At 69.1% G+C, this 57,671-nt stretch carries 29 protein-coding genes (2 of these 29 cut by a window edge); 15 read left to right on the top strand and 14 right to left on the bottom strand.

The window, feature by feature from the left end:
* The 4 genes in view from D7X30_RS17890 to D7X30_RS17905 are tightly spaced (at most 17 nt apart) and all read right to left on the bottom strand, a layout consistent with a single transcriptional unit that may run on beyond the window.
* Window positions 1-1,036, bottom strand: partial view of a DUF4340 domain-containing protein gene (locus D7X30_RS17890; RefSeq protein ID WP_120564130.1) — the 5' portion only. It extends 425 nt beyond the left edge of the window; 1,036 of the gene's 1,461 nt are visible here — the first part of the coding sequence; its start codon is at window positions 1,034-1,036; its stop codon lies off the left edge, out of view.
* The gene (locus tag D7X30_RS17895; protein WP_120564202.1) at window positions 1,033-2,586 is read right to left on the bottom strand and encodes a GldG family protein; all 1,554 of its coding nucleotides are present in this window, start codon (window positions 2,584-2,586) and stop codon (window positions 1,033-1,035) included. The genes D7X30_RS17890 and D7X30_RS17895 overlap by 4 nt, the downstream gene beginning before the upstream one ends.
* A 2-nt stretch (window positions 2,587-2,588) precedes the next feature.
* On the bottom strand, window positions 2,589-3,392 hold the full coding sequence (locus D7X30_RS17900; RefSeq protein ID WP_120564131.1) for an ABC transporter permease: 804 nt from the start codon (window positions 3,390-3,392) through the stop codon (window positions 2,589-2,591).
* A gap of 17 nt (window positions 3,393-3,409) precedes the next feature.
* Entirely contained in the window at window positions 3,410-4,153 is a 744-nt protein-coding gene (locus D7X30_RS17905) for an ABC transporter ATP-binding protein (RefSeq protein WP_199724373.1), read from the bottom strand.
* Window positions 4,154-4,195: 42 nt separating this feature from the next.
* Between D7X30_RS17905 and D7X30_RS17910 the strand changes: the two genes are divergently transcribed.
* Both D7X30_RS17910 and D7X30_RS17915 read left to right on the top strand, forming a co-directional pair.
* On the top strand, window positions 4,196-5,389 hold the full coding sequence (locus tag D7X30_RS17910; protein WP_120564132.1) for an aspartate kinase: 1,194 nt from the start codon (window positions 4,196-4,198) through the stop codon (window positions 5,387-5,389).
* Between the two features lie 165 nt (window positions 5,390-5,554).
* On the top strand, window positions 5,555-8,140 hold the full coding sequence (locus D7X30_RS17915) for a N,N-dimethylformamidase beta subunit family domain-containing protein (protein ID WP_120564133.1): 2,586 nt from the start codon (window positions 5,555-5,557) through the stop codon (window positions 8,138-8,140).
* On the opposite strand, the gene D7X30_RS17920 is transcribed toward D7X30_RS17915, so the two are convergent.
* Window positions 8,141-9,082 (bottom strand): ATP-binding protein, encoded by a 942-nt coding sequence (locus D7X30_RS17920; RefSeq protein WP_120564134.1) that lies wholly within the window; start codon window positions 9,080-9,082, stop codon window positions 8,141-8,143.
* A gap of 80 nt (window positions 9,083-9,162) precedes the next feature.
* Window positions 9,163-9,816 carry a hypothetical protein gene (locus D7X30_RS17925; RefSeq protein ID WP_120564135.1) on the bottom strand — a complete coding sequence of 218 codons (654 nt, stop codon included), beginning with the start codon at window positions 9,814-9,816 and terminating at the stop codon, window positions 9,163-9,165.
* Between the two features lie 294 nt (window positions 9,817-10,110).
* Between D7X30_RS17925 and D7X30_RS17930 the strand changes: the two genes are divergently transcribed.
* The 12 genes from D7X30_RS17930 (at window position 10,111) to D7X30_RS17980 (ending at window position 37,909) form a co-directional block, all read left to right on the top strand.
* Window positions 10,111-13,704 (top strand): tetratricopeptide repeat protein, encoded by a 3,594-nt coding sequence (locus D7X30_RS17930; protein WP_199724375.1) that lies wholly within the window; start codon window positions 10,111-10,113, stop codon window positions 13,702-13,704.
* The gene (gltE, locus tag D7X30_RS17935) at window positions 13,704-15,140 is read left to right on the top strand and encodes an adventurous gliding motility TPR repeat lipoprotein GltE (protein ID WP_120564137.1); all 1,437 of its coding nucleotides are present in this window, start codon (window positions 13,704-13,706) and stop codon (window positions 15,138-15,140) included. Before D7X30_RS17930 ends, gltE begins: the two co-directional genes overlap by 1 nt.
* A 142-nt stretch (window positions 15,141-15,282) precedes the next feature.
* Entirely contained in the window at window positions 15,283-15,543 is a 261-nt protein-coding gene (cglF, locus tag D7X30_RS17940; protein WP_014395388.1) for an adventurous gliding motility protein CglF, read from the top strand.
* Between the two features lie 85 nt (window positions 15,544-15,628).
* Complete coding sequence (gene gltG / locus D7X30_RS17945) at window positions 15,629-17,593, top strand: adventurous gliding motility protein GltG (RefSeq protein WP_120564204.1); 1,965 nt, start codon at window positions 15,629-15,631, stop codon at window positions 17,591-17,593.
* Window positions 17,594-17,708: 115 nt separating this feature from the next.
* On the top strand, window positions 17,709-18,347 hold the full coding sequence (gene cglE, locus D7X30_RS17950; RefSeq protein WP_120564138.1) for an adventurous gliding motility protein CglE: 639 nt from the start codon (window positions 17,709-17,711) through the stop codon (window positions 18,345-18,347).
* Between the two features lie 34 nt (window positions 18,348-18,381).
* Window positions 18,382-18,579: a hypothetical protein gene (locus D7X30_RS42325; protein WP_370038597.1), complete on the top strand. Its 198-nt coding sequence runs from the start codon at window positions 18,382-18,384 to the stop codon at window positions 18,577-18,579.
* Entirely contained in the window at window positions 18,546-20,261 is a 1,716-nt protein-coding gene (locus tag D7X30_RS17955) for a DEAD/DEAH box helicase (RefSeq protein WP_199724379.1), read from the top strand. The genes D7X30_RS42325 and D7X30_RS17955 overlap by 34 nt, the downstream gene beginning before the upstream one ends.
* A gap of 106 nt (window positions 20,262-20,367) precedes the next feature.
* Window positions 20,368-32,643, top strand: coding sequence for a tetratricopeptide repeat protein (locus D7X30_RS17960; RefSeq protein ID WP_120564140.1), 12,276 nt, complete (start codon window positions 20,368-20,370; stop codon window positions 32,641-32,643).
* Window positions 32,644-32,779: 136 nt separating this feature from the next.
* A complete protein-coding gene (gene gltJ, locus D7X30_RS17965; RefSeq protein ID WP_120564141.1) occupies window positions 32,780-34,891 on the top strand; it encodes an adventurous gliding motility protein GltJ in 2,112 nt (703 codons plus the stop codon).
* A 235-nt stretch (window positions 34,892-35,126) separates the two neighbouring features.
* The gene (locus D7X30_RS17970) at window positions 35,127-36,014 is read left to right on the top strand and encodes a hypothetical protein (RefSeq protein WP_120564142.1); all 888 of its coding nucleotides are present in this window, start codon (window positions 35,127-35,129) and stop codon (window positions 36,012-36,014) included.
* Window positions 36,015-36,205: 191 nt separating this feature from the next.
* Entirely contained in the window at window positions 36,206-36,721 is a 516-nt protein-coding gene (locus D7X30_RS17975) for a toxin-antitoxin system YwqK family antitoxin (RefSeq protein ID WP_158619289.1), read from the top strand.
* Between the two features lie 87 nt (window positions 36,722-36,808).
* Entirely contained in the window at window positions 36,809-37,909 is a 1,101-nt protein-coding gene (locus D7X30_RS17980) for a TIGR04552 family protein (RefSeq protein ID WP_120564144.1), read from the top strand.
* A gap of 77 nt (window positions 37,910-37,986) precedes the next feature.
* Here the strand turns inward: D7X30_RS17980 and D7X30_RS17985 are convergent, their stop codons facing one another.
* The gene (locus D7X30_RS17985; protein ID WP_120564145.1) at window positions 37,987-40,116 is read right to left on the bottom strand and encodes an Ig-like domain-containing protein; all 2,130 of its coding nucleotides are present in this window, start codon (window positions 40,114-40,116) and stop codon (window positions 37,987-37,989) included.
* 48 nt (window positions 40,117-40,164) lie between these two features.
* Here D7X30_RS17985 and D7X30_RS17990 point away from each other — a divergent pair, with 48 nt between their 5' ends.
* Window positions 40,165-40,593, top strand: coding sequence for a hypothetical protein (locus tag D7X30_RS17990; protein ID WP_370051398.1), 429 nt, complete (start codon window positions 40,165-40,167; stop codon window positions 40,591-40,593).
* Between the two features lie 67 nt (window positions 40,594-40,660).
* Here the strand turns inward: D7X30_RS17990 and D7X30_RS17995 are convergent, their stop codons facing one another.
* From D7X30_RS17995 to D7X30_RS18025, 7 genes are all read right to left on the bottom strand, one after another.
* Window positions 40,661-42,775 carry an Ig-like domain-containing protein gene (locus tag D7X30_RS17995; protein WP_120564146.1) on the bottom strand — a complete coding sequence of 705 codons (2,115 nt, stop codon included), beginning with the start codon at window positions 42,773-42,775 and terminating at the stop codon, window positions 40,661-40,663.
* 167 nt (window positions 42,776-42,942) lie between these two features.
* Window positions 42,943-44,589 carry a signal recognition particle protein gene (gene ffh, locus D7X30_RS18000; RefSeq protein ID WP_120564147.1) on the bottom strand — a complete coding sequence of 549 codons (1,647 nt, stop codon included), beginning with the start codon at window positions 44,587-44,589 and terminating at the stop codon, window positions 42,943-42,945.
* Window positions 44,590-44,742: 153 nt separating this feature from the next.
* On the bottom strand, window positions 44,743-46,857 hold the full coding sequence (pabB, locus tag D7X30_RS18005) for an aminodeoxychorismate synthase component I (RefSeq protein WP_233591627.1): 2,115 nt from the start codon (window positions 46,855-46,857) through the stop codon (window positions 44,743-44,745).
* A gap of 479 nt (window positions 46,858-47,336) precedes the next feature.
* Window positions 47,337-51,890 (bottom strand): type I polyketide synthase, encoded by a 4,554-nt coding sequence (locus D7X30_RS18010; RefSeq protein ID WP_120564149.1) that lies wholly within the window; start codon window positions 51,888-51,890, stop codon window positions 47,337-47,339.
* 23 nt (window positions 51,891-51,913) lie between these two features.
* Entirely contained in the window at window positions 51,914-52,657 is a 744-nt protein-coding gene (locus D7X30_RS18015) for a thioesterase II family protein (RefSeq protein ID WP_158627380.1), read from the bottom strand.
* A 64-nt stretch (window positions 52,658-52,721) separates the two neighbouring features.
* Window positions 52,722-56,969, bottom strand: a complete 4,248-nt coding sequence (locus tag D7X30_RS18020) for an SDR family NAD(P)-dependent oxidoreductase (protein WP_120564151.1) — start codon at window positions 56,967-56,969, stop codon at window positions 52,722-52,724.
* 18 nt (window positions 56,970-56,987) lie between these two features.
* Window positions 56,988-57,671, bottom strand: the 3' portion of a protein-coding gene (locus D7X30_RS18025; protein ID WP_120564152.1) for a thioesterase II family protein. 96 nt of this gene lie beyond the right edge of the window; 684 of the gene's 780 nt are visible here — the last part of the coding sequence; its start codon lies beyond the right edge, outside the window; it ends in the stop codon at window positions 56,988-56,990.

Consider the following 57,671-nt stretch of genomic DNA (forward strand, 5'->3'; position numbering starts at 1 on the left):
CCATGCGCCGCACGTCGTCGCGCGGGAAGGACAGCACACGCCGGTCCTTCAACTCCTGCACACCCACGTCCAGCGTCGTCAGCGCGCGGGCTTCTACCTCCGCCAGCGTGGACCGCGAACCCTGTTCCCGCAGTGCATGAACGACGGTCGCGCCGTCGCGAGTCACCTGCGCCAGCCTGACGCGGATGGGCTCACCGGAGGCAGGCACGAAGCGCACGTCCACGACGGGCGTGTCCAGGCCCAGTGCCTTCCGGTTTGCGGCGGTGTCCTGCGGGAAGGACAGGGCCTGATGGGCCTCGAACGCCTTGAGCAGGTCCGTCAGCCGGCTGACGTTCGCGCGGGTGGGCTCCGGCTTCTCCATCCGCCACGACTTGCCGTCCGCTTCGCGCGTCAGCACGTACGCGTGGTCCTTCGCTTTGACTTCGATGGACTGGAGCGACGCGAGGTCCAGCGGCCCCAGGAACTCCTTGGCGCGCAGCTCGAACGGGCCCTTGTCCAGCGAGTACCGCACGGCCCCGTCGGCCGCGTACACGGTCGCGTCGCCTTCACGGCGCACGTAGACGGAGCCATCGAACGGGTTCTCATCTCCACCGGCCAGCGTCACGGTGCGCTGGCGGGATGGATTCTCCGCGCCTTCACCGTGGGCATCCGGCAGGAAGGCCCGCGCCGTCACGGTGAACGTCGGAGACGTGAGTCCATACTTCTTCAGGTCCGCGTCCGTCGGCGTGGCATTCACGGTGGCCTTGAACTTCGCCGAGGTGAGCTGCTGCACCAGGGCCTCCACCGCGTATGGATCCGCCTTCGCCTCCACGGGAGACACAAGCCGCCAGCCCTCCGGCGTCCGCTCCAGCTCCGTGGTGGCGCCGCGCGCCTTCACCGTCAGGTGCGTGAAGACGGGCGCCGGATCCGGAGCCGCGCCACGGGTTGGCTCGGCGGGCTCCGTCGCGAAGAGCTTCGGCGGAGCGGGGGGCTTCTCCGCGTCGCGCGAACACCCCACGGTCAAGAGCCCCAGCATCACGATGGTGGAAGTCCTCACCGGTTCCTCCGCGACAACCAGACCGCGAGTCCCACGCCCAGCAGCGACAGGGGCAGCAGGTCGGTGGATACGAAGCGCAGGGTCCGCATCTGGTCCTCACCGAGCTCCAGGGTGGACGTCTCACGGTCGGGAGGACGCAGGGTGACCTTCTCCGCCTGATGGGACGCCCAGCCCAGGGCGTTCATCACCAGGTTGCGGTTGGCCTCGTAGCCCCAGTTCGGATCCAGCAGCAGCTCCGAATCGCCCACGGCCACCAGCCGCGCCTCGTCGTAGCGCTTGTGCTCCGCCGCGCGCGTGTCCCGGGAGGCGGCGGCCACCAGCGTGAGCTGCCCCATCTTCTCGCCGCTGGACGGGGTGGTGTCCTCCAGGGGCCGCGACTCCACCCACGCATAGGGGGAGCTCAGCAGCACGGGCTCCACCGTCACGCCGGGCAGCAGGAAGCCCTCGCGGACGAGCGTGAAGCTGCGCGGCGTGGGCAGCTGGATGTTGAAGCCGCGCTCCTGCAACGGACGCGTGATGGGGTGCTTGCCGTAGAAGTTCGACACGAGGACGAACGGGTTGCCCGAGTTGAACTGCGGGTCCGCCGCCACGCCTTCGTCCACCTGCACGCCGTAGTCCGCGAGGAACAGGCCCAGCCCGTCCTCCGTGTTCGCGTCGGTGAAGTAGAGCAGCCGGCCGCCTTCGCCCAGGTAGGTGCGCAGCGCCGCGACCTCCGGTGCCGTGTATGCCTGCTTCGCCCCAGCGATGATCAACAGGCCCGCGTCGCGAGGCACCTCCTTCCGGCCCAGGAGGTTGAGCGGTTCGGGGCGGTAGCCCTCGCGCAGCAGCTGGCGCCGCAGCTCCGTCAGCCCTTCACCGGAGGCCTCCAGCGACCACTCGCCGTGTCCTTCAAGGACGTAGACCTTCTGCGCGCCCGTCGCGCTCAGCTGGAGCAGGGCGTTGGTCAGCTCCTGTTCGGCGGGGACGGGCAGGGTGGTGTGGGGCGCGGCATCGCCCTCGCCGCGGGAGACGATGACCAGCGTCTGCCCGTCCTTGAGCTGGTACTTCGCGGCCAGGGTCGGCTCGCGGCGCGGATCCACGAAGACGTAGTCGAAGGACTCCGGTGCCGCCTCGTGGTAGCGCCGGAACAGCTCCTCCAGCTCGCCATAGGACGGATGCGTGGGCGGGATGAGCGCCAGCGCGTGGGCCTTCTCCTTCAACCCCGCCAGCGTCTGCACCGTCTGCGGCGCGAGCGAGAAGATGCGCTCCTGCGTCAAATCCCAGCGCCGGTTCTTGCGGAACGCGAGCACGTTGAGCGCCACCAGCACGCCCAGCACCACCAGCGTGGTGAGCACGGAGGACGCGAGGAACCGCCCCGTGCGGCGGGTGCCCGAGCGCCCCAGCTCCTGCCGGTGCGTGACGACGTAGGCCGCGAGCATCGCCGCGCCCAGCACCGCCTTGCCCGCGGCGAGCGCCACGCTGCCGGAGGTGAGGAACAGCGTGAAGGGGCTGGACGCGAGCAGCAGCAGGCCAAAGGCCCCCAGCACCCGGGTGACGTGGGTCGCTCTCATGTTCATGCGTAGCGCTGCGCTTCCACCGCGCGGTGGGTGAGCAGCAGTGAGAACAGGATGACGGACGCGAAGAACACCAGCGCCTGCACCTCCAGGACGCCCTGGATCATCCCGTGCAACTGCGTGTCGAAGGACAGATAGGACAGGAACGAGCGCAGCGGCTCCGCGGTGGACTGGGCCACGCTGCGCAGGAGCATCCACGGCAGCAGCACGGTGAAGGTGAGGAACGCGGCCATCATCTGGCTCTCCGTCAGCGCGGAGATGAACAGCCCCACCGCCATGCACGTCGCGCCCCACAGCAGCACCGCGCCGTAGCCCAGCAGCACCGTGGGCCACTCCAGCGCGGAGCCTGACGGGCCCGTGCCCACCACCGACAGCAGCACCGGGAACACCAGCGTCAGCCCCAGCGTGACGAAGATGAGGCCCAGGCCGCCCAGGTACTTGCCCAGCACGATGTCCACCGGACGCACCGGCGTCGTGAGCAGCAGCGCGAACGTCTTCTGGCGCTTCTCCTCCGCGAACAGCCGCATGGACAGGAAGGGCGCGACGAAGAGCGTGAGGATCAACACCACGCCCCACAGCTGCACCACCACGCCGTCCGTGAGGTTGCGGTAGACGATGGAGTCCGGCGGCAGCTTGCTCCAGCCGTGCTCGCGCGCCAGGGCCTGCACCTGCTGGAACTGCTCCAGCAGGCTGACGAAGAAGAACGACGAGAGCGCCGCCATCGCCGTGAACACGGCGTAGGCCCACGGGGTGGTGAAGGCGACGGCCAGCTCCTTGCGGGCAATGGCCAGGGCGGTGCGCATGCGCTTGAGGGTCCTGTTCAGGCGGCGGTCAGCTTGATGAAGACTTCTTCCAACGACGCGTGCTCGGCCTGGCCATGGGCCTTCGCCAACTGGTCGATGGCGTCATGGGCCACCACGCGGCCCTGGTGGAGGATGAGCACCTTCTCGCACGTCACCGTGACCTCCGGGAGGATGTGCGTGGACAACAGCACCGTGTGCCTGCCCTTGAGGCTCCGGATCAACGCGCGCAGGTCCGCGCGCTGCGCGGGGTCCAGGCCTTCGGTGGGCTCATCCAGGATGAGCACCGGCGGCGAACCGATGAGCGCCTGCGCGATGCCCACGCGCTGCTGGTAGCCCTTGGACAGGTTCTGGAGCACGCGGCCCATCACGTCGTCCACGCCCGTGAGCCCCGCCACCCGCGCCACCTCCGCCTTCACCGCGCGGCCGGGCACCTGCTTGAGCGCCGCGACGAACGCCAGGTAACCGTGCACCGTCAGCTCCGGGTACAGCGGCGGTGTCTCCGGCAGGTAGCCGATGCGCCGTTTGACCTCCATGGGGTGCGTGGACACGTCGAAGCCCGCCACCTTCGCGCTGCCCTCGGAGGGGGGCAGGAAGCCGGTGAGGATCTTCATCGTGGTGGACTTGCCCGCGCCGTTGGGGCCGAGGAAGCCCAAGAGCTCGCCCTCACCGACCGTGAAGGACAGGTCCTCGATGGCCACGCGATCGCGGTAGCGCCGGGTGAGGTTGCGCACCTCGATGATGGGCTTCTCGGTGATTGGCATGCGCGGGGGCGAACTCTACACTGCCCTGGAAGCGAGGCGTGGATGCCAATCGTGGTGCAGAAGTACGGCGGCTCATCGGTCGCTGACGCGGAGAAGCTCGGCAAGGTCGCGCGGCGCGTGAAGCAGAAGCGGGACGCCGGCTATCAGGTGGTCGTGGTCGTGAGCGCCATGGGCGACACCACGGATGACCTGCTGTCGCTGGCCAAGAGCGTGTCCCAGGACCCGCCCCGGCGCGAACTGGACATGCTCCTCACCTGCGGCGAGCGCATCTCCATGGCGCTCCTGTCCATGGCGCTCCAGGAGCAGGGCGTGCCGGCCATCAGCTTCACCGGCAGCCAGAGCGGCATCATCACCAACGACGCGCACGCCCAGGCGCGCATCGTGGAGGTGCGGCCCTACCGCATCCAGGACGAGCTGGCGCACGGCAAGGTCGTCATCGTCGCGGGCTACCAGGGCGTCTCCTACAAGAAGGAGGTGACGACGCTGGGGCGCGGCGGCTCCGATACGACCGCTGTCGCGCTGGCGGCGGCGCTGGACGCGGAAGCGTGTGAAATCTACTCCGACGTGGACGGCGTCTTCAGCGCGGATCCACGCGTGGTGCCGGACGCGCGCAAGCTGGAGTCCTTGAGCTACGACGAGATGCAGGAGCTGGCGAGCGCCGGCGCCAAGGTGCTCAACGCCCAGGCCGTGGAGTGGGCGAAGGCGCGCGGCATCACCATCCTCGCGCGCACCGCGCACGGGCAGGGGACCGGCACCAGCGTGCAGGAACTCGCCGTGCCCACCGACAGCCGCGTGAAGGGCGTGACGGCGGACGCGGAGATGGCCGTGCTCGTCGCCCACGCCAGCGTGCCCCTCCAGGAGCTGCTGGAGTTCCTGGACGCGCGCGCCGTCCGAGGCCGCACGCTCGCCCATGACGGACTGCCGGGGGCGCCGGGGCGCACGTACCTCGCGGTGCCGCTCGCGGACATCCACGGTCCGGAGGCGCTCCAGCGCGAGCTGGCCACGCGCTTTGGCGCGGGCGTGGACTGGCAGGACGGCTGGGGCACGGTCACCTGTGTGGGCGTGGGCCTCAACGCGGACTGGGTGCCGCTGCGCAAGGCCCTCTCCGCCGCGGAAGCCCTGTCCGCCCGGGTTCATGCGGTGAGCACCTCGCCACTTCAGGTGACCCTCCTGGTGGACAAGACGCATCTGAAGACCCTCACGGCCCGGTTGCACCGCGAACTGCTCGGTAGCTGACACGCTCCGAGCCCCCGCAACCTCCATTGATCCGAGGACTTGCGGGCTGTCCCTGGGGACGAGTCGACATCCTCTGTCGAACTTCCTTTCCCAATGGGGGCAGGGCGCTTCCCTCTGAGAAGTCGATGCCTACCCTCCTCCTCTGAATACCTTGGAGGGTCGGGCATGGCTCAAGGGCGTCGCTGGATGGGACTGGGGGTGGTGCTGGCGCTCCTGGTGACCGGGGCCTCGGGGTGCAAGGACTCCGGTCCGGCACCCGGCACGCCTCCCCCTGGCGACCGCCATGATGATCCGCCGCTGAGCAACGACGACGCGGGCGTCATCGGTCCGGACGGCGGCATCGTCGTTCCCGAATATGACGCGGGCACGCCGGAAGAGGAGCCGGACGCGGGCACGCTGCCTGACGGTGGCAGCGCGCTGCCCGAGCGCGACCCGGACGCCGTCCACAAGGAGAACCAGAGGAAGGGCACCAACGGCTGGCGCATCGACAAGAACGCCAACAGCCGGGAGATTGAAGGCTACCCCCTCAAGGCCACCCTGACGCAGGGCGAGTCGCTGCGCGTGGCGGTGTCCCTGTCCGAGGAGCGCAAGTTCAGCTGGTTCGTCTACCGCCTGGGCTACTACGGCGGCGTGGGTGCCCGCGAGGTCGCGCGCGGCGGCCCGGTGCAGGGCACGCGGCAGGCGGACTGTCCGGCGGATCCGACGACGGGCGTCATCGCCTGTTCCTGGTCCCCCACGCTGGAGATCCCCATCGGCGAGGACTGGGTGCGCGGCGTGTACGTGGTGAAGCTCGTGAGAGACGATCGGCCGTCGCGCTACGTGCCCTTCTTCGTGCGGGACGCCAACCCGCGCGCGGAGGTCGCGGTGCTCATGCCCACCTCGAACTGGGCGGCGTACAACACCTGGGGCGGCACCAGCCTCTACGATGATCAGAAGGGCGTGATGAAGGCGCACGGCGTCTCGCGCGCCTTCCAGTCCTCCTACGACCGGCCCTACTACCGGGGCCAGGGCTCGGGGCACCTGATGCTGGACGACCTGAGCCTGGTGACGTGGCTGGAGTCGCAGGACCTGGACGTGGGCTACTTCACCGACGAGGACATGGACGAAAGCTACGACTTCCTGCGTGGCGCGAAGGTGTTCCTGATGTCCGGCCACGACGAGTACTGGTCGTCCAAGCAGCGCGACCATGCGGACCGCGCGCTGTCGGAGGGGCGGTCCATCATCAACCTGGGCGCGAACAACGCGTACTGGCAGGTGCGGATGGAGCCCTCCGCGGACGGCCGCCCGCGCCGTGTTGTCACCTGCTACAAGGGCGCGCCCCAGGATCCGTACAAGGACCAGCGCAGGACGGTGAAGTTCCGCGACCTGCCCGCACCCCGTCCGGAGAACGCGCTGCTGGGCGTGCAGTTCGCCGCGCGCTGGCACCAGTGGCCCTTCCCGACCGTCATCACCAACCCTGAGCACTGGGCCTTCAACGGCACGGGCTTCAAGGCCGGTGACACTCTGTGGATGGCGAACGGCTACGAGGTGGATCAGCTGGTGTCCAATGGCCGCCAGCCCGCCGGCGTGGAGGTGCTCGCGGAGTCCCCCTCGCTGTCGCTCCAGGGCGGCTTCGGCTTCGCGCACATGGTGGTGCGCAAGCAGGGGGACGCGTACGTCTTCTCCTCGGGCGGCATCGACTTCGTGCACAAGCTGGCCGGGGTGGCGGACCGCGTGGCGGATCCGCGCGCGGGCCGCATCGTGGCCAACGTGCTCTACAAGGCGCTGGGCCGGAAGCTGCCGGGCGACCTGGTGAAGTTCCAGCCCCCGGCGGCGCCAACGCCCATGGGGCCGTTCGCCGCCTCCGTGACGACGGTGGCGGGACAGCCCGGCAAGCGCTGCCACGCGGGCGCGAAGGTGGGGCCTGACGAACTGGGTGCGCCGCTCGCCGTCGCCGTGCTGCCGGATGGCGGCTGGGCGGCGGCGGACTCGCTGGGCAACACGGTGAAGCGCGTGTCTCCGGACGGGAAGATCCGCACGGTGCTCACCGGCCTCAACGGCCCCATGGGCATCGCCTCGGACGCGCTGGGCAACCTCTACGTGTCCGACACCGAGAACGCGGTCATCCGTCGCATCTCCCCGGAGGGCAAGGCGGAGGTGTTCGCGGGCACCACGTGGGGCTATCAGGATGGCCCCGCGCTGTCGGCGGCCTTCAACCAGCCCGCGGGCCTGTCGTTCACGCCGGACGGCACGGCGCTGCTCGTGGCGGACTTGAACAACAGCGTCATCCGCCGCATCGACATGGTGACGCCCGGCAACCCGGTGACGACGCTCCAGGGCGACTGGCTCTACCGTCCCTCCGCGGTGGTCCAGACGGTGGACGGCACCACCTACGTCGTGGAGAGCGGCATGGCGCGCGTGGTGCGCGTGCGCGACGGCGTCACCACCGTGGTGGCGGGCTCCACGCCCGGCTTCCGCGACGGGGATCCGAAGGAGGGCCAGATGCTGCCGTACCTGGGCCTGGCGCTGCTGCTGGACGGCTCGCTCGCCATCTCCGACCCCGGCAACTACCGCGTGCGCCGGCTGACCTTCAACGCGTCCGGCGAGCCGGAGAAGCTGACCACGCTCGCGGGCAGTGGCCGCTATGGCGCGGACGACGGCACGGGCAGGGAGGCCCAGCTGGTGCTGCCCGCCGGGCTCGCGGTGGGGCCGGATGGCACCCTCTACGTGGCGGACGCGGGCAACTCGCTGGTGCGCGCCATCCAGCGCTGATCACCGGCCCGGGTTGCGCATGCCACCCATGGGCGGCGGCGCGTCCATCTCCTGCCGCGTGCGCCGCCGGTCCGGGGTGTCGCGCGGCAGCTCCACGAAGGTGCACATCTCGCAGAGGCGGCTGTAGATGCGCTCACCCACGCGCTCGCGAAGAAGCTCCGCGTCCTTCATGGCGGAGCGGGCGTCGTCCGTGGTGCGGTAGCCCGAAGGCGCGCTGCTCCGCGCGCCCTTGCGCTCCGGCTCCAGCGAGTAGTTCGTGGCGAAGAGCGTCGTGCGCCCCGCGTTGTAGCGCCGGGCGATCAGCTCATCGAGCGTCTCCATCTCGAAGGGACTGCCGCGCCCCTTGCCCAGCTCGTCGATGGCGAGCACCTCCACCTCCGACAGGGGCCCGATGATCTCCCCGCCGCTCTTGCCGTCCTGGAAGCCGCGCCGGATGGTCGCGTAGAGGAGGGAGATTTCGACGTAGCGGGACTTCACGCCCAGCTCCAGCACCAGGTGCCCGAGCGTCGCGGCGAGGAGGTGCGTCTTGCCCGTGCCCACCGGCCCGCTCAGCACGAAGCCCTTGTTCGTTGCGCCCTTCACGTACTGATTGGCGAAGTGCATCGCCACGCCGCGGCCGCGGTCCTGCGACTCGTTGAAGGGCCGGTAGTTGTCGAACGACGCGTGCGCCATGACGCCCGGCATCTGCACGTCGTTGTAGAGCGCCACGCGCGTGCGCCGGAGCGTGCACACGCACGGCTCCAGGACGTCATACGTCCGGGGGCCCACCTTGGCGCTGAAGGTGCCTTCCTTCTGCACCAGCCTGTGCCCGCGTCCACCGCACATCGGGCAGTCCGCCGAGCACGGACACACCCGCGCGGTCGCGAGCTCTCCGCGCCGCTCGATGAGGTACGTCCGCCCGCCGCACTGCCCACACGCCTCGCCGTTCGCCTTGGCAGCCATCGCGCCCAGCCATAACACCGTCCCCCCTGGCCGTCAGCCTGCTGAACCTTCGTTCAGGCGTGCGGAAGGGGGACAACCCTTCAGGTTTCCTTCATGTCCAGCCGCCGTCTGACGGCCGCCTGGAGCCGGAAGCGCCGGGACACACGCCGCGCGCGGGCCGTCATCAGCTGTTGTTCACCGGTGCGCGCATCTCGCCACACCGTGCGTCGCTCCGCGAAGGGCAGGGCGCGCAGCAGCACCAGCAGCGCCCACGCCTCCTGTTGATCCATGGCCGCGGGCTCGCGCGGCACGCACGCGAGCACCGTGTCCAGCAGCCGGTGCACCCGCGGCGCCATCGCGGCTTCGCGCTCCGTCAGCGCCCGCAGCGCCGCGCACAACCGCGCGTGCCGCACCTCTTCCCACGAACGGGCAGGGCGCTTCTTCGAGGAGGCCGGAGGGGCCTCTTCTCCCTGGCCCGCGGACAGGTCGCGGTACTTGCGGATCTCCGTCTCCACCTGACGCCGGCACGCGCGCAGCGAACGCAGCACCGGCTCTCCGGGTCGCGCGTCCCACAGCGCCTTCTCCGCCGAACGCGAGATGCCACGCGCCACGACCTCGAAGGGCACTCCCTCCCGCGCCCACGCGATGACGAGCTCGGTGTCCAGCGCGGACAACATCAGGCCCGCGCCGCGCACCGCGAGGAAGTAGTCCTGCACCAGCTCCTCGAAGCTGGCGCTCTCCGGCAGAAGACTCATGATCCGACAACCACCCCAGGCAGGACGGCCAGACGAACAGCCGCCAGCTTCCCATACCTGTTGGGGCCTTCCGTGCAACCTTCCTGTCGCTGTCTGGAGCGGCGTTGGCGCACAGCGAAATTGAAGTTTTCCCGCTTGCTATCCAACGGACCGGACGTCCCGTCGTCTGAGTTGACCCGCCTTGCGCAAACCGCGCATAGTACGAGTCCCCTCATGGAAATTCCCGAAGATTCCCGGACACTTGCCAAGCAAGCAGGCATCCGTGGACGCCGGTTCCCCGCTCCTAGGAAGACCATGCGCCGCTCGCTACTCGTTTGCCTCGTTCTCCTGACTTCCATGGCTTCGGCCCAGGAGAAGAAAGCACTGCGCGACGCTGACCTGGGCAAGAAGTCCACCACCATCGTGGACAAGTCCCTCGCAGGCGACATCACGCGCCCGAAGGAAGCCCAGCAGGCCGCTCCCGCGCTTCAATATGATCAGTTCCGCCTGGGCGTGGAAGTGCAGGTCGCTTCCAAGCGCCGCGAACAGATCGAATCGCTGAGGAAGATCATCTCGCTGTCTCCTGATCAGAAGGAGGCGCCCAGCCTGTTGTTCCGCCTGGGTGAGCTCTACTGGGAGGAGTCGAAGTTCTTCTTCTTCGAAGCCAACCGGAAGGACGACGAGCTCATCGTCGCCATGAACCGCAACGACGCCGCGGCCCAGCAGAAGGCCAAGGCGGAGAAGGCGGAGTTGATGGCGAAGGTGAAGGAGAACGGCAAGTACGCCGTCGAGCAGTACACGAAGATCGTCCAGGAGTACCCGAAGTTCGAGCGCACGGACGAGGTGCTCTTCTTCCTCGGCCAGTACCTGATGGAGGACGGCCAGGACAAGAAGGCGCTCGTCGCGTTCAAGCGCCTGATTGAGAAGTACCCGCAGTCCAAGTACATCCCGGACGCGTACTTCGCCTTCGGCGAGTACTACTTCAACAACTCCAAGGGCAAGCGCCCGGAGCTGGAGAAGGCGCTCGCCGCGTACAAGAAGGCCGCCGAGTTCCCGGAGAACCAGGTCTACGCCTTCGCCCTCTACAAGCAGGGCTGGTGCTACTTCAACATGGGCGAGTACGAGTCCGCGAAGGACAAGTACAAGACCGTGGTCCTCTACGGTGAGCTGGCGGGCGCCGCCGCCGTGGAGAAGGACGGCAAGTCCAAGGCGAAGGGCTCGCTGGTGCGTGAAGCGCGCGCGGACTACGTGCGCGCCTTCGCCCGCGAGGGTGACGTCACGCAGGCGCGCGCGGACTTCGGCAAGGTCGCCACCAATCCGGAAGACCGCTTCGCGATGATGAAGCAGCTCGCGAACCTGTACTACGGCGACGGCAAGGACCGCGAAGCGGCCATCACCTACAACTCGCTGATCAAGGAGAAGCCGCTGTCGCCGGAGGCTCCTGGCTTCCAGGGCAAGATCGTCGACTGCATCCTGCGCATGGGCAACAAGGAGCGCACCGTGGCCCAGGTGCGCCGGCTCGTGAAGATCATGAAGGACGTCGAGTCCTCCGGCGTCATCAAGGACGACAAGGACAAGAAGGCGCTCGCGGAGGCGAAGGAGCTGTCCGAGCGCACGCTCTCCAACCTCGCCGTCACCTGGCACAACGAGGGCAGGAAGACGCGCAGCGAGGAGACCTTCAAGTACGCGGACGCCGTGTACAGCGACTACCTCACGCTCTTCCCGGAGAACCCCAAGGCGTATGACCTGCGCTTCTTCTGGGCGGAACTCCTCAACGACAGCCTCCAGAACTTCGACAAGGCCGCCGCCAACTACACGCTGGTCGTCCTCCAGGACGCCAAGGTGCTGGAGGCCAAGGACGACAAGGGCAAGCCCAAGCCGGGCAAGCCGGGCAAGTGGCTGACCAACGCCTCCTACAACGCCGTGCTCGCCTACGACGAAGTGGTCAAGGCCGCTGAAGCGCGCGGCGAGGCCAAGTCCGAGTCCGCCGGCACGGACATCCAGAAGAAGATCGCCATCCCCACGCTGAAGAAGTCGCTGCTCGACGCGTGCGAGCGCTACCTCAAGTACGTCCCCAAGGGCGACAAGCGCGTGGAGATCGCCTTCAAGGCGGCGAACATCTACTACCGCCACAACCACTTCGACGAAGCCGTGCTGCGCTTCAGCGAGATCGCGCTCGGTTACCCCGAGTACAAGTTCGAGGACGGGCAGCGCGCGGCTGAAATCGCCGCCAACCTCATCCTCGACTCGTACAACCTGCTGGGCGACTTCGCGAAGGTCAACGAGTGGGCCCGCCGCTTCTACTCCAACGACAAGCTGGCCACCGGCAAGTTCCGCGACGACCTGGCGAAGCTGATCGAGCAGTCGTCGTTCAAGCTGGTCAGCCAGCTGGAGGAGAAGAAGGAGTTCTCCAAGGCGGCCGAGGCGTACCTGAACTTCGTCCACGACTTCCCGCAGACGGAGATCGCGGACCTGGCGCTCTACAACGCGTCCGTCGACTACTACAAGGCGAAGAGCCTGGATAAGGCCATCGAGGTCCGCAAGCGCCTGTTCGCGGAGTACCCCCGGTCCAAGTACGTGCCGGACTCCATCTACGCGAACGCGGAGGCGCTGGAGGCCATCGGTGACTTCGAGGAGGCCGCGGGCACCTACGAGCTCTACGTGCGCGGCTACGAGCGCAACCTGAACGAGAAGGGCGGCTCGCCGGCGGCGAAGGCCAAGGCGAAGAGCAAGGCCAAGGGCAAGGGCAAGCAGGCCTCCAACGACGACGGCCCCGCGAAGCCCGCGGTGGTGCAGAAGTGGGACGAGTCCAAGGCGCAGATCGCCCTGTTCAACGCGGCCACCTACCGCGAGGGCCTGGGCCAGCTGAAGGCCGCGCTCAAGAACCGCGAGCACTACATCGAGCTGTGGCCCAAGTCGAAGGACACGGAGGCCGCCTTCCTGTCCGTCGTGGACCTGCACGTGAAGCAGGGCGCGTACATGAAGGCCATCAAGCTCCTGGAGGAGTACGAGCGCGACAACATGCGCTCCCAGAGCAAGTTCCTCATGGCCGAGGGCCGCATCACCGACATCTACGCGAAGATGAAGAAGACGAACGACGTGCGCCGCATGAACAAGCGCATCTTCGAGTACTTCGATCAGCTGCCCCGCCGTCAGCAGACCGCGCTGGAGAAGCCCGCGCTGGCCGCCGCCGCGCAGGCGAACCTGCTGGCCATCGAGCCGGACTGGAACGAGTTCAAGCGCCTGAAGCTGTACTGGGGCGTGCCGCCGTCGCCGGAGCGCTTCAAGGGCTCGCTGGCCGACAAGGGCCGCGCGCTGGAAGTCGTCCAGAAGAAGTACGTGCAGACCGTGGCCCTGGGCGCCCCGGAGCCGGCCATCTGCGCGCTGCAGCGCATTGGCCTCGCGTATGACCACATGGCGGAGCTCGTCGTGAACGCGCCCATGCCGCGAGGCCTGGACGAGGAGTCGCAGCAGGCCCTGCGCGACGAGTTCAGCAACCAGGCGCAGCCGCTCAAGGACAAGGCCACGGAGGCCTTCTCCGGTGCGGTGGCCAAGAGCCGCGAGCTGGGCGTGTTCAACGACTGCGCCGCGGCGAGCCTGAAGATCCTCCGCACCACCTACGCCCCGGACCGCTACCCGGAGGTGCTGGAGGAGAAGCTCGCGCTGAAGAACAAGGAGCTGGTGCTGGGCGGCGACCTCCTGGCCGCCGTGCAGGACATCCCGCCCCCGGTCACCAAGGTGGAACCGGAGAAGCAGGCCAAGAGCGAGGCGCTCAACGAGGACCTGTCCGCGCTGACGAACGCCCTTCGCCAGCAGACCGAGTCCGAGGTCGCCAAGCCCGCCGCCGCGTCCAAGGACGGCGCCCCCAAGAAGACTGTTGATGATCAGGAGCCGGAGGACTTCCTCTAATGAATCGCCGCATGCACCCGTTCCGCCCCCTCCTGCTGGCCACGCTGGCGCTGACCGCTGTCGGCTGCTCCACCACGCAGACCAACACCCCGGCGCCCGTCGCCAAGCCCGTGGTCGCCACGGGCCCGGTCTCCATCTCCAACCGCGCCATGCTGCTGTTCGATGACGCGACGAAGTCCTTCGACGCGCAGAAGAAGGCCAAGGCCTTCGACTACCCGTCGCTGGAGCGCAAGTTCAAGGCCGCCCTGGAGGCGGACCAGAACCTGGCGGAGGCCGAGTACAACCTGGGCGTCATCGCCGAGCGCATGGGTAAGCCCGACGAGGCCAAGGCCCGCTACGCGTCCGCGCTCACCAAGAAGCCGTCCCTGCGTCAGGCGTCCGACAACCTGGCCATCATGAAGCAGAACGGCGGCGACGTGGCCGGCGCCGTGGCGCTCTACCAGGACGTGCTCACGCGCTACCCGGACGACGCGGGCTCGCGCGCGCGGCTCGCGGAGATCTACCGGCAGAACAACGACCACGACAAGGCGATGGAGCTGTCTCGCGCCGCGCTCATGCGCGACCCGATGAACACCAACGCCCTCAAGGTCATGATCCGCAGCTACCTGGATCGCAAGCAGCTGGCCATGGCGAAGCTCGTCGCGCTGCGCGCGGTGAAGCTGGACGGCACGGATCCGGAGCTGCACCAGGCCGTGGGCCTCATCCTCCTGAAGGAGGGCGACACCGAGGGCGCGCGCCTGCAGTTCAAGAGCGCCCTGGAGGCGAAGGCGGACTACGTGCCGGCGCATGTGGAGCTGGCCCAGCTGGCGCTCAACGCGGAGGACTTCCCCGGCGCGGAGGAGCACCTGCGCCGCATCCTGCAGTCGGACGGCAAGAACGCTGCCGCGCACGTGGACCTGGGCATCGCGCTCAAGGGCCAGGGCCAGTACGACAAGGCCATGCAGGAGTACGACGAGGCGGAGAAGCTCAACCCCGACCTGGGCGCCACGTACCTCAACCGCGGCATCATCCTGCACAAGGTGAAGGACGCTCCCGAGCGCGCGGTGGAGCTCTACAAGAAGTACGTCGCGCTCGCCGGCGGCGAGGTCGCGCTCAATGCCGAAGCGCCTGTCTTCAGCCTCATGCGCGAGGCGGAGAGCATCGTGCAGGCAAAGCGCGAGGCGTCGGCCGCGGAGGCCCAGGCCAAGCAACTGGAGGCGCTCCAGGCCCAGCAGCAGGCCGCGATGAAGGCGGAAGAGGCGAAGCAGAAGGGCCAGACGCCTCCGGGTGGAGCGACGCCCGCGTCCGGCACCGGCACCACCCCGCAGGCCACGCCGGCCTCCGGCACGGGCGCGCAGCAGCCGGCCGCCACCCCGGCGGGTGGCACGCAGACGGCCCCTGCCCAGAAGAATGCAGCCCCGGTGGACTCCGACGAGCCGACGGACGACCTGCTGTGATGTGGGAGACGCCCGCCAGTGGCTTCACGCTGGCGGCGCGGCTCGGGAAGATGCGAACCTTGTGAGCCCCTCGCTTTCCAGGGCGGGGGCCCACCATGCGGAAACACCAGTGGGCCTTGGGAAGGCCCCACGTGGAGGCAGGATGCGGAAGTGGCTGATGCTGTGCATGACGTTGTCGGTGGCCCCGGCCTTCGCCCAGGACGAAGGCGGCAAGAGTGAGGGTGGCGGCGCCAGGATGCAGAAGACGACCAGCGTCGACTTCGAGGACGACACCATCGAGGGTGACCTCACGAAGCCGGACGGCGAGTACGTCGAGGCGCGCAAGACCGTGAAGCACTCCAACCTCATCCGCATCCGCGAAGACTTCGAGGACAAGGTGATGCAGTCCGTGGGCGAGCTGTAATCCCCCCACCACGGATTGAACCGGCGGCGGGAACCTTCCGCCGGCACCGTTGTCCAAGAGCGCCAAAGCCTACCGGGAGCCCTCCATGGCCGTACCCCTGACACTCAAGGTCTTCAAGGGCGACACGTTGGTCGCCTCCAAGGACTACGAGCGCGACATCATCAAGATTGGTCGTCTCTCCTCCGCGCACCTGTGCCTGGAGGACGACAAGGTCAGCCGTATCCACTCCGTCATCGAAGTTGCCGCCGACGGCTCCATGTCCATCATCGACATGGGCAGCGTCGAAGGCACCTACGTCAACGGCAAGCGCGTCAACAAGGGGCAGGTCTCCTTCGGTGACGAGGTCCGCGTGGGTGGCACCACCATCCGCCTGGAGAACCCGGCCGCTGTCGCCGCGGTGAACCTAGCCGCCGCCGTCGCCCAGGCGGACGCGCCCACGGACAAGAACCCGACCGTCGCGCCGGTGGCCCCTGCCGCCGCCATCGCGCAGGCCGTGGCCGCGCCTGTCGCCGTGGCAGCGACGCCCGCGCCCGCCCCGACGCCGGCTCCCGTCGCACTGGACGCCTCCGTCGCGCCCACGCAGAAGAACGCCGTGGCGCCAGCGCGGGCTCCCAAGGCCCCCGTGGCGGACGAGGACGCGCACGAGGAGCAGGAAGCCGCGCCGCGCGTGCGCACCGTGCGCAAGACCAAGTCCAACGGGCCGCAGGGCGTGTCGCTGCGCCTGCTCTGGGGTGACCAGCGCGTGGGCGAGTTCTTCGTGCCCCCCGGCGCGAAGAAGGCCTTCACGGTGGGCAGCGCCAAGGGCGTGGACTTCGTGATGGGCGACGCCAAGCTGGGCGCCCCCACCTTCGAGGTGCTGCGCACCGACGGTCAGTCCTTCACCCTGCGCTTCGCGCGCAAGATGAAGGGCGAGCTCACCCGCAAGGGCGAGACGCTGGACCTGGAAGCGGTGATGGAGTCCGGCAAGGCCTCCCAGGACGGTGACGCCTACGGCCTCACGCTGGAAGCGGACGACTTCGTCTGGGTGGACCTGGGCGGCCTCACGCTGGAGGCGCAGTTCCAGCCGGTGCCCAAGCGCGTCGTCGTGCCGATGGGCGAGAACATCGACTACACGGCGCTCAACATCTTCCTGGTGATGTTCTTCATCGGCACCGCGTTCGTCATCCACTCCATGAACCAGAGTGGGGAAGGGGACGAGTACGCGGATGAGCTCGCGGGCAACGACGCGCGCATCGCGAAGCTGATCATCAAGGCTCCGGAGACCCAGAAGAACAAGTTCCTGGAGAAGCTGAACCAGCAGAAGGAGAAGAAGTCGGGCGAGATGGCCCAGAAGCAGCGCAACGACGAAGGTCAGATGGGCAAGAAGGACGCGCCCAAGACCAACAACCGCGCCGCGCCCAAGGGCGACCCGAACAAGAAGGACGAGGCGCGCGCCCTCACCGCGAAGATCTTCGGCGGTGGCAAGGGCGGCATCTCCACCATCTTCGGCAAGTCGGGCCTGGGCGGCGAGCTCAAGAGCGCCATGGGCAACATGTTCGGCGCCAAGGCGGGAGACGCGGGCGGCTTCGGCGGCATGGGCCTGCGCGGCAGCGGCGGTGGTGGTGGTGGCACCGGTGACAGCATCGGCATCGGCGGCATCGGCACCAAGGGCCGTGGCGGCGGCAGCGGCAGCTACGGCACCGGCGTGGGCACGCTCGGCGGCAAGCAGAGCGTGGACGTGGGCATCACCTCGTCGGATCCGGAAGTGATGGGCTCGCTGGACAAGGAGCTCATCCGCCAGGTCATCCAGCGCAACCGCGGGCAGATCCGCTACTGCTACGAGAGCCTGCTCAACCGCTTCCCCAAGCTGGGCGGCAAGGTCTCCGTGAAGTTCATCATCAGCGCCAACGGCTCGGTGGCCACGTCCAACGTCGCGCAGTCCACGGCGGGCAACTCGGACCTGGAGACCTGCGTGGCTGGCCGCGTGCGCACCTGGAAGTTCCCGGAGCCCAAGGGTGGCGGCTCCGTGATCGTCACCTACCCGTTCATCTTCAAGCAGGCCGGTGACTGACGTAGAATCAACACATCCGTTTCCCGCGCGGGCGGTCCTGGACACGGGGCTGCCCGCTTCTTCACTTCAACCTCCCGCCCCCGCGGGAGGACTGCCCCCCACCAGGCTGCCCTCCATGCAGAAAGTCCTTGCTCCTCTTGCCCTGAGCGCCGCGCTCCTCCTTCCCGCGATGGCGGGCGCCCAGGACACCCCCAGCGCCGGTTCCGCGATGCAGGACCGGCCCGCGGTGACCTTCAACGAGGTCGAGCGCGGTGTGTACTTCGGCGTGTACGGCGGTCCGTCGTGGATCACCAACCCGCCCGCGGACTCCGGCCCGCGGCCCTTCTCCTCTGGCCAGATGGCCCAGGTGGAGCTGGGCGTGGACCTGGGCGAGCGCCTGTCCCTGGGCGTCTTCTTCATGGGCTCCGCCAACCGCGCGGGCGCGGAATACGTCGGCTACTCGCAGGGCGCCGCGTCCGGTGACTTCACCATGCTGGTGCCCGGCGCCGTCCTGCGCGCCCGTCTGGTGGGCTTCGCCGACAGCCAGGAGGTCAAGCGCACCTGGATCTACGCCCGTGCCGGCGTGGGCTACGCGATGTTCTCTCCCAAGAAGCTCCTCCCTGATTCCGACATTCTTGTGTTTGCCGGGCCCGGAGTGGAGTACTACACGCGGCTGCGCCACTTCTCGGTGGGGCTGGAGGTCGTGGGGAACTACCTCGCCTCCAAGGGCGCCTTCGGGTTCGCGGTGGCGCCCAACATTCGCTACGCGTTCTAGCGGGAGATTCACGTGGCTCAGGAGAATGGAAGCGGTGGATCGCGTCCGGGTGGACGCGGTCCGAACGGGGGCGCGCCGGGCCAGGGGCCCCGTCGTGACGGACCGGGAGGCTTCGGCGGTCGTGGCGGTCCTGGCGGTGGCCGGGGTGAAGGGCGCGGCCGGGGTGAAGGCCGTGGCCGTGATCGCGACGCCGGCCCGGTGGGGCCCGGCCAGCGCGTCATCGCCGAGCTGAGCGTCCTGGAGAAGGCGCTCTCCAAGAACGACTTCGGGGCGGAGAAGGGTCCGCTGGAGGCCATCGTCCGCTCGCTGCGGACCATGAACCTCAAGTCGCTGGAGGACCTGGACCTCAACACGCGTGGCCGCCTCATCACCACGCTCCTGCGCGTGCAGCGCCAGTCCAAGCCGGCCCTGCCGGAAGCGGGCGCGGAAGCCGCGGCGCCGGAAGCAGGCGCCACCACCGAAGCCGCGCCCGAGGAGGCTCCGGCCTCCGAGGCTGCTGCTCCGGCCGAGGGTGCCGCGCCGGCTGAAGGGAGCGCGCCCGCCGAGGCCGCCCCCGCGAAGCCGGCCGTGGACCCCGCGAAGGAGAAGTTCGACGGCTGGGTGGACGTGATGTCGCTGGTGGGTCGTGTCTGGCGCGCCGCGGGCGACGCGGACCGTTCCCAGGCGGCCTTCACGCTCAGCGGCCGTGAGCCGACGGCGGAGCCCTCGGCCCCGGCCCGTGAGGAGCGCGCCGAGCGTCCTCCGCGCGGTGACCGTCCGGAGCGCGGCGAGCGCCGGGACCGGGGTGAGCGCGGGGAGCGTCCTCCTCGCGGTGAGCGTCCGGAGCGCGGCGCGGCCGGTGAGCGGCGCGAGCGTCCTGCCCGGGGCGAGCGCCCCGAGCGTGGCGAGCGTCCTCCGCGCGGTGAGCGCCCCGAGCGCGCGCCGATGCCGGAGCTGACGGGCGACTGGAAGGAGCAGGCGACCCAGCTGGAAGGCATGGGCCGCACGCGCGACGCGGCGCGCCTGCACGAGCGCAATAACGGCTTCGCGGATGCCACCCGGCTGTTCGAGGCGGGCGGTGACCTGAAGAGCGCGCTGCGCACGGCGCTGTCCGGCCAGGACAACGACGCGGTCCGCCGCCTCGTGGGCACGCTGCCCCCGGAGCAGATCGGCCCCACGCTGGAGAAGGCCGGCGCGTACGAGCTGCTCATGGAGCACTACGTCGCCAAGGCCGACTTCGAGAACGTCGCCCGCCTCTACGAGCGCGCGCGGCAGTTCGACCAGGCGGGCCTCGCGTACGAGCGCGCGAACAAGCTGACCCTGGCGCGCAAGGCGTACGAGCGCGCCCGGGACCTGGTCAGCGCCAACCGCATCCGGGGCCTGGAGGTGAAGGCCCTGGTGGATCGCGGCGACCGTCTGGGCGCGGCGACCCTGCTGGTGGCCGTGGGCCAGCGGCGCGAGGCGGTGGAGGTGCTGAGCCCCCTGCCTCCTCCGAAGGCGTTCCACTTCATGCAGCGGCTCACCCTGGAGGACGAGGCCAAGGAGCTCGCGAAGCGCGAGCTGGCCCGCGCCGAACAGGAGCAGAAGCCCGCCGGACGCGCCCGGTGGCTGGAGCTGCTGGGTGACATCACCGCCGCCGCGGAGACGTGGACGCAGGCGGGCCGCAAGGACAAGGCGCTGCCCCTCTACGAGAAGCTCGGTGGGGAGCACCTGCCCCGCGCCGCGCAGCTCGCGGAGGAGCTGCAGCAGCGTGACAAGGCCATCGCCCTGTACACGCAGCTCAACGACAGCGCCGGCCTGGAGCGCGCGAAGGCCCTCCCCGAGGCCCCCGCGACGCCCCCCGCGGACAGCCAGCAGGACGCCGCTGACGACGCCGAATCCGCGGCGTCGCCGACGGAAAATGCTTCCTCGGCTGGCGAGCAAGAAAGCCAATAATTCCCGCCGGTTGACGGGTTTTGCATGATTGCCCGGGGGCGCCCGCGGCCGGTACACTCCGGCCGCTGGCGCCCTCGTTTCATTCCCCCTTTGGCCAACGAGCATCATGGAACAGCCTTCCACCCCTGCGCGTCCCACGCTGCGTGTGACCGATGACCGCTCCTTCGTTGAAACCGAAGCGGCCCTGGAGAAGACGGGCCGGGTCGAGGAGCTGATCCGCCTGTACGAGGGGCGCTCGCGGGATGTTCCCACGGAGGAGGCGGCGAGCCTCCTGTGCCGCGCGGCGGAGCTGGCCCACGAGCGTCAGCGCAACGCGCCGCGCGCGGAGGACCTGCTCAAGCGCGCGCTGTTGGTCGCGAAGGACCCGATGCCCGCGCTGCGCGGTCTCAAGCGACTGCATGAGATCCGCCAGGACTCGTCGTCGTTGGTGGACGTGCTGGAGCGGCTGGGCGCCGCGACGCAGGGCGAGGAGAGCGCGGGCCACTACCTGAAGGCCGCGGACCTCTACGAGCAGAAGCTCTTCCGGCGCGACCGCGCGGTGCTGTGCCTGCAGCGCGCGGCGCGGGTGAAGCCGGACCGCGCGACGTTCCGGCGCGTGCGCCAGCTGCTCCTGTCCGAGGAGCGTTTCCAGCCGGCGTTCGAGGCGCTGCAGCGCGAGCGCGCCGCGCTGGGCGACGCGGGCATGGCGGAGGAGTACGCCGCGCTCGCGGAGCGGCTGGTGGACGACCCCACCGAGCACACGCTGGCGCAGCAGGTGCTGGACGTGGCGCGGGAGCTGGATCCGCAGAACGCGCGCGCGGACAAGGCCGCCCGCGCGATGCAGCGCTTCGAGCAGGTGTGGCGCGACAAGGTCCGCATGCTGCGCGGCATGTCGCTGGAGGAGCGCGACCGCAAGAGCGCCGCGCGACTGTCGCTGCTCGTGGCGAAGCTGTTCGCCTGGTACGACCCGGGCTCCGCCAGCAAGGTGAAGGAGGCGTTGGACCGCTGCTTCCTCCTGTGGCCGGGCATGCCGGAAGCGCTCACGCTCATCGAACGGATGGCGGGGCGCGCGGGCGATTACGGACCGGCGCTCGCGCAACTGGAGGCGATGGCGGGCGAGGCGCGCGACCGCACGGCGCAGGTGGACCTGTGGCTGCGCGTGGGCACGGTGAAGCTGGGCCGGATGAACGACGCGGCCGGAGCGCTGGCCGCCTTCGAGAAGGCCGTGGCGGCGGATGCGTCGCGCGCGGACGCGGCAAGCCTGGCGGCGGAGCTGATGCTGGGCCAGGAGCGCTACGCGGACGCGGTGGCCACGCTGGAGCGCTACCTGGGCACGGTGAAGGACCGCTCGCAGCAGGCCAGCCTGCGTCTGCGCCTGGCGGACCTGTGCATGCAGCAGCTGCAGGATGCGGACGCGGCGCGCGCGCACCTGGAGGCGGCGCTCAAGCTGGAGCCCACCAACGCGCTCGCGGCCTTCCAGCTGTCGCGCCTGCTGGCGGAGGACGAGAAGCTGGACGAGGTGCTGCCGCTCCTGGAGCTGGCCATGCTCGCCCCGCGTCCGCGCGCCGAGCGCGTGGCGTTCTGTGAAGCGCTGGCGCTGATGTTCGAGGAGCAGGAGAACGAGCGAGGCGCCTTCGAGGTGCTGGCGCGCGCGCTGGAGCTGGAGCCGGGGCGTCCGCTCCTTCTCAACACGGTGGTGGAGCACGCGGAGAAGGCCAACGCGCAGCCGGCGCTGGCGCACGCGCTCTTGCGCGCGGCGCAGGGGGCGACGCCTCCAGCCGTGGCGGTGGCGCTGTGGCGGCACCTGGCTCAGCTGCTCCAGGGCCCGCTGGCGGACCCCGTGCGGGCGGAAGCGGCATGGCGCGAGGTGCTCGCGCGCGCGCCGGGCGACACCGTGGCGAGCGAGGCGGTGAAGTCGCTGCAGGCGGCCGCGGCGCTGGCGGATGATCCGAAGACGCGGCTGGAGACGGACATCGCCCGGCGCGAGGCTGCGGGTGCCTCGCCCGTGGAGCTGGAGCCGCTCGTGCGTCAGTGGGTGCAGCTGGCACCCGAGGACACGCAGGCGGTGCAGCGGCTCCAGGCGCTGTGCGTGGCGCTGTCGAAGTTCGAGGAGGCGGCGGCGCTGGCGGGGAAGCTGGCGACGCTCTCCGAGACGCAGCTGGAGCGCAACGAGTGGACCGCGCGGCAGGCGAAGCTGTACGCGGAGCGGCTGAACCGCCAGGAGGACGCGGCGGACCTGTTCCTCGCGCTGCTGGCGGAGAACGTGTCCACGGGTGTGGTGGTGGGTGGCCTGGAGCGGCTGGCGGCCGGAGGCGTGCGCACGGCCGCGCTGACCGAGGCCCTGGCGAACCACTACGGCCGCACGGGCGACCACCAGCGGCAGGTGGCGGCGCTCCAGCAGCAGCTGGACTCCACGACGGACGCGCCCACGCGCAAGCGGTTGCTGACGGTGCTGGCCAGCATCCACGAGAAGCAGCTCGCGGACAGCCGCGCGGCGTTCGACACGCGGCTGCGCATGGTGCGCGAGGAGCCGAAGGACGAGGCGGGACGCGCGGAGACGGCGCGCCTGGCGCGCGACCTGTCCGCGCACGCGGAGCTGGGCCGGGTGCTGCGCACGCTCGCCACGGAGTCCGAGGACCCCGTCCTCGCCGTGCAGCTGCTCTCCGAGGCGTCGGTGCTGGCGGAGGAGGGCGGGATGGCGGCGGAGGCCATCACCGCGCTGGAGGCCGCGCTGTCGCGCTCGCCCGAGTCGCCGCAGGTGCTCCAGCGCCTCGTGCGGCTGTACGGGCGCGCGGGCCGCTCCGCGGACGCGGAGACGCTGCTGCGCAAGCGCATCCACGCCACGCGCGGGCCGGAGCGGTTGGAGCTGCTCCTGCGGCTCGTGGACCTGAACGTGGAGCTGGGCCGTCCGCAGCAGGCCGCCGAAGCGCTCCAGTCCGCCATCACGCATGGTGGCGAGGAAGGCCGGCACCTGTCGCGCCTCGCGGAGCTCTACGAGAAGGCCGGCATGCAGCGCGAGCTGGGGGACACCCTGGCGCGGATGATCGGCCTGGCGGAGACGGCCGGTGACGCGGACCACGTGTCGCGGCTGAAGCTGCGCCGCGCGCAGCTGCTGCAGGGCTCGCAGGACGGCAGCGCGGAGGCGGTGCAGAGCTACGCGGACCTGCTGCGGCAGCGTCCGTCGGATCCGGACGCGCTCTCGGCGCTGGAGGCGATGCTGGCCTCGGGCCCGTCGCGCGAGGCGGCGGCGCGCGCGCTGATTCCGGCGTACGAGCGCACGAAGGAACACCGCAAGCTGGTGGCGACGCTGGACGTGCTCTCGGAGGTGGCTCGCGACGACGCCGGGCGGGTGCAGGCGCTGCGTCACGCGGCCCAGGTGCACCTGGCGCACCTGCGGCAGCCGGAGCTGGCGTTCGCGTCGCTCGCGAGGGCGATGCGCCTGGCCCCGGCGGACGCGGGCCTCCGGGCCGCCGCGCGTCAGGCCGCGGAGGACGCGGACGCGCTCGACAGCTTCGCGGAGATCCTCTCCGAGCTGACGGAGGAGGGCGACGTGGGCCCCGCGCGCGCGGCGCTGCTGCGCGAGCTGGCGGAGGTGCAGGAGAAGAAGCTCGACGACCGGCCCGGCGCGGTGAAGGCGCTGCGCGCGCTGTTGGAGCTGGAGCCGGGCAACCTCGACAGCCTGCGGGCGTTGCAGCGGTTGCACCGTGCGGGCGAGGAGTGGGCGGCGCTGGCGGAGGTGCTGGAGAAGCTGGCGGCGGCCATCCAGGAGCCCGCGGATCAGCTCGTGTGCCTGCGTGAGGCCGCGCTGCTGCACGAGGCGAAGCTCACCGACAAGGAGAGCGCGGCGTCCGCGTGGCGCGCCATCGCGGAGCGAGACCCGGCGCAGCGCGAGGCCGCCACGGCGCTGGACCGCCTCTACACGGACCTCAACCGCCCCAAGGACCTGGCGTGGACGCTCACGCTGCGGCGCAACCAGGAGGGCCAGAGCCCGCAGGGGCGTGAGGTGTCCTTCCGCCTGGCGGAGCTGCTGCGCACGGTGCTGGACGACGCCAACGCGGCGCTGGGCCTCTACAAGCGCATCCTCACCGAGGACCCCGGTCACCCGGGCGCGAGGGCCGCGCTGGAGGCCTGGGTGAAGGCGTCCGTGCCCATGAGCGGCGCGGCGCTGGAGGTGCTGGACAAGGTGCTCGCGCAGGTGGGCGACCATGCCCGCCGCGTGGCGCTGCGCGAGACGCGGATGGAGTCCGCGCTCACGGTGGAGAAGATCATCCTCGCCGGGGAGGTCCGCCGCATCTTCGAGCGCGACATGCAGCAGCCGTCGCTCGCGTTCATGGCGGCGGTGAAGGCGTTCGCCAACGACCTGGACCGCGAAGGCGTGCGTCCGGACCTGGAGCGGCTGGCCCGCGACACGGGCAGCCACGAGGTGCTGGCGGAGATCTACGAGAGCACCGCGGTGGAGCTCACCGCGGGAGACCCGGCGACGCTGGACCTGCTGCGCCGCGCGGCGGAGCTGCGTGAGAGCCTGGATCAGCCCGAGGAGGCCACGCGCCTCTGGAAGAACCTGCTGGCGGACGCGCCGCAGGACCGCCAGGCGCTGGAGGCGCTGTCCCAGCTCTACGAGAAGGGCCAGAACGCCAAGAGCCTGTCGGAGGTCTACGCGCGCCAGGCGCAGCTCTCCACCGACCCGGAGGCGCGGCTGGGCCTGCTGCTCAAGGCCGGTGAGGCCTACGCGAGCGCGGGCGAGGACGCGAAGGCCATCGAGGTGCTGCGCTCCGCGCTGGCGAACCGCAAGGTGCCCGAGGGGCTGCTGGCGCTCGACAAGCTGTACGCGAAGACGCGCCACTTCGTGGAGCAGGCGGACGTGTTGGATCAGCTCGCGGAGCTCGCGCCGGACGAGCCCGGGCGCCGCGCGTACCTGCTGCGCCGCGCGCAGCTGCTGGAGAAGGAAGTCGGCCCCACGGAGGCGCTGCCGGTGTACCGCCGGCTGCTGGAGCTGTCGCCGGGCGATGGCCAGGTGGTGGCGGGCCTGGAGCGCCTGCTCGCGCACGACGGCCCCCGCCTGGAGGCGGCGCGGTTGCTGGAGCCCGTCTACCGCGGCCTCAACGACACGCGGAAGCTGGTGGACGTGTTGGAGGTGCTCCTGCCGGGAGTTCCGCCGGAGAAGCGCCTGGAGCGGCTGCAGGAGATCGCCGTCCTGCGCGAGGGCCTGGGCCAGACGTCGCTGGCCTTCGTCGCGCGCCTGCGCGCGTTCAACGAGCTGCCCGCGGAAGCCGGCGTGCGCGACGAGCTGGAGCGGCTCGCGGCGGACTCGGGCTCCTTCGAGGAGGTGGCGGCGGCCTACGAGGATCAGCTGGAGCGCGACCCCGCGGAGCCCCTGGCGGGCGACCTGTGGCGGCGGCTGGCGGCCATCTACGACAACCGCCTGAAGCGCTACGACCTGGCGGTGCGCGCGCTGGAGCAGGTGAGCCGGCGCGACCCGATGAACAAGCCGGTGCTGGAGGCCATCGCCCGCGTGCACCGCCGCACGGGCGCGCACCGGGAGCTGGCGCTCGTCATGCGCCGGCAGGTGGCGGCGGAGACGAGTCCGTCCTCGCAGATCAACCTGCTCTTCGAGCTGGCGCACCTGGCCGAGGAGACGCTGGCGGACAAGTCGCTGGCGGCGCAGACGTACCGCGAGGTGCTGGAGCGCCGGCCGGAGAACGCCAACGCGCTGAAGCTCCTGGGCCGCGTGCTCGCGGACATGGAGCGCTGGGCGGAGCTCGCGCAGCACGTCGAGCGCGAAATCCAGATGGCGGACGCGCGGGACGCGCAGGAAGAGGCGTCCGACCTGCGCGTGCGCCTGGGCCGGCTGAAGGTGTCGCGCCTGGATGATCCGCGCGGCGCGCTGGAGCTGTACCAGGCGGTGCTCGCGCGGCGCGCGGGACACCCGGGCGCGGTGGGCGCGCTGGAGGAGCTGGCGCGTTCGGAGAGCCCGCTGCGAGGCGCGGCGGCGAGCGCCCTGGAGCCCATCTTCGCTTCGGTGGGCAACCACCTGAAGCAGGTGGAGATGCTGGAGTCGCGAGCCTCCGCGGAGGCCGTGCCGCAGGAGCGGGCCGCGCTGCTGCGCCGCATCGCGGAGATCTACGCCACCGCGCTGGAGAACGCGGAGATGGGGTTCCTCTCCGCCACGCGTGCGCTGCGCGAGCTGCCGGAGGATCCGCGCTCGCTGGAGCTGTGCATCCAGCTGGTGGACAAGGCGGAGGCGCCCGAGGAGCTGTGCGCGGTGCTGACCGAGGTGGCCCCCAAGGCCAGCGACGCGGCCCGCGCGGAGCTGTACCGCGCGCTCGCCCGGATGCAGGTGGACCTGGGTGAGCCGACGGAAGCGCTCCAGTCGTGGAAGCGCGTGCTGGAGCTCAAGCCCACGGACACCGAGGCATTGGACGGTACCGCGCGGCTGGTGGCCTCGACGGGCCGTCCCTCGGAGCTGCTGGAGGTGCTGCGCCGTCAGCTCGCGCTGTCGGAGGAGCCGGCGCGCCGCGCGGCGGTGCTCCACCAGATTGGCGCGTTGCAGGAGGAGCAGCTCAAGGATCCGCTGGGCGCGCTGGCCACGTTCCGGCGGCTCCTGGAGCTGCAGCCGGATGACGCGGTCGCGCTCGCGCGCATGGACAGCCTCTGCCAGAAGCAGGAGCGCTGGCCGGAGCTCGCGGACGTCCTCGCGCGGCGCATCGCGCTGATGCCGCCGGAGGAGGGCCTGGAGCTGAAGTTCCGCCTGGGGACGGTGCGCGAGTCCAAGCTGCTCGACAAGGCGGGCGCGCTGTCGCTGTTCGGCGAGGTGCTGTCCATGCAGCCCAATCACCCGGGCGCGGTGGGCCGCATGGAAGCCATCGTGGCGCGCGAGCCGCAGAACCTGCTCGCGGTGGAGACGCTGCTGCGCGCCTTCCGCGCGAGCGGTGACGTCATGCGGCTGGCGCAGCTGATTGAGACGCGCGTGGGCGTGTCGCCGGACGCCATCGAGCGCAAGCAGTTGCTCGGTGAGCTGGCCACGCTGCGCGAGACGCAGGGCGAAAGCGAGCTGGCCTTCCTCGCGCTCTACCGCGGCTTCAAGGAAGACCCGAACGACAGCGAGGTCCGCCGCCGCCTGGAGAACGCCACCGACGTCGCGGGCAGCTACGACGAGCTCGTGGTGCTCTACGAGGAGGCCCTGCCGCGCATCGCCGAGGCCGCCGACGCGGCCCAGGTGTGCCTCAAGCTGGGGCAGGTGCTGGAGACGCGCCTGCGCGACCCGGACCGCGCGGTGTCCTACTTCGAGCGTGCGCGCACGCTGCACGCGTCGGTGCAGCAGAGCTCGCTCGTCGCGTTGGACCGCCTCTACCTGCACCTGGAGGCGTGGCCGGAGCTGGCCGGCGTGCTGGAGGCGCTGGCCACCGGCGCGACCCAGCCGGCGGACAAGATTGGCTTCCTCTTCCGCCTGGGGCAGCTCTACCAGGAGCGGATGGACAGCCCGGACCGCGCCGCGGGGGCTTATGAGGCCATCCTCGCGTTGGATCCGTCGCACCTCGCCTCGGCGCGGCTGTTGGAGGGCATCTACGAGGGCGCGGGCGCGTCCGAGAAGCTCTACGCCATCCTGAAGCTCCAGGCGGACAAGGTCTCCGGCAGCGAGCGGGACCGCGTCCTGGGCAAGATGGCGCAGGTGTCGGCCGAGGGGCTTTCGGACCTGGGCCGCTCCATCGACCTGTACCGCGAGCTGCTGGCGAAGAACCCGCGCAACGAGCAGGTCTTCAACGCGCTGGAGTCGCTGTACGAGCGCGCGGGCCGTCCGCAGGAGCTGCGCGAGATGCTCGAGGGCCGCCTGGCCATTACGCTGGATCCGCGTGAGGTGGTGCGCCTCAACGAGCGCCTGGGCCGCGTGGTGTACCGCCTGCTCAAGCAGCCGGAAGCGGCGGTGCCGTACTTCAAGGCGGCGCTGGACCGCGACGCGCGTCACCGTGGCGTGCTGGACACGCTGCGCGAGCTGTACGACGAGACGGGCCAGCGAGAGGAGCTGGTGGGTATCCTGCGCCGCCTCATCCCGCTGCAGGACAGCAGCGACGGCGTGAAGGCGCTCCGCCTGCGGATGGCGGAGGTGCTCGCGGGCATGGGCCGGCGCGAGGAGTCGCTGGACGCGGCCCGCCGCGCGCTGGAGGTGGAGCCGCACTCTGTCTCCGACCTGGAGCGCGTGTACGCGCTGTCCGTGTCGCTGCGCGCGTGGAACGACGCCGTGCGCGCCCTGGAGCTCAAGGTCCAGGTGCATCTGGTGGCCGAAGAGCGCGACCCGGCCATCGCCGCGTACTTCACGGTCGCGGACCTGTGGGAAGGGCAGGGCGGCAAGCCGGAGCTGTCCGCCGGCGCGCTGGAGAAGGTGCTGGAACTCGACCCCGCCAACCGCACCGCCTACGAGCGCGTGTGCACGCTGTACCGCGCGAACAACGACTGGCGCGCGTACGCCACGGTGATGGACCGCTACATGCCCCACCTCGTCACGGACGAGGAGAAGATGGCGGCGCTGCGGGAGATCGCCCGGGTGCAGGAGGAGCGCCTGGGCCAGAAGGACGTGGCCTTCCTGGCGCTCTGCCGCGCGCTGCAACTGGACGCGGCCGAGGACGCGCTGCGCGAAGAGGTGGAGCGCCTCGCGGACGAGACGGGCAGCCACGAGGAGCTGGCGGCGGTCTACGAGGAGGTCGCGGACGAACTGCCCCGTGGCCCACTCGCGGAGCGCATCTACGCCACGCTCGCGCGCATCCACGACTCGCGGCTGGATGATCCGCAGGCGGCGGAGGCCGCGTTCCGCAAGATCCTGGAGTTCGACCCCACCAACGCCACCGCGCTGGACGGGCTGGCGGCGGTGTTCCAGCGGCGTGGCCGCGACCGCGAGTACGTCGTCGCGCTGGAGCAGAAGCTGGAGGCGGCGGGCTCCATCGAGGCGCGCAAGGGCATCCTCAAGGAGATCGCCCGCGTTTGGGACGAGACGCTGGACGACCCCACGGAGGCGGCCAGCGCCCTGTTGCGCGCGCTGGAGCTGGAGCCGGACCTGGAGACGCTCGGCGTCCTCACGAAGCTCTACCGTCGCGGGAATGCGTTCCGTGACGTGGCCACCACGCTGCTGCGGGCCCGCGACCTCGCGGCGTCCAACGAGGAGCGTGCGCGCATCCAGGTGGAGGTCGCGACCGTCTACGAGCGCGACCTGAAGGACGACGAGTCCGCGGTCTCCGCGTTCCGCATGGCGCTGGAGTTCGACCCCTACAACCGCGAGGCGCTGGAGGCGCTGGAGCGGCTGCACACGCGGTTGGATCAGCCGGCGGACCTGCTCGCCATCTACGAGCGGATGCTGGAGCTGTCGCAGGACTACCGCGAGAAGGTCCGCGTCCTCTTCCGCAGCGCGACCATCTGGGAGGACACGTACCAGAACCCGGCCAACGCCGACGCGTGCGTGGAGGGCGTGCTCTCCATCGACCCGCAGAACGTGTCGGCCATCAAGTCGCTCATCCGGCTGCGCCGCGCGCAGTCCCGGTGGGAGGACCTCCTCCTCGCGTACGAGCGGCAGCTCGCGCTCGCCACCAGCCCGCAGGAGCAGGCGGAGCTGTACGTGGAGATGGGCAACGTCCAGTACCAGAACCTCAAGGCCGTGGACCGCGCGGTGAACAGCTACCACGCGGCGCTCGCCACGGACCCCGAGTCCCGTCAGGCGCTGCACGCCCTGGGCAACCTCTACGAGCGCAGCGGCAACTGGCCCTTCGCGCTGGAGATGCTCCAGAAGGAAGCGCAGGTCGTGGGCAGCGACCCGGCGGCGGTGGAGCTGTGGCATCGCCTGGGGAAGATCAACGAGGACATGCTCTCGGACATGGCGAGCGCGCGGAACGCGTACCAGCAGGCGCTCGCCATCGACCCGGGCCACCTGCCCACCATCCGCGCCCTCAAGGGCATCCAGGAGCAGGAGCAGGACTGGAGCGGCTACGAGCAGACGCTGCTGCAGGAGGCGCAGCAGACGGATGATCCAGCCGCCAAGGGCAAGGCCCTGTTGGACGTCGCGCGCTACCATGCGGAGACGCGCGAGGACCGTGACACGGCCACGCCCTATTGGGAGGAGACGCTCAAGCACATCCCGGACAGCCTGGAGGCGGCGCGCCCGCTGGCGGACGTCTACATCGCGAGAGAGGACTGGTCGTCCGCGGAGCGGATGCTGGACATCGTCACGCGCAAGATGGCGGAGAAGGCCATGGCGGAGAAGGACCCCGCCATCGCGCAGGACCTCTGCCGCCAGCTCTACCGGCTGGGCTACGTGGCGGAGAAGCTGGGCCGCCGCGACAAGGCCCTGTCCTCGTACGAGAAGGCCTATGGCCTGGACGCCACGTACCTGCCCTCGCTCGAGGGCTACGGCAACCTGCTGGTGCAGGCGAAGCGGTACGAGGACGCGCTCAAGGTCTTCCAGACCATCCTCATCCACCACCGCGAGGAGCTGACGGACCTGGAGGTCGTGGAGGTCTACTGGCAGCTGGGTGACGTGCACGCCGCGCTCGGCCAGACGGACCGCGCACAGAACCACTTCGAGAAGGCGCTCGCCATCGACCCGCAGCACGAGCAGACGCTGCGCGCGCTGGTGACGCTGATGGACAAGGCGGGCAACTACGACAAGTCCGCGGAGCTGCGCCAGGAACTCGTCAACAGCCTGGAGGGCGAGGCCAAGGTCAAGGTCTACCTGGAGCTGGGCCGCATCGCGCGCGACGAACTGCACGACCCGTACATGGCCATCGACGCGTTCACCGGCGCCCTCAAGACGCAGCCGGACGCGCCGGAGGTGATGGACGCGCTCTACCGGCTGCTGCGCGAGACGCGTCAGGGCCAGAAGGCCGCGGACGTGCTGGGCCGCATGCTGGCGCTGCCCGCGCTCGCCCTGGAGCCGCACAAGGCCAAGCGCGTGTGGTTCGCTCTCGGGGAGATCCGCCGGGACGAGCTGAAGGACGTGGAGGGCGCGACGCAGGCCTTCAACGCCGCGCTCGACCTGGACCACCGCTTCGTGGAGGCCTTCAGCGCGCTGGAGGCGATGCTCGGCGGCGCGCGTCAGTGGAAGGTGCTGGAGGAGAACTACACCCGCATGCTCGCGCGTCTGCCCAAGACGCCGGACACGCACCCCGCGCGCATGACGCTGTGGCGCGCGCTGGGCGACCTGTACCTCCAGGTGCTCAAGCATCCGGAAGGCGCGGTGGCCGCCTACGGCGTCGCGGCGAAGGGCCTGCCGGACGACGCCTCCATCCAGGAGATGTTCGCGGAGGTCGCGGGCCAGATGCCGGGCCGCGAGGAAGAGGCCATCGTGGCGCTGCGCCGCGCGCTGCCGAACACGGAGAACCCGCGCAAGGTGGTGGGCAACCTGGTGCGGCTGTCCGCGGTGCGCAAGGACTACGACGCCGCGTGGCTCGCCGCGCAGGCGGTGTCGGGCCTCTTGGGTGAGGCGGGCGAGGACGAGCAGGAGATCCTCACCAAGCTGGGGCCCTACGCGAAGAAGAAGGAACTGGCGCAGCGTCCGCTGACGGACCGGCTGTGGCAGACCGCGCTCTTCCACCCGAAGGTGCGCGGGCCGCTGTCGGAGCTGCTGGGCCTGCTCTTCGAGAAGGCGGGACACCTGTACTCGGTGCCCTTCCCGCAGTACCAGCTGGTGCCGAAGCGCCACCGCATCGACGTGGCGGCGGCGCAGGAGTACCACGTCAACCACTACCGCTACGTCGCGCGGCTCTTCGGCATGGAGGCGGTGGAGCTGTACTCGCCCTTCCTCGTGGCCACGCGTGAGCGGCTGGCGAAGCGCTCCAACGAACCAGCTCCCGAGCCGCTCGTGAACGTGGATCTGCTCCAGACGCATCCAGCGTGTGTGCGTGTGGGCGGCAAGTACTTCGCGGAGCAGGGGCAGAAGGAGGTGTATTACCTCCTGGGTCGTACCCTGGCCCTGGCCCGTCCGGAGCTGGCGTTCAGCCAGCGCGTCGCGCCCGAGCGGCTGGAGGCCGTGGTGCAGGCCGCGCTCAGCCTGGTGGTGGGCAACGTGCGCTACACGGTGGATCCGCGGCTGGTGGACGTGGAGCGGCAGCTGCTCCAGAAGAGCCTGAGCGAGCCGGACCGGGCCGCCCTGGCGAAGGTGGCGAGGGCCTACCTGCCCACGGCGACGCCGCAGGATGTGCGCACGTGGCTGGAGGGCGCGGAACTCACCGCGTCGCGCGCGGGCCTCTTCGCCGCGGGCGAGCTGGAGCCCGTGCGCCGCATGGTGCAGGGCGAGACGGGGTCCTCCTTCCGCGTCGCCCCGCGCACCAAGCTGCGGGAGTTGCTGGTGTTCGCGACCTCCGAGGACCTGCACGAGCTGCGTGTGGCCGTTGGCACACACGTCGAGGTCCAGGTGCGAAAGTAAGGCCCTCAGACCGCAACGAGGGTTCATGCGTTGAAAGCAGGCGGGCGTTCAAGGCAGGTGTCCTTGATCTCCGCCGGTGGCCACTTCTACGATTCGGACGGGATTTCGCCCGTCATTTCTGAGGCTTACGGGAACGATGCGTTTCGTCTGCGACAGCTGCCGCGCGCAGTACATGATCAGCGACGACAAGATTGGCCCCAAGGGGGTCAAGCTTCGTTGCAAGAAGTGCGGTCACACCATCCTGGTGAGGCCCGCCGGTGCATCGGCGGCGAAGGAGGGCGGGGCGGAGGCCTCCGCGTCTACCGAGACCAAGAGCAGCGCGGATGCGAACGCGCCCCGCATCGTGGAGTCGTCCGGCACGGGGCTGCCCGCCTCGCTGGGCACGCCGCCGGAGGGCGGCCTCTTCACGGACGTGGAAGAGGATGAGATCGGCGCGGTCTTCGACCAGGTCCTGAGCACGGGCTCGCAGAAGCTCAAGGCCGCGGAAGCGGAAGCGGAGGCCAAGGCCGCGAAGGCGGAGGCCGTGCGCAAGCTCGCCGAGGCCGAATCCGCCGAGCCGACCGCGGAGGAGAAGGCCGCCGCCGCGTCGCACGAGTGGTACGTCGCCATCGACGAGAAGCAGGTGGGCCCCTGGACGGTGGAGAAGGTGAAGGACGCCTGGGACCGTGGCGAGGTGGGCCCGGACAACCTCTGCTGGCGCTCGGGCTTCAGCGACTGGATTCCCCTGTCGGAGACGGCGGAGCTGGCGTCGGTGCTGGCGCCGCGCCCGGCCAAGCCGGTCATCGTCGCGCCCGCGCCAGTGTCCACGTCGTCGCCCACGCTTCCCGCCGGTCCGGTGGAGTCCGCCTTCAGCGCGGGCGCCTCCCGTCCGGGCGCGGGTGGCAACTCGGCGGTGGCCGAGGAGCCGGTGGGCTGGAAGCCCTCTGCCGCGAGCGTGCTGGCCTCGCTGGTGAAGGAGGAGAACGACGCCCTCAGCAAGCCGCCGCCGCGTCCGGCGCCGTCGCTGGAGCGCGAGCCGTTGTCACAGTCGCGCCTCCTGGACGTGCCCATGCCGCCGCCGGAGCCGGTGTCCTCCCCGGCGATGCCCGGCGCCATGATGGCCGCCGCGCCCCAGGCCTACGCGCCGCCGCAGCCGCAGGGCTATGCGCCGCAGCCGCCGGTGCAGCAGCAGTACGCGCCGCAACAGCCCGCGGCCTATGCGCCGCAGCAGCCCCAGATGCCGTACGGGCAGCAGCCGCAGGGCTACCCGCCTCCGGGGTATCCGGCGGCCTATCCGCCGCCCGCGGCGGCACCGGCGGGCGGCAAGGGCCGCACGGGGATGATGGTCGCGGTGACGGCGGGTGTGCTGGTGATGGCGGGTGCAGCGGTCGTCTTCGTCGCGCGCGGCAATTCGTCCGAGCGTCCCGCGGAGCAGCCGGTCCAGGTCGCGGCCGCGCCGACTCCCAAGGCGGAGATGCCGCCCATGCCGCCGCCTCCCGCTGCGGTGCAGACGCCTCCTCCGGCGGCGGTGCAGCCCGCGGCGACGCCGACCCCTCCTGCCGGAACGCCTGCGGAAGGCACGGCGGCGACCGCTGCCGCGGGGACGCCTTCCGCCGCTGGCACTCCGGCCGCGCCCGCCGTGGCGGCGGCTCCGGCCGCCACGCCGACGCCTCCTCCGCCCACGGCGGAGGTGAAGCCTGCCTCCACGACGCCCAACATGGGGACGGCGGTGGCGCGCGTGGATTCGCGCAACCATCGCAAGTCGGGCTCCAGCGGCAGCCGAGGCTCCTCGCGGGATGAGGACGAGGGCGACGCGATCACCGTGTCGAAGCCTTCCGCTGCGTCGTCGTCTTCGTCATCGAGCTCCGGTGGCGGGGATGACGACTTCGACGAGCTGTTCGGCACGAAGAAGACGACGGCCGCGAAGCCCGCGAGCAAGCCGACGGCGACGGCGTACATCCCGCCCGAGCCGGGAGGCGGCACGCTGGATCGCCTGCAGCAGTCGGACATCATGCAGGTGGTGCTGAACAACAAGCCGGCCATCGTGAAGTGCGTGAACGAGCAGAAGCAGAAGGACCCGTCGCTCAGCGGCAAGCTGGTGATGCGCTGGACGGTCCAGACGAGCGGCAAGACGACCGGGGTGTCGTGCCGCACGGACGAGTTCCGCTCGAGCCACATGGCCACGTGCATCACGGGCCTTATCAAGAGCTGGTCGTTCCCGAAGCACCAGAAGCAGGGCGAGCCCATCGACTTCCCGTTCACGTTCTGAAATCCAGCAGCGACATCGCCGTCATGTATGACGGCGATGTCGCTGTGACGTGCGTCAGGATTGTGCGCTTTCGTGAACAGTGAATTTCCTCGGGTGGGAGCCGTGGAAAGGTCGGTCGACACTCGTTGACACGTCTGGAGCGAGAGGACTAAAGCCGCTCGACTTCAAACCCGGTGTCTGGAGTCAGGTGGCCGGAGACACCGGGCGACGTAACCCATCCAGGAGGATGTTCCGAATGCAGCTGCGCAAGATGATGGTGATGCTCGCCGCTTTGAGCTCGATGAGCCTGGCCCTGACGGCCTGTGGCGATGACGCGACGACGATTGATTCCTGTACGTCGGACACCGACTGCTCCTCCGGTTTCTGCAACACGGCCGCCAGCGTGTGCATGGAGACCTGCGAGAGCGCCGCTGACTGCCCGGACAGCGAGAAGGAATGCGCCGTGCTGGCCGGTTCGTCCAAGACGGAGAAGGTCTGCCAGTGCAAGACCAACCAGCTGTGCAACGATGGCGACTCCACGGACCTGGTCTGCGGCGCCGTGTCCAAGCGCTGCGAGGAGCCCGGCTCCACCCCCGCGGGCTGCACCAAGGACACTGACTGCGGCGCCGGCAACACCTGCAACACCGCCACGGGCGTGTGCAGCCCGGCCGCGACGACCTGCACCGGTACGGGCCAGTCGACCTGCTCGTACGGCAGCTACTGCAGCACGAACACCTGCGCCCAGGTCCCCGCTCCTACGTGCCCCAATCTCCAGGGCAAGCCGGCCGCGAGCTTCGACCCGGCCACGGGAACCGGCAACATCATCTACAGCGTGACGAAGGAGATCTTCGGTACGGCTTGCGGCGACGATGCGTCGGCGCAGACGGTGAAGGCTCGCGTGTCCTTCTACTCCAAGAACGCGGACCTTCCCGCGACCAAGGAAGGCCTCAACGGGTTCTTCTACGTCCGCACGACCGGTGGCGAGCAGAACGGTGTGCCGCTGAGCAACGGCTACCAGCGGTCGGCGGATGCCCGGAGCGCGTCTCTGTCGGTGAACCTCTGCACGGACGTGAAGGACAGCCAGATCGTGCTCGGCTTCTACTTCACCAACGGCAACGGCTTCTGCGCGACGCTGACGAAGTAGGCAATAAGCCGTCGTCGATACTGGGCCCCTGAGCGTGTCCAGAAGGCCCTGTTCCCTAGCTAAGGGGCAGGGCCTTTTTCATTGCGGACTCCGTTCAAAGGCGCTGCCGAGAGTTTGAATTTATTCGGATGCCACGCGTTTTACGTGTGGGAGTTCGAGACGCTTCCCAACATCTGGAAAGAAGGAAGACCATGTCCAAAGTTCCGTTCCGCGTTCTTGCCCTGTGCCTGGCTGTGAGCGGTCCTGCGATTGCTGCTGAACAGACCGATGTCAAGCTTACTTGTCCGGCGGGAACGAAGCAGTTTGGGGGCCGCGAGACCATGACGGATCGCGGAGTGTTCTGCGTGAAGAACAAGACGGAGGCCAGTGTGCCTGTCGCGCATGGGCCGTACGTCAGCTTCCACCCGAACGGCCAGAAGAAGGTTGTTGGCCAGCACAAGGATGGGGCCCAGGCAGGACTGTGGACGTTCTTCGATGAGAACGGCGTCAAGACAGAAGAGATTGAGTTCTCCGGCGGGAACTATCACGGCCGTCGCACGCACTTCTTCGCCAATGGACAGAAGCAGGCCGAAGATCACTGGGCCAAGGGAACGCAGAACGGTGTGGCCGTGGCCTTTGCCGAGAACGGGCAGAAGGTCGCTGAACGCCAGTACCTCAATGGGCAGCTTGTGAGCGAGCAGCGGTACGAGGCCTCGCCCTCGAAGTAGCCTCATTGTCAAGGACGACTTCCTGCTTCATCCAGGAGGCCGTCGAGGGGCTTTCCCTCTGCTTCCGGTCCGGTTAGGAACGCAGGTGTGAAGGCCCCCTCCCTCGTTCCAGTCCTCTCCGCAGTCCCTGTCTGCACAGTGCCGCAGATGGGACTGCGTGAGCTTGAGCGCATCCGGCTCATCCTGAGAGGTGGCTCCGTCATCGACTGGCGGCGCATGCACTTCCAGAGGCGGGATGAGGTAGACCGATTCCTGCGGCTCTGCCAACTGGACGTATCGCGGCCCTACGACGATGCCTGGGCCCGGACGGTGCTCGCCGATGCGGTGGAGTACCTGCGGAAGACTTTCGACTACCGGGTCGCGGACGCCGTGGCCCAGCCGGAAGAAATCCACGACCTCTTTCTCTTCGCATCGGGGGCCAAGGGGCTTGCCCGCTACCGGCGGATCGCCTGCATCGTGCTGAAGGTCATGCACGTCATCCAGCACATCGAAGGGCGGGATCTGCTCTTCCGCCTGGCCGCCTCCGAAGCCGAGCTCGCTGAGATGGTCACGGAGAAGGTGCTGGGCGTCGCCCGTGAGATGCAGGAGATGGGCTTGCCCATCGTGGAGTTCGCTCACTCCATCAAGACGCGGGACTCCCTGGTCACGAAGCTGATCGCGAAGAAGGAGACCGTGGCGGCGCAGGTGTATGACCGTACGCGGTTTCGTGTCATCACCCGCAAGCGGGAGGACCTGTTGCCGGTCCTCTACTTCCTGACGCAGCGCCTGTTCCCCTTCAACTTCGTCGTCCCGGGGCAGACGGAGAACTCGCTGCTACCGTTCAAGGGGCTCCTGGAGGAGAACCCCCACTTCGAGCAGTTCATCCCGCAGCTCCACCTGGACCGGGACTTCGAGGACCGCGAGGACCGGATGGGGAACGCCTTCTCGGGGGATTCCTACCGGGTCCTCAACTTCGTCGTGGACCTTCCACTCCGGATGGATCCCTATCTTCCTCCACCTGAGAGTGATACCCGCCCCCGGAAGGGACGGGTCACCTTTGCGCTCGTTGAGTTCCAGATCGCGGACGAAGAAACAGCTCGCCGTAACGAACTCGGCGACAACGCTCATGAGAGCTACAAGCGAAGGCAGAAGCGCCGTGTCCTCAACCGCTTGAGTCGAGGGCTCGTTGTTCCCAAGCGTCAAGGGTGAGCAACTTCACGGAGATGAATGGTTTCGGCATCCCGTGTCACTCGCGCTTCGAGAAGCGCGAGTGTTCATGGTGGGCGTCAGTCGTTCAGCCTGAACGTGTATACGTTTGCTGACGACGAATCCTCTTCGACAAAGGAAATGAACGGGGTGCCCGCTGGGCTCAGTGCCAGTGATGGCGATGTGGCGGGAGTGCTTGTTCCGGTCAAGGCGGTAAGCGGCGCGCTGACGGGATGCCATTGATTGGAAGTCCATCGGCTGATGAAGATGCCTCTTTCCGATGCGGCGATCCCGCTCCATGCAAGCGTATGGGGGACTCCTTTTGCCATGCTCATGACGGGCGTGATGTTGCCTGTCGTGGAAGTGCTGACGAGTGATGGAGTAGTCCATGCGTTGCCTTCCCAGCGCGCCCAATAGACCTGTCCATCGGACGTCGGCTGAGCGGAAGGAGACTCGACCCATGCAACCCAGGGGCGTCCGTTGCCATCGATGGATAGTGTCGGTGTCCATGCCAACGACCCCAAGAGCCGACCGCCTAGGGGCAACCCGTCATTCTCAACGACGGCGATTTCTCGAGTGCCATCACCTGCGCCGCTGTAGTTGAAAATGCTGTAAGCTGAGAAGATTTGAGTTCCTGAAATCAAGGCAGTGGGATCGTACGTTCGGGTGTATCCGCTTGGGATCGGCAATGTCGAAAGCGACCAGGAGGAAGCTCCCCCCGTGAGCCGATAGTGCCTGACCAAGCCTTCGCCCTCATTACTGTAATTGGCATACAGGCTTAGCGTCCCTGTTTCCTCAAGGCCCAGGGTCGGCAAACGGAGGGAATCCGAGCCGGCATAATAGGGGAGGACGATAGACGGCAGTGCCTCCCATGAGGCGCCATTCCATGCCCTGGAGAAGATGCTGTTGATTTTACCATCCCCCGAGGCTTCATGCCATGCGACAACGGGGCGGTTCGACTTGTTGATGATCAGCGTAGGGTGACCCGCGTCGGTTCCTGCCGCACCCAATCCATTCAGTGCGCCCCCCAGGCGGGTCCATTCGGCTCCTGTCCAGCGAGCCACATAGACGTTGCGGGCGACGCCATCACTTTCCGTCCAGGCAATGACGGGCTGGTTTTCAAGGTCAAGCTTCAGAACGACTTCCTTGGCGGGCGTCGCCCCGCTCACCGCGCTGAGGGCACCACCCAATGGCAGCCACGTTGGCACTGTGAAGGACCAAGTGGGGGCACTCACCAAGCTGTTTCCAGCCAAATCTGTGATGACATTGACTGCAGCCGCGAACTCGACCTGTACTGTGCTGGGCGCTGCCAGGGGGGTCGCTGGCGTCAGCGTCAGCGCCTTCCCATCGGCAGACAATGCTGAGGACTTGGAAATGGCTACTCCCGCTCCCGTCTTGAGCCCGACCGCCTCCTCCGTCACTGATAGCGGGTTCATGGGCTCACTGAAGGTGACCTGGATGGAGTCGTGGACGCCCACGGTCGCCGCGTCCTTGGCCGGCAGGAAGGACGCCACGGTGGGCGCGGTCCGGTCCACGATGACCGTGCGTGCCGCGCTGGTGAAGACCGCTCCGCCGCGGGTCGCGCGGATGGACAGTTGGTACGTGCCCTCCGCCTCCGAGGTGGTGTCCCAGGTGAACGAATAGGGGCTCCCCGTGGGCTTCACGAGCACCGTGGTGTCCTTCAGGATCTCCACCTGCTCCGCCGCGCCTCCTTCCACCGTGAACTGCAGGAGCAGGGGGCCTCGCGTGTACGCCTTGCCGGGCGTGGGCACGACCCAGTTCACCACCAGGTCCCCGGGCTTTCCGACCGTCACCGTCAGCGTGGCCTGCTTCGTGACCGAGCCGCTCTTGCCCTGGAGCGTCAGCGTGTAGGCCCCAGGCACCGTGCCCGCTCCCACGCGGATGCTCAGGGTCGCACGCGTTTCGCCCTTGGGCAGGGTGAACGGCTGAAGCTCGATGCCCGCGGGCGGGGACACGAGGCTCCAGGTGACCGCGCCTCCCGTGGTGTCAGCCCAGGCGAGCCGGACGTCGCAGTCCAGGGTTCCTCCCGGGAGGACCTGCTCCTGGGTGGGAGTCGCCGTGAAGGTGAAGTCCGCGTCGGGGTCCGTCTGCGGGTCCTCTTTGGGCGGGTCATCCAGCGGGGGAACGTCGATGCATGCGGGGCTCAGGCCGATGCAACTCAACAGCAACAGGTGTTTCAGGTTGGGCATGGGGGCGCGTTCTGCAAGGTCGGAACCGGCCGGTCCCGAGGAAGAACAGTGCCACGCCCGTCCGGGGAACGGGACAGGCGTCCAGATGCGGAGGCGCCGGAAACACGCCTGCCCGCAGCCCTCGGGTTTCGGGTGGGGACACGCAGGTGGGGGCTCCTGGAGGAGAACCCCCACTTCGAGCAAGTCATCCCTCAGCTCCACCTGGACCGGGACTTCGAGGACCGCGAGGACCGGATGGGGAACGCCTTCTCTGGGGATTCCTACCGGGTCCTCAACTTCGTCGTGGACCTTCCACTCCGGATGGATCCCTACCTTCCTCCGCCTGAGAGTGACACCCGCCCCCGGAAGGGACGGGTCACCTTCGCGCTCGTTGAGTTCCAGATCGCGGACAAGAAACAGCTCGCCGTAATGAACTCGGTGACAACGCTCATGAGAACTACAAGCGGCGACAAAAGAGACGCGTCCTCAATCGCTTGAGCCGAGGGCTCGTGGTGCCCGAGCGACAGGGTTGAGCCCATCATCAAGAGCCTGGCCCTGCGTGATGTCAGTAGTTGAGCCTGAAGACGTGCACATTGGCGGACGTCGCATCTGCCTCAGTCCAGGCAACGAGTGGCTGCCCATTGGCGTCCATTGAGACGGAAGGGCCAAAGGCAGGGGTGCCACTGGCCGTCAAGGCGTTGAGAGGCATTCCCACGGGCTTCCATGCGGAATCAACCCAACGGCTGACGAGAATGCTGCGTTCAGACGCTGTAACACCGCTCCAGGCAAGGACATGTGGAGTGCCTGCGCCAAGTGCGAGGCTGGGCGAATTGTTCCCCGTGGAACCGTTGCTGACGAGTGTGGGGGTGCTCCAGCTACTTCCTTCCCACCGCGCCCAATAAAGCATGCCATCCGTTTCTGCCTGGGCTGGGGATTGTATCCATGACACCCATGGGCGCTGCGTCGCATCCACTGCGACCGAAAGCGCTCGTACGTCTGTTCCAAGCGTTGTTCCCCCGAGGAGAGACGCGTCGTTGGCGAGAACGGCCACACCTCGGCGTGAGGCTGTGTCGTCGTAGGCCGAATAGGCAGTGAAGATGCTCGTGCCGGATGCGGCTACTGAGATGACGTCCGCATTGAAATGGTCAGCGGGTTGGCCAGGGTTCAGGTCGATCCATGCCGAGCCTGATGATGGAAGCTTGAACCCACGGACCTTCGAGTTGTTTCCATCGTGCTGGGTGGCATGGAAGACAAGATCCGCATTGGCCCCGACGACGAGCCGCGCCTGTATGGCGTATTCTTGCGAGCTGGAAAGCAGCGGAATGGATGGCAATGAAGTCCAGGTGCTTCCTGTCCACCGACGCGCGAAAACGTCTCGGCCCTCGCCATTGCCAGTGGCCTCATCCCAGACGACGACGGGGCGGTTGGATGCGTCGATTGACAGGTCGGGCCTCGCTGCATCTGTTCCAAGCGCAGTCAGACCGCTCAGCGGCGCACCCAACATGTCCCAGGCCGTACCGGACCACCTGGCAACGTAGATGTTCCGGGTCGAGCCATCGGGTTCCGACCAGGCAATGACAGGCCGACCCTCGCGGTCCACCTTCAAGACGACATCTTCGGCCGACGTTCTGCCTGCCACTGCGCTGATGGCTCCACCGAGAGGCAGCCAGGAGGGAACCGTGAACTTCCAGGTAGGAGCGGTCTGCACTCCGTTTCCTGCTAGATCCGTGGTGTTGCTCACAAGCGGCGTGAGATCGACAGAGAGGGTATCCGGAGCAGCCAGGGGATCGTTCGGAGTGACAGTCAGAACCTGTCCGTCCGCGGAGAGCGACACCGATTTGGGAATGGCGACACCCGCGCCCGTCTTGAGCCCGACCGCCGCCTCCGTCACCGAGAGCGGATTCATGGGCTCACTGAAGGTGACCCGGATGGAGTCGTGGACGCCCACGGTCGCCGCGTCCTTGGCCGGAAGGAAGGACGCCACAGTGGGCGCCGTCCGGTCCACGATGACCGTCCTTGGCGCACTGGTGAAGACCGCTCCTCCGCGGGTCGCGCGGATGGACAGTTGGTACGTGCCCTCCGCCTCTGAGGTGGTGTCCCAGGTGAACGAATAGGGGCTCCCCGTGGGCTTCACGAGCACCGTGGCGTCCTTCAGGATCTCCACCTGCTCCGCCGCGCCTCCTTCCACCGTGAACTGCAGGAGCAGGGGGCCTCGCGTGTACGCCTTGCCGGGCGTGGGCACGACCCAGTTCACCACCAGGTCACCGGGCTTTCCGACCGTCACCGTCAGCGTGGCCTGCTTCGTGACCGAGCCGCTCTTGCCCTGGAGCGTCAGCGTGTAGGCCCCGGGCGCCGTGCCCGCTCCCACGCGAATGCTCAGGGTCGCTCGCGTCTCTCCCTTGGGCAGGGTGAACGGCTGAAGCTCGACGCCCGCAGGCGGGGACACGAGGCTCCAGGTGACCGCGCCTCCCGTGGATTCGGTCCAGGCGAGCCGGACGTCGCAGTCCAGGGTTCCTCCCGGGAGGACCTGCTCCTGGGCAGGAGTCGCCGTGAAGGTGAAGTCCACGTCGGGGTCCGTCCGTGGGTCCTCCTTGGGCGGGTCATCCAGCGGGGGAACGTCGATGCATGCGGGGCTCAGGCCGATGCAACTCAACAGCAACAGGTGTTTCAGGTTGGGCATGGGGGCGCGTTCTGCAAGGTCGGGACCGGTCGGTCCCGAGCGAGAACACTGCCATGCCCGTCCGCGGAGCAGGACAGGCGTCCGGCCCCGGAAACACGCCTGCCCGCCGCCCCCCGGACTTCGGGTGGGGACGCGCGGGCAGGTGAGGGACTCCAGAAGGCCGCGAGCTACTTCTTCTTGCGGTTCTTCTTCTTGTTCTCCTTCTCCTTCTTGCGCCGCTCCTTGATGGCGTCGCGGTCGTCCGGCTTGCTCACGGCCGGGGGCGCGTAGCCCATCAGGCGGGCCTTGGCCATCGCGGCCTGGCCCATGGGCGGCGTGTAGCCCGGGGCGATCTGCGGCAGCTGCATGGGCATGCCCCCCATGCCTCCGCCCATCGCGGACATGGCCTTCTCCAGCGCCTTCGGGTCCTTCCCGAACATGCTGCCCAGGTCCATGTTCTTCATCTGGCCCAGCTGCCCCAGCTGCTTGAAGCCGGGGATGCGGCCCAAGAGGCCCGGGTTCTGGCCGATGGTGCCCATCACCTGCTGCATCATCCCGAACTTCTGCAGCAGCTCGCGCACCTCCTCCGGCTTGCGGCCACTGCCCTTGGAGATGCGGTTGATGCGGCTGGCGTTGATGAGGTCCGGACGCAGGCGCTCCTTCTGCGTCATCGAGTCGTACATCGCCTCGATCTTCGTGAGCTCCTTCTCGTCCGGGTTCAGGTGCTCGGTGAGGTCGCCGAAGAGGGGGAACTTCTCCAGCAGGTCCTTCAGCGGGCCCATCTTGCGGACCATGCGGATCTGCTCGACGAAGTCCTTCATCGAGAACTGGCCGGAGAGCAGCTTGCGCGCGTCGTCCTCGGCCTTCTTCTCGTCGACAACCTTCTCGAAGTCCTTCATCAGGCCGACGATGTCGCCGAAGCCCAGGATGCGGCCCGCGAGGCCCTCCGGACGGAACTCCTCCAGCTTGTCCATCGACTCGCCCATGCCGAGGAACTTGATGGGCTTGCCTGTCACTTCCTTGATGGACAGCGCCGCGCCGCCGCGCGCGTCACCGTCCAGCTTCGTCAGGATGAAGCCGTCCAGCGTCAGGCGCCGGTCGAACTCGGCCGCCGTGCGCACCGAGTCCTGGCCGATCATCGCGTCGCACACCAGCAGGATGGTGTCCGGCTGCACGTTGGACTTGATGGACTCCAGCTCCGTCATCAGCGTCTCGTCGATGGCGAGCCGGCCCGCCGTGTCGATGAGCACCACGTCGCACTTCTGCTCGCGCGCGGCCGCGTAGCCCCGCTTCGCCAGCTCGGGCGGCTGCACGCCGGGCTCGTGGTAGACGGGGACCTTCAGCCGCTCGCCCAGGACCTTGAGCTGATCCACGGCGGCCGGGCGGTAGATGTCCGCCGCGACCAGCAACGGCTTGCGCCCCTCCGCGAGGAGCCGGCTGGCGAGCTTGCCCGTGGTCGTCGTCTTACCGGAGCCCTGGAGGCCCACCATCATGATGCCGGACAGCTGGCCCTTGGGCTTCAGGTGGAGGCTCGTGTCCACCGGGCCCATCAGGGCCTCCAGCTCGTCGTGGCAGATCTTGATGAAGTGGTCCATCGCGCTGACCTTGCGCTTCTGGCCCCCCGCATCCGTGACGGCTGTCTGCACCACCTCGCCCACGGCCTTCTCGCGGACGCGGGCAACGAACTTCTTCACCACGTCGAAGGCGACGTCGGCCTCCAGCAGGGAGACGCGGATGTCTCGCAGCGACTCGTCCACCAGCTCGGGGGTGAGTTCGCTCTTGCCGGCGAGGCGGTTCTTGGCGGCCCGGAAGCCCTTGGTGACGGTCTCAAGCATGGGGGGCGCTTTATAACAGCGTCCCGCCGGATGCGACGGTCACGGAAGCCCCGGTCGTCCAGCAGTGGAGGAATCGAGGGGCTTTCCCCACCACCCGGGATGCCACCACCCCGGGAGCCCCACCCCGGAAGGCCCTTCTGGCCCCTCCCGGGCTCAGTCCGGCGCCGTCCAGGCCCTGGAATCGGCTCCGGGCTCGGGCAGTCCGTCCGGGCTCCCGAGCGCCGTGCACAGCGCCTTCAGCACCACCCGCGACTTGAGGAGCATCTCCTCCAGCTCGGCGGCCGGGTCCGAGAGCGCCACGATGGCTCCGCCCGCGCCGATGCTCACCTCTCCGGGCCGGACCACCGCCGTGCGGATGACGATGTTCAGGTCCGCCGCGCCGGTGGCGGAGAAGTACCCGATGGTGCCCGAGTACACCCCCCGGGCCTCCCCCTCCAGGCGGTCGATGAGCTCCAGGGTGCGCTCCTTGGGGGCCCCCGTCATGGAGCCTCCCGGGAAGGCGGCGCGCACCGCGTCCACGGCGGTGAGCCCCTGGCGCAGGTGGCCCCGGATGGTGCTCACCAGTTGGTGCACCGTGGCATACGACTCCACGTGCATGAGCCGGGGGACGTGGACCGAGCCCACCTCGCACACGCGCCCGAGGTCGTTGCGCACGAGGTCCACGATCATCAGGTTCTCCGCCCGGTCCTTCTCCTGGGAGCCCAGCTGTTGGCGCAGGCGTTCGTCCTCGGCTGGCGTGGAGCCGCGGCGCAGGGTGCCCTTGATGGGCTTCGACTCGACCCAACGTTCGGCGTCCACGCGCAGGAAGCGTTCGGGGGAGGAGCAGGCGATGCCCAGGGGGCCCATGCGGAGGTACGCGGCGTAGGGCGCGGGGTTCAGCCTGCGCAGGTTCCGGTACAGGTCCAGGGGCTCGACGTGCGTCCGGGCGAGGAGCTTGTTGGTGAGGCAGACCTCGTAGGTCTCGCCTTCGTGGAGCTGTTCCAGGCAGCGCTGGATGTCGGCCAGGTAGGTCTCACGGTCCCTGGCGAGGCGGACCGGGAAGGGGGCTCCGGAGCGGGGCTCGAGGGGGGGCAGAGGGGGCAGGGCGCGCAGGCTGGATTCCGTGGCGTCGAACCAGGCCTGGACCTCGGCCGCCTCGTGTTCGGGGGCGAGCGCGACGAGATACACCGTGTCCTCGATGTGGTCCCAGGCCAGCAGCCGGTCCGCCAGGATGAGGCTGGCATCTGGATCCGGTGAGGCATGCGAGGTGGTCGCGCCGCAGTCGTGCTTCAGCTCGTAGCCGAGGTGGCCCACGTAACCGCCCTGGAAGTCGAAGGGCAGCCCGGACGGGGCCACTCGCAGCCGCGTCAGCTCCTGCTGGAGGAACTCGAACAGCTCCGTGGAGTGCTCCTCTGCTCCCTGACTCCGGCGCACGGTGAGCCGGCGTGGGTTCACCTGGTAGTGGATGACGGCGCTGTGTGGGCCGGTTGCGTCCCCCATGAAGGAGAAGCGTGACAGGCCTGCCTCGACGCGGCTGCTGTCCAACCAGAAGGCGTAGTCCCTGCCTCCGAGGAGCGCGACGAAGGCCTGCTCCGGGTCGGCTTCGAGGTGCAGCTTCCGGTGATGGACTTGGAAGGTTCCAGGCGGAGGGAGGGGCGTTCTCTCCTGGGTCGTTTCAGGGCGGCGACTGGGACGGGGGGCTTGGTGCTCGCGGCTCAGGCGGATGAAGTTGGCGAGGAGCTGGCGGCCGTGGGTGGTGGCGATGGACTCTGGATGGAACTGGACGCCCCAGCGGGGGAGGGAGGCGTGGCGCAGGGCCATGAGGACGCCGTCGGGGGCCCAGGCGGTCTCCACCAGGTCCTCGGGCAGTGGCCGGGCGAGGCAGAGCGAGTGGTAGCGCACCACCTGGAAGTCCTGCGGAAGGCCCTGGAAGAGGTCCGTTCCCGTGTGGCGCACGGGGCTCAGCCGTCCGTGCATGACCTCCGGTGCGTGCTGGATCCGTGCGCCGTGGACGTGGCCCAGGCCCTGATGCCCCAGGCATACGCCGAGGATGGGGACGTCAGCCTCGATGAGTGCATCGCGGCAGACGCCGAAGTCCGCCGGGTGGTCGGGACGCCCGGGGCCCGGGGAGATGACGATGTTGTCGAACGCGAGCCCGCGCAGCTCCCGCCACGACCGCTCGTCGTTGCGCACGACGAGGGGCTCTGTCCCTCCGACCTCCGCCAGCAGCTGGAAGAGGTTGAACGTGAACGAGTCGTGGTTGTCGATGATGAGCGTCCGCAGCCGCACGGCGCGCACCTTACCCTTCGGCGGCCTCGTGGGAGGTGCGACTCTGGGTCGGTTCGAGCACGGCTGGCGGGCGCCCGTACCTGGCGGCCCAAGGATGCAAGTTCCGTAACAGCTCGCTGGACCCTGTCGTGACGTGAGCCGAGCGCATGCTCCTTGTGAGCCTCGTCTATCGCTCCTGCCCGCGCGAAGGCATCAACGACAGACGAATGACTGCGAGCAGCAAGGACCTTCCTCCTGGTCGTAGGCATCGTGCGCGGCCTCGACGTGTGGGAGGCCCTCGTCCCACCGTCCCGTGCAGACAGCGGCCTGAACACTCCGTGCGGTGTTTCGGCGAGCCATGAAAACGCCCGGCGAAAGGGGGGCAGCATGCTGCCTGGCGCCGAACCGCGCGAGGTATGGAGCCTTCCGCTCCGGTCAATGTGACTGGAACCACTTTGCCGGGGAGACCGCGTGCCGCCCGGGACCCAGCGACCACACCCTCATCGCAGGCCGAGTTCCCGAAGCAGCTCCTCCGCGAGTCTTTCGGCTTGCGCGAGGTCGTCCATTACCTCGAGCCCCAACGGCCCCGCGGGGGGCTCGGCGACCGCCGTCGCCAGGTCGGGTGGCTCGGCGGACCTCGCCGCGTTCCCCCCATTGGACGAGGCTGGCTCCGTCTTCGTGCGGAGCTGCTCGGTGATGTGCTCGGCCAGTAGACGAGAGGTCGGATAGCTGTAGAGGGTCGCAGTAGTGAGCTTCGCACTCAGCCGGGTGTTGAGCTGCTCGCGAAGACGGATGAGCATGAGGCTGTCGAGGCCAAGGTTCTGGAAGTTGGTCGCGGGGTCGATGGCGTCGGCGGTACGCTCACCCAGGAGTTCGGCGAGGGTTTGCTGGACTTGGAGCAGGGCACCCGTGGCGCGAGGCTCGTCCTGCACGGCCGCGGGCCGCACCGCCTGGGGCTCAACGGCCGGCGCGGGCTTTTCGACAAAGAGCCGTCGGCCAAGGTCTCCGGGAGACAGGACCTCGAACTCATGTGTTGTGAGCCCTGCCTGCTCAAGCGCTCCAGCCGACAGCTCTGTGAGCCCGGCAGCCAGGGCGCGGGCCATGAGTTCCCAGGCCTGGGCCAACGCCATCCTCGGTATGCGCTCGACATTCCCGCCACGCCGCGTGCTCGCCGCCATTCCGGCGTCGAGCGGTGCCCAGGCGAGGGCGAGCGTGGGGATTCCCGCCGCCACGAGATGCTCCGCGGCCACCCCGAGTGCTGCATTGGCGGCCGCGTACGCGAACTGTCCGGGCGCTCCAAGCACTCCCGCGAGCGAGCCTGCGAGCACAATCCGCCTTGGTGCGAGCGTGGCGACCGCGTCCAACAGCGCACTCGCGGCGTGGACCTTGGGCCGCAGCACCCGTGACAGATCCGCCTCGGAGATGTTCGCCAGCGTGGCATCCTTGATCACTCCGGCGAGGTGGTAGAGGGTTCCAAGGCGATGCCCCCGTGCCGTGACCTCGCGGTGGAGTGCCTCCCACGTCGCGGGCTCGGCCACATCGCCCAGCAGCACCGTGACCGAGATGCCGGTCCGCCTCCACGCGGCGAGCGTGGCGTCCACGGCCGCTCCGGGCGCGGACCGGCCGACAAGCACCAGCTCGCGCACACCGCGCTGGACCAGGTGCACGGCGAGTTGCCAGCCCACGCCTCCGAAGCCGCCCGTGATGACCGCTGCATGGCCAGGCTCCTCCAAGGCCTGTGCTTGTACGGGAGGGAGAGGAAGCGGCGCGAGGCGCTGCCGTAGCCATCCCTCACGGCCGAGTCGCAGCTCATCTCCCGCGGCCGCGGTGGCCAGTGCGGCCGAGAGCCCGGACGGCGCGGCCGTCGTGCCGATGTCGACAAGACCCAGCCTGGCGCCCTTCGCGAACTCGAGGTAGGCCGCACGCGCCGCTCCCCACAGGGCGCGAGCCGTGAGCGCCGAGGCAGACGCTACGCCCGCCCCCGTTCCATAGGCCCCCCGGGTCACCAGCACGATGGGCCGTCCAGCCGTCATCGGCTCCTCAAGCCCGAGCAGCCAGCGGCGCAGTTCACTCAGCGCGGACACCACGGGCAGCTCTTCCTGGACCAGAACGATGCCCGCCACGTCGGCCCGCAGCCGCGCCGCATCCGCTGGCGTGACGAGCAGCTCGGTGGTGACAGTCGTGTCCTGGGTCAGCGCCGCCTTGAGTTCGGCGAGGCGCGGGCCCGCGCCTCCCAGCGCCGCCAGTGCCCAGCGCCGGGGTGCTGTCTCCTTGCCCTCCACGCGGACCCAGAGCGGAGCATGGCAGAGCCCCGTGAGCGCGACCGGTTCCGTGGGCGCCGAGGGGACCGGGGCGACGCTATCCGTCTCGGTCTGCCGGGGCCGCGCGGGCAGCCAGTACGCCTGGCGTTGGAACGCATAGGTGGGAACGCTGATGCGTTTGGGCGAAGGCCCTTCGAACAAGCCCTTCCAGTCGAGGTCGAGGCCGAGGGCGTGGAGGGAGGCGGCGGCGGAGCAGAAGGCGCGCTCAGGGTCGGAGGAGTCGAGGGAGGGGATGCAGGAGAGGCCCTTGGAGGCGGAGCGCAGCAGGCCTGTGAGGACGGGCCTGGGGCCAATCTCGAGGAAGTGGGTGAACTTCTTGGCGACGAGGGCCTCGAGGCCCTGGCGGAAGAGGACGGGCTGGCGCAGGTGGCGTGCCCAGTAGTCGGGGACGAAGAGGGAGGGGGTGGCGAGGGCGCCAGTGAGGTTGGAGGCGAGGGGAAGGGAAGGGGAGTGGTGCGGGAGGCGGGAGGCAGCGGAGGAGAGGGCGGCCATGGCGGGAAGCATGGCGGCGGAGTGGAAGGCGTGGGAGACGTGAAGCGGGCGGAAGGAGAGGTCCGCGGACTCAAGCAGAGGCAGGAGGCGTTCGATGTCGGGGAGGGGCCCGGACAGGACGCAGGCCTCGGGGCCGTTGTCGGCCGCGAGCTCGAGGGAGGGAAAGGAGGAGAGGAAGGGGGCGAGGCGGGAGGGGCTGGCGAGGACGGAGAGCATGGAGCCGCCGGGAGGCAGCGAGGCCATGGCGCGGGAGCGGGCGAGCACCAGGAGGTAGGCGTCGTGAAGGGAGAGGACGCCGGCGAGGTGGGCGGCGAGGTACTCGCCAATGGAGTGGCCGATGAGGGCGGAGGGGGAGACGCCGAGGCTGAGCCAGAGGCGGCTCAGGGCGTACTGGAAGGCGAAGAGGGAGGGCTGGGCCAGGCCCGTGTCGCGCAGGGCGGCGTCAGGGGAGTCGAAGACGAGGGAGGTGAGGGATTGGCCACCGGTGGAGTCGCGGTGCAGGGCGGCCAGCTCGTCGAAGGCGGAGCGGAAGGAGGCGAAGCGCTGGTAGAGGGCGCGGCCCATGCCGGCGTACTGGGCACCCTGGCCACTCAAGGCGAAGGCGAGGCGGGGGCGGCCGGAGGAGGGGGCGCTGCCGCGCAGGACGGAGGAGGAGAGGCGGCCGGAGGCGAGGTCGAGCAGGCCCTGGGCGAGCTGCTGGGAGGTGCGGCCCACGACGGCGCCGCGCTCGCGGAAGAGGGCGCGGCCGGTGCAGGTGCTGTAGGCCCAGTCGCGAGGGCAAGCGGAGCCGGAGGCGAGGGCCGAGGCATGGCGCTGGGCCAGGTCCTTGAGCGCCGCGTCGTTCTTGGCCGACAGCGCGATGCACACCGGCTCGTCCGTGCTCGCTTGCTCCGCGGGCTGGGCCTCCACGGGCCAATCGGCGAGCACCACGTGTGCATTGGTCCCTCCAGCGCCCAATGAGCCGATCAGCGCATGCCGGCGACCGTTCCTCGGCTCCCAGTGCAGCGGCTGGGTGTTGACCAGGAAAGGGGTCTGGCCGAATGCGATATGGGAATTGGGCCGCTCGTAACCCGCAGTGGGGGGCACCTGGCCATGCCTCAGTGCCAGCACGGTCTTCAGCAGCGAGGCCATGCCGGCTGCGGTGTCGAGGTGTCCGACGTTCGATTTGACCGAACCGATGGCAACGCTTCCCGGCGCGGTGGCTTGATCCACCGAGAAGGCCTGGGTGAGCGCCGCCACCTCGATGGGATCACCCAGGCCGGTGCCGGTGCCGTGGGCCTCGACGAAGCCGATTTCCCGAGCGGAAATGCCCGCGTCGGAGAGCGCACCGCGAATGGTCTCCTTTTGACCGTCGATGCTGGGCGCCGTGTAGCTCACCTTGCGCGCGCCGTCGTTGTTGATCGCCGTGCCACGAATGACCGCGAGGATGCGATCGCCATCCGCCTGGGCGTCGCTCAACCGGCGCAGCATCAGCACTCCGACGCCGTTGCCTCCGACGATGCCATCGGCCTTTTGATCAAATGGCCGGCAGACGCCATGCGCCGAGAAGATGCTCCCGGCGGTGTGGACATAGCCCGCCATGCGTGGCGCATGCAGGGCGGCGGCGCCGACCAGGGCGGCATCACACTCCCGCTTGCGCAGACTCTCGACCCCGAAGTGGAGGGCGACCAGCGCCGAGGAGCACGCGGTGTGGACCGTGAGGCTGGGCCCGGTGAGGTTCAGGCGATACGACAGCTGGGTCGGCAGGTAATCCCGCTCGTTGAGCACCTTGATTTGAATCTGATCCAAGTGCTCCAGGGCCTCGGCCTGATGCTGAACGTTGGTCCGGAAATAGGTGTTCATCGTCTTGCCGGAATACAGGCTCATGCCAGACGTGGCGAACACACCCACGCGCATTCCCGCGGCCCGACCCGCGTGGCCCGCATCCTCCAGGGCTTCCCAGGCACATTCGAAGAACAGCCGGAACTGCGGATCCATGACCTCGGCTTCGCGCCTGCTGAAGCCGAAGAACGAGGCATCGAAGAGATGCGTGTCCTCGACGAACGCGGACCGGGGCACGTAGTCCTCGCGGGAGGCCAGTCCCTCGGGAACCCCGTCGGCGAGCAACTCGTCTCGGGTGAAGGTCCGGATCGCGTGGCGTCCTTCCAGGAGATTCCGCCAGAAGGCGTCCAGGTCGGGCCCGCCAGGCAGGCGGGCGGATAGTCCGATGATGGCGACGTCGCGGGTGCTGTCGAAGGTCATGTCTCGCCTCGCGTGGAGGTTGCTTAAAGGAAGGGATTGCTCACGCTGGGCACGGAGTCTCCAGCCGATGCCGCCGCATGCGCGAACAAGGCCTCCACCGTGTGCTTCACGTTGCGCGGATCCCGGATGAAGAAATGGTGGCCAGGCAGCATTCGCACCTGGAAGGGGCCCCGAGTGAAGGCCTGCCAGGATCTGAGATGGCCAATCGCGACCGTTGGATCGTCGATTCCACCCAGCGCCAGCAAGGGCACCGCGAGCCGCAGCGAGGTTCTGGGGGGGACGGGCCAATGACAGCCCTGGGCGATGCAGAAGTCGGCCCGGGTCCGTTGCACGAGGGCGTCGGCCAGATGGGACTCGGCCAGGAGTTCAGCGGGTATCTCGCCAAAGACACGCAGCGCGCTCAGCACACCCGCGTCATCCAGGGTGCGGAGATCCTGCTCATAGGGTGGGACATGGGGCGCACGCCGCGCCGAGACGGCGAGCGCGGCGAGCGCGAAGGCGCGACGCGCGACCGCCTCTCGGGCGACGTGGTGGGCGAGCGCGGCACCCATGCTGTGGCCGTAGAGCATCACCGGGCGCCCATGTGCGGCTTGAGCGATGGCCGTCACCAGGGGCTCCGTCACCGCGGCGAGCTCCTCGACGAGCGCCTCACCAATCCTGCCCTCACGGCCAGGCAGTTGCACCGTCAGGGTCTCGGCCCGCTCACCGACGTGAGCGGGCCAGTCACGAAACGCGGACGCCGCGCCGCCCGCGTAGTGAAACAGCACCAGCAGCCTGGGGCCCCGTGTTGGCGCGCGGTGATGGTTCAGGAGCCACTTCCCAGGCATGGTCTTAGCTCTCGGTCGAGGTGAGCCGGCTCGCCAGGTACGCCGTCAGCTTGGCCACCGTGGGATACTGGAAGAGGTCCACCACGGTCGGCTCGACGCCAAAGGCCTCGCGGATACGCCCCTGCATGTTGGGCAGCAGCAGGGAGTGCGCCCCCAGGTCGAACACGTTGGCGTCGTGTGTCAGCTCCTCCGTGTCCACCTTGAGCACGTCGCACCAGAGCGTCGCCAGCTGTTCGGCCATGGCTGTCGGGTCCGTGGCGGGTGCCACCGAAGCCTGGGCCTGCTGTTCAGCCATGGCGGAGAGCCGGCTCGCGAGGTAGGCCGTCAGCTTGGCCACCGTGGGATACTGGAAGAGGTCCACCACGGTCGGCTCGACGCCGAAGGCCTCCCGGATGCGCTCCTGCATGTTGGGCAGCAGCAGGGAGTGCGCCCCCAGGTCGAACACGTTGGCGTCGTGCGCCAGTTCCTCCGTGTCCACCTTGAGCACGTCGCACCAGAGCGCCGCCAGCTGTTCGGCGATGGCGGCAGGGGCCGTGGCGGTACGCGCGGCGAGCGCCTCCACTCCGGCCGCCTTGGCTGGGGCGGCGGTGCTGGAGCGCGGCCGCACGGTAAGCTCGATGCCGAACGCATCACCCAGGGCGTGGATCGCGCGCGGCTCCGCGCTGGTGCGTGCGGTCAGACACGTGAGGGGCTCGGGGGACATGTCGAGTTCCACCCGCATGCGCGGCCGGGTGGCATCGAGTCCGATGAACAGGGTGTCCTGGGCCTGGCTCAGGGCGCTGTCCAGCAACTGCAGCGCGGCGTCGGGCGAGAACACCACGAAGCCTCGCTCGCGGGTAAGCTCCTTGTTCGCGTAGCCGCGGCTGAGGCCCGTCTCGTCCCACATCGACCATGCGAGCGTACACACCCGGGTTCCCTTGCCATTCCAGGAGCCCGCGAGCGCTTCCTGGAAGCGGTTGGCCGCCGCGTAGGTGGCGAGCCCCGGTCCGCCGAAGTAGCCATTGACCGACGAGAACAGGGCCACCCAGGGGATGCCCAGGGCCTCTGCCGCCTCGACGACCTCGCGACTGCCGCTGACCTTGGCGATCATTCCGCCGAGGGCCTTGTCCCACTCGAGCTGCTCCAGGGTCTGTTCGAAGAAACCGCCAGCGAGGTGGAAGACGCCATCGGGGGTTCCCCCCAAGGATTCACTGGCGCGCGCGAGCGCCCCCCTCAGTCCGTCGCTGTCGGAGACATCGCCCGCGCCGTAGGTGACCGCGCCGAGCTGGCGCAGTCCGGTCAACGCCGCCGCACTGGCCGGATCCAGCGCGCGCTCGGCACGGCGCCCGAGGATGGCGACGCGGGCCCCGAACGCGGTCACGAGGTAGCGCACCAGCGCGCGGCCAATGCCACCCAGTCCGCCGATGACGACATAACGCTTGCCCTGGCGCAGGGTGCCGCCCTGTTCCTGCAGGCGGACCGGCGCCAACCGGCTGACCCGCCGGAGCCCACGGCGGTAGGCGCACTCGACCTCGCCGCTCGGGTCGGTGAGCTCGCCGAGGACCACCTCGGCGAACGCCTCGAGCGAGTCGATGTCCACGGCGCGCACGTCGGCCCGCGTCTCCTCGCGCACGACCCGCAGGAGCGCGCCGAACATCGCCGCCTTGGGGTCGCCGAGGAGCTCGCCCGTGCCGACACGCGCGGCCCCGTGGGTCACGGCCAGCAGTCGCGGATGATTCTTGCCGAAGCGCCGGGCCAGCGGCGGCAGCAAGGCGAGGAGGGCCTCGGTGGCGTCGAAAGACGCCTCGGTTCCGGACTTGCCCGCCAGGGGCCAGGCATAGATGAGCGGCGCGCCGGCCGCCGTATCGGCGAGGTGCTCGACCAGCCGCGCGGCATCCTCGGCATCGCCCGGAAGCACGGTGAGCCGATCCCCGCCGTTGAGCGCGAAGCCCGTCCCTGGCTCGACCACGAGGACCCGACGCTGTCCCGTGGCCAGCGCCGCCGTCAGCCGCTTGCCCGGCTCACCTGCGGGCGCGAACACCACCACGGTGTCGGGGAGGGCTCGCACGGGAGTGAGTCCGTGCGGCACCCAGTTCCGGCGGTACACGCTGCCGTTGAGTACCTCCTCCCGGGGGAGGGCGAACAGGTTGTTGGCCGCCGCCGTGTTCTTACGACCCCGCTGCCAGGCGGGCACCAGGAGGCCCTTCTCAAGCCGGGACTTGAGCACGTCCTTCTGGATCTTCCCGATGGAGGTCCGCGGCATCTCCTCGGGAGCCACCTCCACGATCACCGAGGGCGAGATGCCAAAGGTGCGGGCGAGCTGGATGCGCAGGTCCGACAGCAGCGCCTCGCGCGCCTCGCCGGTCTTCTCGGTATGGAGGAACAGGGCGAGCTGGTCGGTGATATCGCCCGCCTCGCGCACGGCGATGGCCGCCGTGTGGGCGGGCACGACGTCAGGGTTCGTCTCCACCATGCGCTCGATTTCGGTGGGGGCGATGTTGAGCCCGTTGACGATGAGGACGTCCTTGCGCCGGCCCACGATGTGCAGACCCTGGTCGATGATGACGCCCAGGTCGCCGGTGTCGAACCAGCCATCACCGGGGAAGGACTCCCGATTGGCCTCGGGGTTGTTCAGGTAGCCCTCGAAGATGCTGACCCCGCGGATCTGCAGCCGTCCGCGCGCCCCCTCGCCCATCACGTGTCCATCGTCATCGGCGATGCGGACGGTGATGCCATGGATGGGCCGGCCGACCGATACGGACGCGGTTCGGGTCGAGATGCCCCGGAAGTCGTGCTCGAAGGTCACGCCCGAGCACGTCTCGGACATGCCCCAGGCGGGACGCATGGCATCTGCTCGCAGGCCGTGGGGGGCCAGCAGCTCCATGAACTCCCGCGCCTGCTCGGCGACAATCGCCTCGCCGCCATTGAGGATGAACCAGAGCGCGGACAGGTCCCAGCGCTTCGTGCGGACCTCCTTGGCGCGCGTGTTGAGCAGGCTGTAGCCGAAGTTCGGCGCCCAGGTCACGGTGACCTGGTACTGGCTACACCAGTCCATCCAGATGAGCGGGTATTTGAGCACCAGGTTGGTTTCCGCCTGAAGCTGCGAACAGCCGCACACCACGTCGCGCAGGTGGAACATGACCAGGCCGCCCACGTGATCCAGCGGCAGCCAGTTGAGGGACACTTCTTCGCGGCGAAAGCCGTTGGTGAGGATCGTCGCGCGCGAGCGGCTGATCAGCCGGCGGTGCGTCTGGGGCACGATCTTGGGTTCGGCCGTGCTGCCGGAGGTGAGCAGCAGCAGCGCAGGAGCATCCGGCGGACGGACCACGGGATGGGTGAGGGGGGCGGCCCTCCGGAGGCTGTCCAGGGACAGCACGCTCCGCCCGGTGAGCCCACCGGCACGCAGCAACTCGGCGACCTGTCCGGCGCGGTCCTCCCGGGTGATGAGCGCCGCGGACGGCAGCCGCGCCATGGTCAAGCGCACCTTCTCGCTGGCCGGCTCTCCCGCGGACAGCAGCACCGGTACGGCGAGCGGCACCGGGACCAGTCCGGCCAGCACCGCGCCCCAGAACGCGGGAACGAAGTCATCGGGACTTGCCAACTGCATGATGAGCTCGCTGCCGGGGGGGAGGTTCGCGCTCACCAGTCCGCCCGCGATCCGACGGGCCTCGGCGAGCAGCTCGGGGTAGGAAGAGAAGCGCTCACCCGCCGAGGTGAGGAAGCGGACCCCGTACTCCGGCGAGATGCGCGCCGCCCGCTCCAGCACCTCGGCCAGCGTCGTGGGCGTGTCGGGCGAGTCGGGCAGCTCAGGCCCCTGGAGAAGTGCCTGCCGCGTGCTGACCTGCGTCGGGCCTTCGGCGAGGGGCATGGGCGCCTTGAGCGGCACTGCCTCGGACACCAGTTCCGCCGTTGGATCCAGGGCGAGCAACCGCTCGCGCAGGGTCGCGAACGCCTTCTCGTCGAGCAGCGGCGTGCGCTGGAGTCGAGCCAGATCCAGCTGGCCGCCACCATCGCGCGGCAGCCGGGTGAGCGGGACGACGGCTACGAGCTCCCGCGCGGAAACCCCCTGTCTGTCCGCGAGAGCGCGCGCGCCCTCCAGCGTCACCGGCCCGGTCGCGACGACATACGCGACGAGACTGTGTCCTCCAGACTCCTGTCGCGGCAGGACGGCACACTCCCGCACCTGGGGATCCGTGAGCAGCGCCGCGGACAACCGGGCGGCGATCCCATCCACATTCAAGGCATGCTTGTCGGCAAATCGAGACTGGTTCATGGGTGGCGGTCTCCTGGCTCAACGAGACACAGCGGGCAGGGCCACGGGCGGCTTCAACGCCGCGAGGATGGTCGCGACCGTGGACTGGACGTTGTCTCGGATGAAGAAATGACTTCCTGGGAATGTCTTGAGATCAAAACCAATGCTGCTCTGGCGCGACCAGGCGCTCACCTGGTCTGGCGGAGCGACATGGTCATCCACGCCGGCCAGGCCCGTCATGGGCACGGGGAGCGGTGGCTCCTCGGTCATGCAATAGGAGTAGTCGAGCGCAAGATCGGAGCGGACGATGGGCAGCACGATGTCGAGCAGTTGGGGGTGGGCGAGAATCTCCTCGACCAAGCCATTGAAGCTCCTGAGCTCGGCGATGAACTGCTCACGGGGCAGCTCGTGGATGGCTCCGACGTTGCTGACGAGTTCTGGGCCGATGTGACCCGAGGCGAAGAAGTGGCGGGGCAGGGGCTGGCCCAGACGGCGCATCCGGCGCATCGCCTCGAAGGAGAGGATCGCGCCGAAGCTGTGGCCGAACAAGCCATCGATGGGGCCCGGGAGGGTGGCCAGCGCGGACGTGATGCCCTCGACGGCCGCGTCGAAACGGGTCAGCAAAGGCTCGCGAATGCGATTCTCGCGGCCAGGCAGCTGGACCGCGATCAACGCCACGTCCTCCGGCAGGTGGGCCTGCCAGGGCGCGTACAGCGAGGCCCC

This window comes from Corallococcus sp. AB011P (assembly GCF_003611605.1).
Lineage (GTDB): Bacteria > Myxococcota > Myxococcia > Myxococcales > Myxococcaceae > Corallococcus > Corallococcus coralloides.

Coding starts and splice junctions, on each gene's coding strand:
- D7X30_RS17895 (WP_120564202.1), bottom strand. CDS start 2,586: ATGAGAGCGACCCACGTCACCCGGGTGCTGGGGGCCTTTGGCCTGCTG.
- D7X30_RS17900 (WP_120564131.1), bottom strand. CDS start 3,392: ATGCGCACCGCCCTGGCCATTGCCCGCAAGGAGCTGGCCGTCGCCTTC.
- D7X30_RS17905 (WP_199724373.1), bottom strand. CDS start 4,153: ATGCCAATCACCGAGAAGCCCATCATCGAGGTGCGCAACCTCACCCGG.
- D7X30_RS17910 (WP_120564132.1), top strand. CDS start 4,196: ATGCCAATCGTGGTGCAGAAGTACGGCGGCTCATCGGTCGCTGACGCG.
- D7X30_RS17915 (WP_120564133.1), top strand. CDS start 5,555: ATGGCTCAAGGGCGTCGCTGGATGGGACTGGGGGTGGTGCTGGCGCTC.
- D7X30_RS17920 (WP_120564134.1), bottom strand. CDS start 9,082: ATGGCTGCCAAGGCGAACGGCGAGGCGTGTGGGCAGTGCGGCGGGCGG.
- D7X30_RS17925 (WP_120564135.1), bottom strand. CDS start 9,816: ATGAGTCTTCTGCCGGAGAGCGCCAGCTTCGAGGAGCTGGTGCAGGAC.
- D7X30_RS17930 (WP_199724375.1), top strand. CDS start 10,111: ATGCGCCGCTCGCTACTCGTTTGCCTCGTTCTCCTGACTTCCATGGCT.
- gltE (WP_120564137.1), top strand. CDS start 13,704: ATGAATCGCCGCATGCACCCGTTCCGCCCCCTCCTGCTGGCCACGCTG.
- cglF (WP_014395388.1), top strand. CDS start 15,283: ATGCGGAAGTGGCTGATGCTGTGCATGACGTTGTCGGTGGCCCCGGCC.
- gltG (WP_120564204.1), top strand. CDS start 15,629: ATGGCCGTACCCCTGACACTCAAGGTCTTCAAGGGCGACACGTTGGTC.
- cglE (WP_120564138.1), top strand. CDS start 17,709: ATGCAGAAAGTCCTTGCTCCTCTTGCCCTGAGCGCCGCGCTCCTCCTT.
- D7X30_RS17960 (WP_120564140.1), top strand. CDS start 20,368: ATGGAACAGCCTTCCACCCCTGCGCGTCCCACGCTGCGTGTGACCGAT.
- gltJ (WP_120564141.1), top strand. CDS start 32,780: ATGCGTTTCGTCTGCGACAGCTGCCGCGCGCAGTACATGATCAGCGAC.
- D7X30_RS17970 (WP_120564142.1), top strand. CDS start 35,127: ATGCAGCTGCGCAAGATGATGGTGATGCTCGCCGCTTTGAGCTCGATG.
- D7X30_RS17975 (WP_158619289.1), top strand. CDS start 36,206: ATGTCCAAAGTTCCGTTCCGCGTTCTTGCCCTGTGCCTGGCTGTGAGC.
- D7X30_RS17985 (WP_120564145.1), bottom strand. CDS start 40,116: ATGCCCAACCTGAAACACCTGTTGCTGTTGAGTTGCATCGGCCTGAGC.
- D7X30_RS17995 (WP_120564146.1), bottom strand. CDS start 42,775: ATGCCCAACCTGAAACACCTGTTGCTGTTGAGTTGCATCGGCCTGAGC.
- ffh (WP_120564147.1), bottom strand. CDS start 44,589: ATGCTTGAGACCGTCACCAAGGGCTTCCGGGCCGCCAAGAACCGCCTC.
- D7X30_RS18010 (WP_120564149.1), bottom strand. CDS start 51,890: ATGACCTTCGACAGCACCCGCGACGTCGCCATCATCGGACTATCCGCC.
- D7X30_RS18020 (WP_120564151.1), bottom strand. CDS start 56,969: ATGAACCAGTCTCGATTTGCCGACAAGCATGCCTTGAATGTGGATGGG.